Below are 57671 nucleotides of genomic sequence, written 5' to 3' on the forward strand. Positions count from 1 at the left end.
GCTCCAGCTGTGGCTGCAGCTCGTTGAGCTTGCTGGCCAGTGCCTGTTCGGCGCTTTCCTGGAGCAGAGTCGCGTTAACTTCGCTGGCGATCTCACCTTCGACCTTGGCCAGGATGTTAGACACGCGCTTGTTAGCCGCGGCCAGTGCAGAGGCCTGTTCCAGGCTTCTGAAGTGGGTAACGGCCTTGATGCGACTGTCAAAATCGGCAGGTGAGGTTGGACGACGTGCCAATACCGCCAGGATCACATCGACGCTGATGCCTTGATCTTGGTACCAGGCGCGGAAGCGACCCATGAGAAACTCTAGCACCTGCTCGGCGGTGTCGGCATTGCTCAGGTTGGCACCATGGAGTGCCTGTGACTTGGCAATCAGGTCAACCAGATCCAGCGGCAAGTTGTTTTCGACACAGATACGCAGGATACCGATTGCCGCGCGGCGCAGGGCGAAAGGATCCGCTGCGCCTTTTGGCGCCTGACCTATACCGAAGATACCCACTAAGGTATCGAGTTTCTCAGCCAGTGCGACCGAGATTGAGATAGCTTGAGTCGGCACTGTGTCGCCAGAGAACTTAGGCTTGTACTGTTCTTCCAGGGCTAGGGCAACCGCCTCGGTTTCACCGTCTAGGCGAGCGTAGTGCATGCCCATGGTGCCTTGCAGATCGGTAAACTCCATCACCATGTTGGTCATAAGATCTGACTTAGAAAGTAGGCCGGCACGGCCTGCCTGCTCGCTGTCGGCGCCAATGCCTTGAGCGATGAAGGCGGCGAGGGCAGAGATGCGCTCGACTCTGTCTTTGATGGTGCCAAGCTGTTGCTGGAATACCACGGTTTCCAGACTGGCAAGACGAGATTCCAGGCTATGCTTCTTGTCGGTATTGAAGAAGAATTCAGCGTCGGCAAGACGTGGGCGAACCACTTTTTCGTTACCCGCGATGATCTGCGCCGGATCCTTAGATTCGATGTTGGCCACGAAGATGAAGTGCGGTAGCAGGGTGCCCGACTTGTCGAATACCGGGAAGTACTTCTGATCGCCTTTCATGGTATAGACCAGGGCTTCTGCCGGTACATCGAGGAACTTCTCTTCGAAGTTTGCGGTAAGCACGACTGGCCATTCGACCAGAGAGGTCACTTCTTCCAGTAGATCTTCATCTATCTCGGCAGTGCCACCAATGGTATCGGCAGCGGCCTGAGCATCGGCCTTGATCACGGCCATACGCGCCTGATAGTCGGCCATCACCTTGCCCTGGGTTTCCAGTGCGGTGAGATAGTTGTCTGCATGATCCAGCTCCAGGGTATCGACACCCATGAAACGATGGCCGCGTATGGTGCGTGCCGATTCGATACCCAGTAGTTCACCCGGGATCAGCTCATCGCCCATCAGCATGGTTACTGTGTGTACCGGACGGATAAATTGTGTCTTGTTGCTGCCCCAACGCATAGGCTTAGGAATAGGCAGCTTGTCCAGGGCGCGCTGAGCCATCTCGGCAACCAGTGACTTAGTCTCGACACCGACAACCTTGGCTTTGTGTAGCAGCCACTCGCCCTTATCTGTGGTGAGGCGCTCGGCCTGGTCGACTGTGATGCCGTTACCACGGGCCCAGCCCATGGCGGCTTTCGTTGGGTTACCCTCGGCGTCGAATGCCTGGGCGATGGCAGGGCCACGCTTTTCAACCACCTTGTCGGCCTGGGCCGTAACCAGGGCGTTGACCTTTAGGGCCAGACGACGTGGCGCCGCGTACCAGGTAGCCGATTCATAGCTTAGTTCGGCCTTTTGCAGCTCTTCTTCGAAGTTAGCCAGGAAAGACTCGGCTAAGGTGCGCAGGGATTTTGGCGGTAACTCTTCAGTGCCTACTTCAATGAGTAAGTTTTCAACATTCATTCTAATATACCTCTACTTACACATTGGGAAGCCAAGTGCTTCACGGGCTTGGTAATAGGACTCAGCCACTGACTTGGCCATGGTGCGCACGCGCAGGATATAGCGCTGACGCTCGGTGACCGAGATGGCATGACGGGCATCGAGTAGGTTGAAGGCGTGAGACGCTTTCATTACCTGCTCATAGGCAGGCAATGGCAGTGGCGTTTCTAATGCTAACAGCTCGTTACAGGCCTTCTCGCAATCGTCAAACTGCTTGAACAGTACTTCGACGTTGGCGTGTTCGAAGTTGTAGGTCGATTGCTCGACCTCGTTTTGATGGAACACATCGCCATACATGATCTTACCCATAGGGCCGTCGGTCCATACCAGATCATAGACGCTGTCGACTTCCTGGATATACATGGCCAGACGCTCTAGACCATAGGTGATCTCACCGGTAACCGGACTACACTCTAGGCCACCTACCTGTTGGAAGTAGGTAAACTGAGATACTTCCATACCGTTGAGCCAGACTTCCCAGCCCAGACCCCAGGCGCCCAGGGTAGGAGATTCCCAGTTGTCTTCCACGAAGCGAACATCATGGATATTCATGTCGACGCCTAAGGCCTCGAGAGAACCCAGGTAGAGTTCCTGAATATTGCTTGGCGACGGCTTAAGTACCACCTGGAACTGGTAGTAGTGCTGCAGACGGTTAGGGTTTTCACCGTAACGACCATCGGTAGGACGACGACAAGGCTGAACATAGGCGCTGCTCATCGGCTCAGGGCCTAGAGAACGCAAGAAGGTCATAGGGTGGAAAGTGCCCGCACCTACTTCCATGTCCAGCGGTTGAACGATGGCGCAACCTTGCTGCGCCCAGTATTCCTGCAGGGTTAAGATGAAACCCTGGAATGTTTTTACGTCATGTTTCGTCGTCATGTCTACTACTGTCGGCTTGTGATAGAAAATGGTTTCGATTATACCTTGTTGAAAAAGGCTTATGTAGGTTATTTTTTACCTTAACGGCGGAAAAATAGGAAAAAACACCATGGATGTTAAGCGTTGTGGCTGGGTCGGCGAAGATCCGCTATATCAGGCGTATCATGACGAGGTTTGGGGGCGTCCCGTGTATGACGCTAAGGAACTGTTTGCCAAGCTCTGTCTGGACGGGCAGCAGGCTGGACTATCCTGGATCACCATACTCAAGAAGCAGCAAAATTATGAGGCTGCCTTTGCGGATTTTGACCCTTACGTTATTGCTAAGTTCGATGAGCAAAAGGTAGAGGAATTACTACAAAATCCCGGCATTATTCGTAACCGCCTCAAGGTGAACTCCATCATCAAGAATGCCAGGGGCTACATTGCCTTCGTGGAGCAGGGCAACGATTTCTCCGAATTTCTCTGGAGTTTTGTCGGCGGGCAGCCCAAGTTGAATCACTTTCAGCGGCTGGATCAGCTACCCGCGCAGACCCCTGAGTCGGAAGCCATGTCGAAGGCATTAAAAAAGCTTGGGTTTAATTTTGTCGGCCCGACCATCTGCTATGCCTTCATGCAGGCGGTTGGCATGGTCAACGACCATACCGCCGACTGTTTTTGCTACCAAGACAAGTCCAGTTAAGCGCATTAATAACCCTTAAAGCGCATGGTGGAAGGGTCATCTGTCTGCAGATAGATGGCCTGAAACTGTGTCTCCCCCGTGTCGAGTCGGGTCTGCTTGATAAATGCGTAGTTCTTATCAAATTCACTTAATTTATCAATGCTTTGTTGGCTTATAGTGTCTGTTGTAAGGCTTAGGGCGCAGATTCTGTCTCCGCAGGCATATTTTTCACTATATATGGCCTCTGGCAAATGAGCGAGTCTGTCGGCCAGTGCCGTCTGGCGCTGTAGGCTGGTGGTATCATAGTTGTCGAGGGACTCTATGAGCTCGACATAGGCTTGCAGATCTTTATTGAGTAGCTGTTTTATCTGCTCACCATCAATGATCCCCTGTGCATCAATGATTTGCGCCACCAGTTGCTTGGCTGAGGTCAGATTGCCGTCCTTTACTTCATTCGATTCATTTGCATCTGTATCGACTTTATTTCCGCTGTCGGTGTTTTCACTAATAAGGCCTGCTGTTTCTACCTTGTTGCTTGTTTGAGTCTGGTCCGGAGACTGATTTTGAGCACTCTTGTCTTGGTTAGCCTGGGCGGTGGCAATCTTTGTTTCATTTCTTGATTGAGTTCGGTCTGCCTCTAGCATCAAGTAGCCGATGGCCGAGACGGATAATAGTATGAGTAGGGGGAGTTTTACGGATTTCATTTCCAGTGTCCTTTTGGGTTGCGCTCTTCCTGATTGAGAAGTGATCAATTAGCTTAGGCTAATTTACTTCCGGGTGTAAATACAAGATATAAAAAAGGGTGTTCCACGTGAAACACCCTTTCTGCCTTTTAGGTCATTTTTGATCTGTTTTTAAATTTTTCTGAAATTAAAATTCGTGGCTAATATTGGCCAGATTTTAAAATTCAAAACGTTTAATTTTCGAAGAAAAATGGCTTACGTTTGCTCTTGTCACCATTGAGTTGATTCATCGACTCGGCGTCGAACAGTTTACCGTTGACCATGGTGTAACTCACCTTGTCTGTGACTCGGATATCTTCCAGCGGATTGCCATCGATAACGATCAGGTCGGCCAGCTTGCCCGTCTTGATTGAACCGAGTTGATGATCCATGCCGAAGGTTTCCGCCGGATTGATGGTGGCCGTCTTTAACACCTCCATGTTATCCATGCCGCCTTGGGCAAACATCCACATCTCCCAGTGTGCGGCTAAACCTTCACGCTGGCCATGGGCACCTATGTTTGGCTTCACACCAAGGTCGTTGAGTTCGTTTGCGACTCTGGCGACATTGAAGTGGTTATAGTGACCGTCCGGTGCGGTAGGGCGACGCATGGAGCGCGCCTCTAGCAGATCGCTCGGCACATACTTAGACAGACGAGGGTGAGACCAGACATCTGTCTTATCGTACCAATAGTTTTCACCCGAGATACCACCATAGGCCACCACTAGGGTTGGCGTATAGTGAACCTCTGTCTGGCTCCAGAACTGTTTGATATCGCTGTAGATGGCGGCCGCGGGCAGAGAATGCTCTACCGTGGTATGGCCGTCGGCGATCATGGTGAGGTTATGCTGCAGCAGGCTGCCGCCTTCTGGTACCACCATCATCTCAAGTTCTCTCGCCGCCGCGATCACCTGCTGACGCTGATTGCGCCTTGGCTGGTTATAGCTCTTCACGCTGAAGGCGCCAACCTTCTTGAGGCGCTCCAGATGGAACTTGGCGTCGTCTACCGAGTCGATGTGAGAGGTATAGCCGGGTAAGTTCGCCCCATAGAGAATGGTACCCGTTGAGAAGATTCTTGGCCCGACGATATTACCCGACTTCTGCTGCTCAGAGGCGGCGAAGATCTCAGTAGTGTCGTTAGATGGGTCGTGAATGCTGGTCACACCCAGTGCAAGGTTGGCATACAGCTCCCAGTTCTGCTGAGGAATGATCTCATTCTCTCCTTGAGCGCCATGGGCGTGGGCATCGAACAGGCCGGGCATAATGCTCTTGCCTTTGATGTCGATAACCTGGGCGCCATTAGGCACCTGAGTGTTGGCGTCGCCGACGGTGATGATCCTGTTGTTCTCGACGATCACCACGCCGTTTTCGATCACCTTGTCATCCTCCATGGTGATCACGCGTCCACCGACGAAGGCTATGGTTCCACGTGGAACATCGGCCTTCTTCTCGAAGCCAATCTGAGTGATCTTGGGTTCGATCGCCGGTGCTTTCTCGTCGGCCTGATAGTCGGCGTCGACATCCATCTGGTACAACTCCGGGCCAAGTGTCCAGTAGAGTTGCGAGCTGTCGCCGTTCCAACTGATGCTTTCACCGGCGCGAACGCTGAGCTGAGTGACAGGTAGGTTATCGGCCTTAGGACCTATCTCTATGGTCTCGCCATGCTTGGCAAATGGGGTGACCCATACCTTGAAACGCTCGGCAAAGGCTAGCTGCTCGCCGTCTGGAGAGACCCTGAATTCGGTGGCATGCTTGCTGGTGTAGTGCACTCGCTTTTGGAAACCATGTAGGTTGATCGAGGCTAGCTGAGGCGTCTCGCCATGATCCATGAAGAAGACGCGATCACTGTCGGCACCAAACTGGGGTTGAAAGCCATCGGGTGTGATCTTGCGGCTCTCTTTGCCCTTGATGTTGACAACATAGAGGCCGGGTTCCTGTGACCAGGTGCGCGGTGTGATATAACCGCCCTTAATCTTACGGTAAACCACGAGATCGCCATCGGGAGAGAAGGTGGGTTCAACATACTTGCCAGGCTCTTGGGTCAGTGTCTTGCTGCGACCGCCACGAGCATTGATGATGCGGACGCTGCCTTGCTTGTCGTCGTCCCAAGTGGTGAAGACTATCTTCTTACCGTCACGAGACCATCGAGGATAGAGCTCTCTTACCTCATCGTCTAAATTGGTCAGGCGGCTGACCTTGCCTTCAGGAAGACGTTTGATCCACAGCTTACCTAGTGCCTCGTAAACCACCTTATCACCGTCCGGTGATACTTGCGCCATGCGCAGCATCTTCACGTCGAAGCTGTCTTGATCGATATTCTGCTTGAAGCGCACCGAGGGTTGCACCGCGAGCTCAGTTTTCACCTTGAAGGGGATCTCTTTAACCGACTTGCTCTCAACGTCTAGGCGATTGATCTTACCGCCTGCCCAGAAGACCAGCTCCTGATTATCTGCCGTCCAGCTCATGCTTGGATAGACGCCGTGGATGGCCCAGGTTTCCTGCATGTCGCGGTCGAGCTTGTCATAGAGCCTGGTCTGTTTGCCCGACTTAAGATCCAACAAATAAAGCGTCGACTGGAAACCATCGCGCTTGATGTAGGCGAGTTTAGTGCCGTCAGGGCTAGGGGTTGGGCGAATCGCGCCGCCGGTACCTTCGATCAGTACCTCTATGTCGCCAGTCTGGGTGTCATAGCGCTTGATCTTGTAGATGCCTTTGACCGAATCCTTGGAGTAGTGGAAGGTCTTACCCGGGGTGGCATCCTGACTGAAATAGACATAGCGACCATCCGGTGAATAAGCTGGCTCGCCCAGGTCTTTCTGTTCGTTCGGGCGTTCGGTTAACTTAACCCCTGTACCGCCGGCAACGTGATAGAGCCAGACTTCGCCGGCACCCAGGCTGCGACTACCGGTAAAGTGTTTACGGCCGATGAGGTATTGAGAATCCGGGCTCCATGCTGGACTGTTGAGCAGGCGAAAGGTTTCCTTGGTGACCGGGCGAGGATCTGTACCATCGGCATTCATTACCCAAATATTGTCGCCGCCATCTTCATCCGAGGTGAAGGCGATATGCTTACCATCCGGACTATAGACGGGTTGCATCTGCCAGGCGATGCCTTGAGCCAGTGGCTTGGCTTCGCCGCCTTCGATAGGCATCTGATAGATGTCACCCAGCAGGTCAAATACGATATGTTTGCCGTCTGGGCTGACACTGACGTTCATCCAGGTGCCTTCGGTGACGTTTATCTTAACCTGTTCCAGTGGGGCCTTGGTCGGAGCATTCACCTGCCAGGCTGAGTCGGCATCTTTGTCCGCCGCCCAGCTGGGCAGGGAAAGGCTGAGGGCGATCGCCGCGCAGAGGGGCGTTAATTTTTGTTTTAGCATAGGAGTTCCCAGTTTCATTATTATCCTTGGTTGGGCGCCTTAGAGTGGCTACATAGAGGGTGTTGTATACAATCAGCCCTAGTTATCGCATAAATTCGATAACAGTAAAACCTAATTTCTGTGACATTTGGTGAAAGGTGAGCATAGCCTGGGTGGCTTAAGTTGGGCTTAAATCCGGTTTAAGTTTGGCGGGCTCGAGAGGCATAGTGAATGTTGATACGACAGGGGAGTCTTGGCCAGGGACGAAGCCTATGTTGAAGCTTAAGCTAACCCGGGAGGGCGGATAGTTTGCAGCCAGGGTGGCTGCCAGAGGGGGATGCTTAATCCGAGCTATTCGGCTAGCTCTACGCTATCGCCGATACTGATCTCGGCATCGTTAAGCACCCTGCAGGTGACGCCGCCGCGCCAGTCGGGACGCAGGGCTGCCTCGAGTCCCGCATAAGCCATTTCCATTTTCTTGCAGGGATCGGTTTCGCCGGTTATCTCCAGTTCGAGCGAACCGATTCGAATGATTTTGCCTAGGTCTTGCTTGCTGAAGCTGATGCCGTCTATGAGTAAGTTGGCTCTGCGTGTTGTCCAGGGGAGTTCGGTATCGAGTGTCTGACAGGCATCTTGCCATTGCTGCGCCGACAGTAGGGTGACCTGACGTTTACCTGGCTTTCCAAATACATCTTGTGCGACTCCAGTGCTGGTGGTGACGAGGGCCGCCGAGGTTTCCAGCATGGGTCCACCTTTGACCACCTTGTAGCTAATGCCTTGTAAACTTGCCATTTTATTTAAAATCCTTTTGAATGCCGAATCTCAGTGTAAACCGTGACTCGAGCCGCTGGCAAGGGGATTCGGCACAGTGCCGAGCGAGGCTAGGGGGCGAGGGAAAAGGATTGCAGATAAGGCTGCGCCGAATGCATTACAGCCTTGAACGCTAGGGCAAGTGCTGGCTTAGAGCCCCTTCTTGATCAGGTACTGATAAGGGGTAGACTCTGTCTGGCTGGCGATTAAGGTGTGATCCATAAATTCGCAGAAGCTGGGAATATCACGTGTGGTCGCTGGGTCGTCGGCAATGATCAGCAGCGTCTCTCCGTCACTCATCTTACGCACCGACTTTCGCACCATCATCACAGGCTCGGGACAACGTAGCCCTAGGGCATCGAGTTGGTGTTGTGCTTGTGCAAAAGGGTCGCTCATATCGTAAACCTTAATTGAAGTGAGACCGGATGAAATAGAGGGGGCTAATATTACGCTAGCCGGGCGGTTAAGCCAAGTCATGCCCCCTGGATTTGTGATCCTTCTAAGGACGTTTCACGTGAAACAGGCCTGATCATACCAAGGCGACGAAACGTGCCTGAGTCACCCCTTGAAGATCTGTGGGAGTGAGCTCGATATCCAGGCCACGGCGCCCGCCACTGACATAGATCTCGGGCAAGTGCTCGGCACTTACATCGATAAAGGTGGCAAGACGTTTCTTCTGTCCTATCGGACTAACTCCACCCAGGACATAGCCTGTACTGCGTTGAACCTTGTCCGGTGCAGCCATGGCCGCCTTCTTAGCCTTTGCCGCCTTGGCCAGTTGTTTAAGGTTCAACTTCTTATCTACCGGGATGATGGCGACCACAAGATTGCCACTGTCCAGTTCGGCCACTAACGTCTTGAAGACTAACTCGGTAGCAAGATTCAGCTTCTCGGCGGCCTCCATGCCATAGGCGCCAGCATTGGCGTCGTGTTGATATTCATGGAGACGATAGGGGATCTTGGCCTTATCGAGCATCTTAGTTGCGGGTGTCATGATTCTCTCTTATTGGGGATTTACGCATAACTTTGACCAAAAGGTCTGAGTAGGGAAGTGTAGCGATAACCCGCCAGTTGAGGCTGTGATAGAGGGCGAGGTTTTTAGCTTCCGTTTGCAGATAGAGGCTGTCGGCGCCTGAGGCTAATGCGTAATGCTCTGCGGTGGCTATCAGTCTCTTGGCAATGCCTTGTCCTCTATTAGCGGGTATTACATAGATGCCGCCTAGCCACACGCTATCGACTGGATACTCAGGGTGTTCCTGATATCTGAGTTGAATCGCGCCGACGGGAAGGCCGTCCTCTAAGGCGAGCCAGAGTTGCGGGATCCCCGAGAGTTGCAGATATTGGCTTAGCGTATGAGTCAACTCAGCCTGAGTGCGATTGGCACCTAAGTGTCCCCACTCCTCGTGATACCAGGCAGCGACCTGCGCTATGGCCTCGGGCTTGTCGATCAGCCGGACTATCTCCATCTGCATTCATCTCCGTTAAGGTTTCCAGTAAGATATTACAGGAGTGGCGATGAAGTGAAAGTCTTGAGAGTGCTAACCCTAGATCATCAGGTTTCACGTGAAACAAAAAAGGAGCGACTCGGTCGCTCCTTCTGTCAGGCTAATATTCGGGCGGACGGGTTATGCGCGTTCGAATATGGTTGCTATGCCTTGGCCCAGGCCGATGCACATAGTTGCCAGACCTAAGGTCGCATCTTTGCTTTCCATCAGGTTGATTAGCGTAGTCGAGATACGTGCACCCGAGCAGCCCAGCGGGTGACCCAGGGCGATGGCGCCACCGTTGAGGTTAACCTTCTCATCGACCAGATCCATCAAGCCCAGATCCTTCACACAAGGCAGCGACTGCGCGGCAAAGGCCTCGTTGAGTTCGATAAGGTCTATGTCATTCATGGTAAGACCGGCACGCTGCAAGGCTTTCTGAGTGGCCGGTACAGGACCATAGCCCATGATGGCCGCGTCACAGCCGGCTACCGCCATTGAGCGGATGCGAGCACGAATCGGCAGACCCAGTGCCTTGGCTTTCTCTTCTTCCATCACCAACATGGCCGAGGCGCCGTCAGACAGTGCCGAAGAGGTACCCGCGGTGACAGTGCCGTTAGCTGGGTCGAATACCGGACGCAGTGTCGCCAATGATTCCAGTGAGGTCTCTGGACGAATCACCTCGTCATGCATCACCTTGACCAGTGCGCCGTTGGCGTCATGACCTTCGATGGCATGGATCTCGTTGGCAAAGCGTCCCTCTATGGTGGCCGCGTGGGCACGTTGGTGTGAACGTACCGCAAACTCATCCTGCTGCTGACGCGTGATGCCGTGCATCTTACCCAGCATCTCGGCAGTCAGACCCATCATGCCTGAGGCCTTGGCGACATTGTTGGCCAGGCCGGGGTGGAAGTCGACGCCGTGGTTCATCGGCACATGGCCCATATGCTCGACACCGCCGACGATAAAGGTATCACCCATGCCTGTCATGATGGCGCGCGCGGCCTGGTGGATGGCTTCCATCGACGAGCCACACAGACGGTTTACCGTGACGGCGCCGGCTTGTTTCGGGATACCGGCCAGTAGCGCCGAGTTACGTGCAATGTTGAAGCCCTGTTCCAGCGTCTGCTGTACACAACCCCAGATGACGTCTTCTATGGTGTTAGGGTCTAGTTGAGGATTGCGCACCAACAGCGCCTTCATCAGCTCGGCAGAGAGCGTCTCGGCGCGTACATTTCTAAATACTCCAGCCTTAGAGCGGCCCATGGGAGTACGGATGCAATCTACAATAACTGCTTGTTTCATTATTCTATTCCTTCCGGGTGATTAGGCTGGGTAGTAGCTGCCGTTGGCGGCGGCCAGTTCGCGCATCTTGTCGGTTACCTGATACAGGCCACCCAGATGGGCGTACTGATCGGCGAGGGCGACGAAGTTAGCGACACCTAAGGTGTCCAGGTAGCGGAACACACCTCCTCTGAATGGAGGGAAACCGAGTCCATAAACGAGTCCCATATCGGCTTCGGCCGGCGTGGCGATGATGCCTTCTTCCAGACAACGTACCGTCTCGATAATCATAGGGATCATGGTGCGGGCGATGATCTCGTCGCTGCTGAATTCCTTCTGCTCGCCGAAGGCGTTACCGAGGAGTTCATAGCTGAGCGGGTCGACCTCTTTCTTAGGCTTACCGCGGCGATCCACCGAATATTGATAGAAGCCTTTGCCGTTCTTCTGACCGAAACGCTCGGCCTCGAACATGACATCTATGGCGTCTTTGCCTTGTTTCGCCATTCTGTCTGGGAAACCTTCGGCCATTACCGCCTGGGCGTGATGACCCGTGTCCAGACCGACTACGTCGAGCAGGTATGCGGGGCCCATAGGCCAGCCAAATTGCTTCTCCATCACCTTATCGATGGCTGCAAAGTCGGCGCCATCTTCCAGCAGGCCACTGAAGCCGGCGAAGTAGGGGAAGAGTACGCGGTTCACGAAGAAGCCTGGGCAGTCGTTGACCACGATAGGCGTCTTGCCCATCTTGGCGGCGTAAGCCACGACAGAGGCGATGGTCTCTTCAGAGCTGTGCTCGCCGCGGATAACCTCAACCAGCGGCATCTTGTGTACCGGGTTGAAGAAGTGCATGCCACAGAAACGCTCTGGCTTCTGTAGGCTTTTGGCCAGTAGGTTGATGGAGATGGTCGAGGTGTTAGAGGTGATGATGGCATCGTCGGCAACGACTTGCTCTACCTCGGCCAGTACGGTCGACTTGACCTTAGGATGTTCGACAACGGCTTCCACCACCACGTCGGCTTGCTTGAGCGCGTCATAGTCCAGGGTGGCGTGGATGTTGTTGAGTACACCCGCCATCTTGGCCGGTGTAGAGCGGCCGCGATTGATCTGTGCGGTGAGCAGCTTAGCCGCCTCATTTAGCCCAAGATCCAATGCCGCCTGATTGATATCTTTCATTACGATAGGCGTGCCCTTGCTGGCACTCTGGTAGGCGATACCGCCACCCATGATACCCGCACCCAACACGGCGGCCGAGTCAACCGAACTTGCCTGCTTGGATGCCTTCTTGGCCTTGCCTTTTACTAACTGATCGTTGAGGAAGATGCCGATAAGCGCCTTGGCCACGTCTGTCTTGGCCAGCTTGATGAAGGCCTGATGTTCTACCTGAAGTGCCTCGGCACGTTCACTCTTTGCGGCCTGCTCGATAACCTCGACGGCGGCCATAGGTGCCGGATAATGTTTACCGGCAACCTTGAATACCATGCCCTTGGCGGTGGCGAAAGACATCATGGCTTCCAGCTTAGGCAGGGTGAGGGGCGACAACTTACGCTGACGACGGGCCTGCCAATCTATTTTCTCGGCGATGGCATCTTGTAGCATCTGGCGCGCAGCCGCTTCTAGCATTTCTGGGGCGACAACCGCGTCGATGGCGCCAACTTTGAGGGCGGCTTCCGGACGTTGATCTTTACCTGTGGTGATCCACTCCAGCGCGTTGTCTGCACCAATCACGCGAGGCAGACGAACGGTACCGCCGAAGCCTGGGATGATGCCTAGCTTGGTCTCGGGAAGGCCGATGCGCGCCGTGGTGTCGGCGATACGCAGGTCCGTGGCTAAGATGGTTTCACAACCACCGCCCAGGGCGAAACCCTTGATGGCCGACAGGGTGGGAAATGGCAGATCTTCGAGCTTATTGAACACCTTGTTGGCGTCTTCTAACCAGCCCTGTAGCACGCTATGTTCTTGTGCAAAAAGTCCCAGGAATTCTGTGATGTCGGCGCCTACGATAAAGGCATCTTTGCCCGAGGTGAGCATCAGACCCTTGACCCCTTGGGTTTGTGTCAGGGCATCGAGTGCGTCGTTAAGAGAATTGAGGGTCTCTCGATCAAACTTATTGACTGAGCCCTCGGCGTTAAAACAGAGCCGAGCGATATTGTCTTCAAGTAATTCCACTTGAATCGTAGGACTTTGGTAGATCATTGCTTGCTTCCTTATTGCTTAAAGAGCGCCACCCACTATTAGAATCTTATAGCGTAGGTAAAAATCTCTATCTTACAGCAGGCCATCATTTGACCAGTTGCTGCTCAGTGTGCGTCTAAATCAGATAAATTTCAACACCCAATTTAAACACTTGTTTAATTTAGTTCGATTAGGGGGATTTTTGCCCTTATGTTAGACTCACTAGATCATAGTCGCTGTACTAAAAATAGCGCCTTTTCATTACACCTTTTCAGCTAAAGGGGGGGGGTGAAAGAAGGGGCCGAAAAAGAATAACAGGAAGCCTATTATGGAAAACTTAGCCACCCTTTATCCCGCCCATATTGCCGAACTCAACCGGCGTGTCGCCGAGATCACCGCAAGAGAGCAGTTGGCCGGCTTAGTGATTCATTCGGGTCAGCCCCATCGTCAGTTTCTCGATGATCTGGATTACCCTTTTAAGGTTAATCCCCACTTCAAGGCCTGGCTTCCGGTTATCGATAATCCCCACTGCTGGCTGATAGTAAATGGTCGGGACAAGCCGCTGCTCATCTTCTATCGTCCGGTGGATTTCTGGCATAAGGTCGCGGATCTGCCCGATGATTTCTGGACTGCAGAGATAGAGATTAAGGTGTTGACCAAGGCGGATAAGGTGGCGGATCTTCTGCCGACTAACTTGCAAGAGTGGGCCTATATTGGTGAGCACCTGGATGTCGCCGATGTACTCAGCTTTGGCAGTCGTAACCCTGAAGCGGTAATGAGCTACCTACATTATCACAGAGCCAGCAAGACTGAATATGAGCTGGCCTGCATGCGCAAGGCGAGTGAGATAGGTGTGCGTGGTCATGTGGCGGCCAAGAGCGCCTTTTATGCGGGGGCCAGCGAGTTTGAGATCCAGCAGGCCTATCTGGCCGCGACCGATATGGGTGAGAACGATGTGCCCTATGGCAACATCATAGCGCTGAACCAAAATGCGGCCATACTGCACTATACGGCGCTTGAGCATGTGTCGCCCAAGCAGCGACTCTCTTTCCTTATCGATGCCGGCGGCAGTTTCCATGGTTATGCCTCGGATATCACCCGTACCTATGCCTTTGAGAAGAACCTGTTCGGTGACCTAATCGCCGCCATGGATAAGCTACAGTTGGATATCATCGACATGATGCGTCCCGGCGTGAAATATGTGGATCTGCATCTGGCGACCCACGAGAAGCTGGCGCAGCTGCTGCTGAACTTCAAGCTGGTGCAAGGCGATGTGCAGGGGTTGATAGAGCAGGGGATCACCAGCGCCTTCTTCCCTCACGGCCTGGGGCATATGTTGGGCTTACAGGTGCATGACATGGGGGGCTTCCTCCACGACGAGCGCGGCACGCATATTGCGCCGCCTGATGCGCATCCGTTTCTACGTTGCACCCGTACATTGGCGGCCAACCAAGTGCTGACCATAGAGCCTGGACTGTACATCATAGATACCCTGCTTAACGAGTTTAAGCAGGACGGCCGCGCCGAGTCGATTAACTGGGCTATGGTGGATCAGGTGCGTCCTTTCGGTGGCATTCGTATCGAAGACAACGTGATTGTCCATAGCGACCGTAACGAGAATATGACCCGTGACCTGGGTCTGCATGGTTAACAGGTAAGGCGTTTTTGAGCGAGAGTTATCCCATTCCGGCTCAGCCGATCACCATAGAAGAAGAGATAAAGCATAGCCGCTTTATCTCTTTTCTCTTTCACTGCCCGTCTGAAGAATCGCTGAAGTGTGCACTTACCAACATTAAGCTGGAGTATCCGGGGGCGAATCACTATTGCTATGCCTTTATCGCCGGTGCGCCCGACAATAATGTGGCCATGGGCAGTAGCGATGATGGTGAGCCCTCTGGCAGCGCCGGTCGCCCTATGTTGGCGAGCTTGCAAGGTGCCGGGATAGGTGAGATAGGTGCGGTTGTGGTGCGCTATTTTGGCGGCACCAAGCTTGGGGTCGGCGGCTTAGTGCGTGCCTACAGCTCTGGCGTTAAACAGGGGTTGGCACAGCTGGAGACAGAGGTTAAACAGATCCGATATCCTGGAAGGCTGGCGTGTGACTATCATCAGCTCAAAGATGTGGAGCACTTTCTCGAGCTTTGCGACGGCCAGATCTGCGACAAGGTATTTACCGACAGGGTGAGCCTGAGTTTCGAGATGCCCAGGGCGACCCAGAATCGTTTCAATCAGGAGTTGGCGACGTTAAGCCAGGGACGCCTGAAGGCGGAGTTTTCCGACTAATTCGGGAGCGGGCTAACATGTTCGCAAAGGGCTTTTTGCCTCGGGTCACAAAGTGCCAATAAATTTTATACAACTGCCGGGATAAACTATGCGAGAATGCGCCAGTGCGTCTTCGCAAACGGAATAATAAAAACGCCCTAATGCAATATAGAACCATAATAAGAATTACAGGCCTGCTCATGGGGCTGTTTTCTTTGTCGCTTCTGCCGCCAGCGCTAGTTGCCGTGATCTACAAAGATGGCGGAGGCACCGCCTTTCTGCAGGCCTTCTTTCTCAGCTTGTTGCTCGGCTTCGTGCTCTGGTATCCCAACCGACGCCACAGGAAGGATCTGCGTACCCGTGAAGGCTTCATGCTGGTGGTGCTGTTCTGGGGCGTGCTGGGCTCCATAGGTGCCGTGCCTTTTATCTTCTCCAGTCAGCCCGATCTCTCGCTCACCGACAGTTTCTTCGAGTCTTTCTCGGCGCTCACCACCACGGGGGCGACCGTGCTGGTGGGGCTGGACAGCCTGCCGAAGGCGATCCTCTTCTACCGCCACCTGTTGCAATGGCTGGGGGGCATGGGGATCATCGTGTTGGCGGTGGCCATCTTGCCCGTGTTGGGGATCGGGGGCATGCAGCTCTACCGGGCGGAGATCCCCGGACCGGTGAAAGACAGTAAGATGACGCCGCGAATCGCGGAGACCGCCAAGGCGCTCTGGTATATCTATCTGGCGCTCACCATCGCCTGTGCCATCGCCTATTGGATCGCCGGCATGGATGTGTTCGATGCCATCTGTCACTCCTTCTCGACCATCGCCATCGGCGGCTTCTCGACCCATGATGCCAGCATGGGTTATTTCGACAGCACCGCGATTAACATGGTGTGTGTGGTCTTCCTATTGATAGCGGCGCTGAACTTCAGCCTGCACTTTGCGGCCTTTACCCGCCGCGGCATCAACCTTAAGGTCTACCTGAGAGACGCCGAGTTTAAGGCGCTCATCGTGATCCAGCTGGCGCTGACGCTGATCTGTTTCGCGACCCTGTACCATACGGGGATCTATGACAGTGCCGAAGAGACCTTCGACTTCGCCCTGTTCCAGGCGGTGTCTATCTCTACCACGGCCGGTTTTGGTACCGAAAGCTTCCACATGTGGCCGCTGTTTTTGCCTATGCTGCTGATCTTCTCCAGCTTTATCGGTGGCTGCGGTGGCTCAACCGCGGGTGGCATCAAGGTGATGCGGATGATCTTGCTGTTGCTGCAGGGCTCCCGAGAACTCAAACGCCTGGTGCACCCAAGGGGCATGTTCTCCATCCGCATCAATGGCAAGGCGCTACCGGACCGCATCATAGATGCTGTGTGGGGTTTCTTCTCTGCTTACGCCCTCGTTTTTGTGGTTTGCATGTTGATCCTGATGGCGCTGGGCATGGATAATATCACCGCCTTCAGCGCCACCGCGGCCTGTCTGAATAACCTGGGGCCCGGGCTGGGTGAGGTCGCCAGTAACTATGCCAGCATAGGCGATGGCGAGAAGTGGGTGTTGGTGGTGGCCATGCTATTCGGCCGATTGGAAGTGTTTACCTTATTGGTGTTGTTTACACCGACATTTTGGAAGAATTAATGAGTCGTACCCTAATTATCTATTCGACCGTAGACGGTCAGACGAAAGCCATCTGTGATCAGATTGCCGAGCAGTGCAAATCGGACAATCAGCTGGTGACCATGGTTAGCCTGGAAGAGGCACAGTCGGTCAACCTGTCCTATTTTGACAAGGTCCTCATAGGGGCGAGCATTCGTTACGGTAAACACAGACCCGAGCTATTTCAGTACGTGAATCGTCACAGAGCCGTGTTAAACAGCAAGAAGAACGCCTTCTTTACCGTAAACGTGGTGGCGAGAAAGCCGGAGAAGAACACGCCGGAAACCAATCCCTACATGAAGAAGTTCCTGCAGCTGTCGCTGTGGCAGCCTCAGCAGCTGGGGGTGTTTGCCGGTAAGATAGATTATCCAAAGTATCGATTCTTCGATAAGTTCATGATCCGTTTCATTATGTGGATCACCAAGGGCCCAACAGATACCTCGGGCACGTTTGAATTTACCGATTGGGATAAGGTGCAGGAGTTTGCGAAAGCCTTTAGCGAACGTTAAAGGCTTTCATCTTCCCAGGGCTTATGCGCAGTAACGTTTGTAGAGGATGGAGATCACCTCGGTGACCTGCTCGTTCTTCAGTGTGTAGTAGACGATCTGTGAGCTCTTACGGGTCGCCACCAAGTCTTCGGCGCGCAATACCGCCAGGTGTTGTGACAGCGCCGACTGGCTCAGGGGCACGTTTTCATTCAGCTGTGTCACACTCAGTTCGTTGTCGAGTAGCTGGCACAAGATCATCAGTCTATAGGGATTTGCTATTGCCTTTAGCCACTTGGCTGCGCTCTGGGCATTGGTGACCATTGCATCTACATCAATATCTTTTTGCATACGGCAACTCTCTTGTACTCTATTAATTAGATTATTCTAATTGAATGGGGAAGTGAAAGCAATGATACTCAGCCAGCCTGGGTAACTCAACGAGAGCCGACCTGTGTCCTTTTAGGATTGCTCATAATTTTGTAGTTATTTTACCCCGAGTTAAATATCCAATTGGTGGTGTATTTCACAAAAACCTTAACTAAATTGTGATCCAATTTGAGGTTTCTCCCGCGCTTTGCTGCAACAATGTGACTCTCTTTTCCAATACAGATGAGTCGTTTATGGCCTCAGTACTAATTGTTTATTACTCTCGCGGCGGTCATACGGCCAAGATAGCCCAGGCGATGGCGGCGCACCTGAACACCTTGGGACATAGCTGTGATGCCCTGCGAATTGGCGAGTTTGAGCGCATAGATTGGGAGAAATACGACTACGTCGTCGTAGGTGCCTGTGTGCTCTATGGCAGCTACCACAAGTCAGTGTTCGAATTTGTGACCCGCTATCAAGCCGAGTTGGCGGCCAAGCCTAACAGCTTCTTTAGTGTCAACGTGGTGGCCCGTAACCCGGAGAAGCGAATTCCGGAAAACAACAAGTATCTACAGAAGTTTATCGAGCTCTCTCCCTGGAAGCCTGATGATGTCAAGGTGATCGCCGGTAAGGTGGATTACCCCTCCTGGCGTTGGTATGACAGGTGGATGATCCAGCTGATCATGAAGATCACCGACGGCCCAACCGATCCCAAGGCGGTGATTGATTACACCGATTGGGAAGACGTTAAGCTTTACAGCGAGCACCTGCTGACTCTCAAGGACTAGCCTTAATCGTCCGCCTATCGCGCCAGGCTCTAACCTTGCCTCGGCGCAATCTTGCTTGTCACCTGGTCAGACCTCTGGTAGCCTTTGCCCTTCATTTAAGGGAGTCAGGTGAGATGAACCTCTATTTTCGTTTGTTTTGGTTGATGTTTTGGCGGGTGCGCCATTGCCGGAGTATCGATTTTCTGGGTACGAGTAAGATCAGTTATCGCGCCTTGCCGATGGACTGTGACATCAACCTGCATCTGACCAACTCACGTTATCCCGCCCTGATGGACTTGGCTCGCACCTATATGCTGGCCGAGATGGGGCTGCTGAAACGTTTCTTGAAGCTCAAGTGGCTACCTATAGTCAACGCCGCCGAGTTTACCTATATCCGCGACATCAAACCGCTGTGTCGTTTCGATATCGAGAGCCGCCTGGTGGGGTGGGACGAAAAATATTTCTATATCGAGCAGCGCTTCGTCAGCGACGACACGCTCCACTGTATCGTGCATGTGCGCGGCGTATTCGTGAACAACCGTAAACAGGTGCCGATTCCGGATATGCTGAAAGAAGCGGGCTTCGACGGCCCAGCGCCGAGCCTGCCGCCGGAGGTCGAGAAGTGGAAAGCCTTCCTCACGCTGAAGAAAGAGCGTAATTTAACTGCCAATTAAGGGATGGGGCGAAAACCCGCCTGCACCGCGGCGCTGGTTAACTCTATCTCTTCCTGTACCTGGATCCAGGCACCCCGAGTGTTAGCCTGGTTCAGGTATCTGTCGATGGGATCTAACTGGTACAGCTTGAAGCGGTTTCTGGCGTGATTCAGGCAAGGGATCAGCGCGCAATCTGCCAGGGTAAAGGCATCGCCACAGAGCCAGTGATTCTCTCTTAACTTGTCGTTCAGCTCGCTTAGAAGCAGCATGATCTCCTTCTCTAATTGTCTCGCCTTGAGCGGATTCTCTTCTTCTCGTGCATCCATCTGCTCCAGCAGGTAGAGGGGATTATTCAGGTCGTTATCGATGAGACGGTCGTACAGGCGTACCTGTAGGCGCTGTGGGTAATCCTGTGGCAGCAGCCGGGTGCCGGTGGAAAACTCATGGTCTATGTAGTCGATGATGATGCTGGACTCTGGCAAGAGCTCACCGGTACGTGTCTTGAGCAGGGGTAATTTTCCCAGGGGATATTGCTGTTTAAATTCGTTACGGGAAAAGGGATCGCTCAGCTCTATCACCCTGGGATAGAAGTTGGCTTGTTTCTCGTATAGGGCGATCAAGACTTTCTGGGAATATCGTGACAGGGGATGGTAAAACAGTTCCATCAAATGCACCTCCCACTTGCCCAGAACCGATAAGCTAATCTTAGCCCGAAATCCTGCATCTGGCCTGCTTTTTACCTTGCCTTATGCCGTCGTGTGCGGCGTCAGGCGGGCGGTCAGCAACTCGATCAGCGCCCTGACTCTGGGTGGGATCACCTCAAGGTAGGGATGCACCAAGTAGAGGGCGCCACGTCCCAGGTGATAGTCGGGTAGCAGATGCACCAGCTGCCCACTGGCAAGGTGATGGTCTATCAAGGGGGCGGGCAGTAGGGCCACCCCCAGCCCCTGGCGCACCAGGCTCAGGGTACCCTGTAGGTTGTTGCAGTTGAAGAAAGGGGTGAGCTGCAGGCGGACGCGCTCACCCTCGCTGTTTTCAAACTGCCAGTGCCTGGGGAGCCTGTCGCCGGCTAAACCGATCCAATGATGATGGTTGAGATTATCTGGGTGCAATGGCGCACCATGGTGGGCCAGGTATTCCGGGCTGGCGACCAGTAACTCATCGAAGCGGCCCAGCTTGGTCTCGTTAACACCGGGCTGACTGGCGGCGCCTATCTGAATTGCCACATCGATCTGGTGTTCGCCCAGATCCAGTTGTCTGTCCTGTATCAGCAAGGAGAGATGCACCTTAGGGTAATCTCGATGAAACTCCTTGATGATGGGGGCGATGACCTCATAGCCTAGGGCTTGAGGAACGGCAAGCGTGATGCTGCCTTGCAGCTCGGCATCGCTGGGTTTTAGGGAGGTCTCCGCCTGCTTGGCGAGTTTGAGCAGCTCGGCGCAGTAGCGGTAAAAGGATTGACCCTCCTGGGTCAGAGACAGGCTGCGGGTGGTTCTGTTTAACAGGCGCGACTGACACCTGTGTTCCAGCTTCTTCAGGTGCTGACTCACCATAGAGCGGCTAATGTTTAGCGATTCTGCGGCGCGGGTTAGCGAGCCCTGTTCGACCACGCTGGCAAAGACCAACATGCGGTAGAGTTGTGATGCGTCCATAATTAACCTCACCAGCTTTAGGGCAAGCCGATAGCAATCATCTCTGGTTATTGTTTACTAATGTTGTAAAAATAAACCCATATATGGGTTATTTATTGTTGATGATAACCAATAAGTCAAAGTCTGATGCGTGATGGCGAGTCTGCTGGTGGGTGATCTATGGCAAGGTGAGACACGTAATCAGGGGTCAAAAAGTATTTAAGGAGCGGCCAACAGTATGGCACGATTAGAATCATTCGACAGTATTTATCAGCGCGCCTGTGAGCGCAAAGGTGGAGAAGAGGGCCTGGCCGCCCGTCTGCCAGATGTGTTACCGCAGGCGAAGATCGCTCAATACTCGGATGCCGAGCTGCTGTCCGAGCTGAGTAAGAAGGTGTTTCAATCAGGGTTTGTTTGGCGCATCGTCGACAACAAGTGGCCCGCCTATGAGGCGGCCTTCTTCAATTTCGAGCCCCATAAGATCTTGATGTTGTCGCCGGAGCAGATTCAGCAGCGTGCCAGTGACCCTGAGCTAATACGTCACCTGAAAAAGACTATGGCGATCTATGACAACGCCCTGATGGTGCATGATATTAAGCTCGCCCACGGCAGCTTTGCCAAGTTTATAGCCGACTGGCCCAGCGAGAATATCGTCGGACTCTGGGCCGAGTTGAAACGCCTGGGATGCCGTCTAGGCGGCAACACTGGGCCCTACTTTCTGCGTACCATAGGCAAAGATACCTTTCTGCTGACTGAGGATATCAAGGGGTATTTTCAGGCCCATAAGCTGGTCGACGCCGGCTTTACCTCGAAGCGGGGTCTGGCTCAGGTGCAGGAAACCTTCAACGATTGGCAGGCTCAATCGGGTCGCTCCCTGGCAGAGATCAGCCGTATTCTCGCCTGTGGCGTGGGCGACAACAGGATATAACTAAGTGCTCACCCCTGTGCTTAGGGGATAAGTATGCCCCTATAAAAATCCCCTCTATGCTCGTCCTTGAGCATCGGGGATAAGTATTCTGACCCCCATGGATGGGGGAAATGCCAAAAAATGTCAGGAATATTTTTGGCCATGTACAAATCCCCTCCATGCTCATCCCTGAGCACCGGGGATAAGTATATCCCTATACAAAAAAGCCAGCCCGAGGGCTGGCAAAACGTGCAGAGATTGGAAACTGCGAGTGCTTAGAAACTCTTGCTGACGCCGATAACGACTCGGTCATCAAAAATCTTGGTCTGTGTGCCGTATACCTTATGGCTCTCATCCACTGTGCTGCCGTGGTATCTGAGATCAAAACTGAGGCCCGCGAAAGTCTTGCTTACCCCCAGGTTCCAATGGCCCCAGCCCTCGGCGCCATTACCATCGAGATCCTGATAACCTAAGCTGCCCGAGAGGCTAATACCATTTTCAAACTGATAGCTTGGATGGATGGCATAGTTGACGCCTTGCCAGCCGTCCACGCCAAACCAGTCATCGACTGTGGGTGTAACCTCTAGTTGCAGGTTGGCCTGGCCAAACTGTTTGCCTACCTTGAGCCATAACTCTGTGTAGTTAGAGTATGAGGCGCCAGGATAGAGATAGGAGAAGAGCATGACATCATAGGTAATGCCTGAATCGCCGAAGGTGCCAGCCTTACCTATGTAGGGTGCCGTGACGATTTCCAGATTAGGATCGGCAAACTTGATGTTTGAAGCGTAAACACCGCCGTACCAACCTTGATCATTTCCCCATCCCAGCGTGCCTTGCACAACAGGGACATCGCCATCCATGGTCTCTGACTCACCACGAAAGACATAATCGGAAGCAAAGGTCAGCTTACCTGTGATATTGCCACCTAACACTTGTGTGCTTTGCGACTCGGCCATGACGCCGCCAGCGGCTAACAGGCTGCCAAGGAGTATCGAACATTTTAACTGAGTTAAGGTCTTCATCATCTTCATCTCATCTAGCTGTTGTTTGGCTGATGAGGCGACTATAAGTCCAAGTTGTGAATGGCCTTGTTGGCACAGATGAACTGATCAAATAAAGATGTGAACAATTATGAACAACTTTGATTTAACCTCATGTTTCATATGGTGTTAGTTTTCATCATGATCGAATGACGAAGATCACTATTTAGACACAAAAAACGCTAAAACTGAGCCAAAAGTTGCAATCTTTAACTGTTTCTTAACAAGAAAACATGATTAAAAATAAAAATTTGCATTAACTTACAATATCTCCGCTTACTTGTTCTTGTTGCACTAAGCTAGGTGTGAGATAAATAGTTTCTAAATCTTTTTTTAATTTTGCTCACATTAAATATCCCATAGCGCCTCGATCGTGCATGGGGGTTTTTTGTTGCGGCTTTGATCAGGAGTTCTCATGCGGCAAATAGTAAAAATTGCCTCGTTAGTTAGTGTGGCGTTATGGATAACAGGTTGTGGCCAGGACGAGAACCCAGGTCATTCGGCGGCGGCTCCACAAAGCATGGAGGTTGGGGTGGTTCAGGTTGTCGAACAGTCCCAGGCTATTCAGGTTGAGCTACCGGGTCGCAGCAAGGCATACCTTGAAGCCGAGGTGCGTCCTCAGGTTACAGGAATCATCACAGAGCGCGGTTTTGTCGAGGGTGGTGAGGTGACCGAGGGTCAATCTCTCTATCAGATAGATTCGTCGACCTATAAGGCGGCGCTGGTCAGTGCCGAGGCAGATCTGGCCCGTGCCAATGCCAGTCTCGTCTCGGCCAAGGCCAAGGCGGCCAGATATAAGGCCCTAATCAAGACAGATGCCATCAGCCAACAAGATTTCGACGAGGCCGACGCCCTCTATAAAGAGGCGCTGGCTAACGTGACCGTGGCTAAGGCGGCGATCAATACCGCTAAGATTAACCTGGAATACACCCAGGTGAAGGCGCCTATCTCGGGCCGTATCGGTAAGTCGTCTGTGACTGCCGGTGCCCTGGTCACCGCCAATCAGAGCGATGCCTTGGCGACGATTCAACAGCTGGATCCCATCAATGTCGATATCGCCCAGTCTAGCGCCCAGCTACTGCGCCTCAAGGCCAAGCTTAAGCAGGGACAACTTCAGGCGGCCGACAATGCCGATGTGCGTCTGATCCTGGAAGATGGCACAGAGTATGAGCATATGGGGTCTCTAAGGTTCGCCGAGGTGAGCGTGGATGAAAACACCGGCTCAGTAACCCTAAGGGCCGAATTCCCTAACCCGGATGGCGTCTTGCTGCCTGGCATGTATGTGCGCGCCGTGTTGAACGCAGGTACAGATCCTAAGGCGATTCTGGTGCCACAGAAGGCGGTCACCCGTAATACCAAGGGCCAGGCCGTAGCCATGGTGATTGGCGGCGAGGGCAAGGTCGAGTCGCGAGTGGTGACCACAGCCGAGGTGATCGATCACCAGTGGCGCATCACTAGTGGCCTGAAGGCCGGCGATCAGCTGATCGTCGAGGGTTTACAGAAGATACGTCCAGGCGCCCCTGTAGTGGGTAAGCCGCTCAGCGAGATGCAATCAGACAAGCAACCACAGAAGTAAGGTAAAGTTATGGCTCGTTTTTTCATCGATCGCCCTATCTTTGCCTGGGTGATTGCAATTATTGTTATGTTGGCCGGGGTGCTTTCTATCATGAAGCTTCCCGTGTCGCAGTACCCGAGTATTGCGCCGCCAACCGTGGTGATTAGCGCCATCTATCCTGGCGCGTCTGCCAAGACCATGGAAGATACGGTTACCCAGGTGATCGAGCAGCGCATGACGGGTATTGACCATCTGCGTTACATCTCGTCCACCAGTGACAGCTTTGGTAACGCGCAGATCACCCTGACGTTTAATGCCGAGGCCGATCCCGACATCGCCCAGGTTCAGGTGCAGAACAAGCTGCAGCTGGCGATGCCTCTGCTACCGCAAGAGGTGCAGGCACAAGGGGTTAAGGTCAATAAATCCAGCTCGGGTTTCTTGATGGTATTGGGCTTCGTGTCCCAGGATGGTTCGCTCGGTAAGAATGATATCTCCGACTATGTGGGTTCTAACATCTTAGACCCCATGAGTCGTGTGCCCGGTGTGGGTGAGATCCAGCTGTTCGGTGCTCAATATGCCATGCGTATATGGCTAGATCCCCTCAAGCTAACGCAGTACAACCTCACCAGCCTGGACATCATGGCCTCGATTCGTGAGCAGAACGCACAGGTGTCTGCGGGTCAGTTGGGTGGTGCACCATCTATCGCGGGTCAGGAACTTAACGCCACGGTAACAGCGCAGAGTCGCCTGCAGACGGCGGAAGAGTTCAGAAAGATCATCATCAAGTCAGATCCTTCGGGGGCCAAGGTTTACCTGGAAGATGTGGCCCGCGTCGAGCTGGGCTCTGAAAGCTATTCGGTAGAATCCTTCTATAACGGCCGTCCGGCTGCCGGTCTGGCGATCAAGCTGGCCACCGGCGCCAACGCTCTGGCAACCGCCGAGCGTGTGCGCGAGAAGGTCGACGAGATGCAGCCCTTCTTCCCGCAAGGCTTGGAAGTGGTTTATCCCTATGACACCACCCCCTTCGTCGAGAAGTCGATCGAGGGCGTAGTGCATACCCTGCTGGAAGCCGTGGTACTGGTGTTTGTCATCATGTATCTCTTCTTGCAGAACTTCCGTGCGACCCTGATCCCGACCATTGCGGTGCCTGTGGTCTTGCTGGGTACCTTCGCCATCCTGTCGGCGACCGGTTTCTCTATCAACACCCTGACCATGTTCGCTATGGTACTGGCCATCGGTTTGCTAGTGGACGACGCCATCGTGGTGGTGGAGAACGTCGAACGTGTGATGTCGGAAGAGGGGCTGAGCCCGATAGAGGCGACTAAGAAGTCGATGGATCAGATCACCGGCGCCTTGGTGGGTATCGGTCTGACGCTGTCGGCGGTATTCGTGCCTATGGCGTTTATGTCGGGCTCGACCGGGGTTATCTATCGTCAGTTCTCAGTAACTATTGTATCGGCCATGGCACTCTCTGTGCTGGTGGCGATCATCCTGACGCCGGCCCTGTGTGCCACCATGTTGAAGCCGATCGCCAAGGGGCACCATGGTGTGGAAACTGGCTTCTTCGGTTGGTTTAACCGCAGCTTCGACAAGATGACCTCGCGTTATGAGGCCAGCGTGGCGGCGATGATCAAGCGCGCCGGACGCGTCATGTTGATCTACCTGGCGCTAACCGTAGCCGTAGGCTGGATCTTCATGCGTATGCCAACCGCCTTCTTGCCGGACGAAGACCAGGGTATCTTGTTTACCCAGGCTATTCTGCCGACCAACTCGACTCAAGAGAGCACCAAGAAGGTGATGAGCAAGATCTCCGACTTCTATCTCAACGAGACGGGTGACAGCGTGAAGTCGGTATTTAGCGTGTCAGGTTTCAGTTTCGCCGGTAGTGGTCAAAACATGGGTCTGGCCTTCGTAGGTCTGAAAGACTGGTCTGAGCGTACCGGCCCGGGCCAGGATGTGAAGTCGGTTGCCGGACGTGCCATGGGCATGTTCATGCAGATGAAGGAAGCCTTCGTGTTCGCCTTCGTGCCCCCCGCGGTGATTGAGCTGGGTACGGCAAACGGTTTCGACTTCTATCTGCAAGACAGAAATGGTCAAGGCCATGAGAAGCTGCTCGAGGCGCGTAACATGCTGCTGGGCATGGCGGCGCAGAACCCTAACCTGGTGGGCGTGCGTCCAAACGGTCAGGAAGATGCGCCTATGTATCGCATCAAAATCGATCACGCTAAGCTTCGCGCCCTGAGTATCGACATCGACGCGGTAAACAGCGTGCTGGGTACCGCCTGGGGTGGTAGCTATGTTAACGACTTTATCGACCGTGGTCGTGTGAAGAAGGTCTATGTACAGGGTGATGCCCAGTATCGTATGCAGCCAGAAGATCTCGATACCTGGTATGTGCGTAACAGCCAGGGTGAGATGGTGCCATTCTCGGCCTTCGCCACGGGTACCTGGGAATATGGTTCGCCGCGTCTAGAGCGTTTCAACGGTCTGCCGGCGATGAACATCCAGGGTGGTACCGCCCAAGGCTATAGTACGGGTGCGGCCATGGCCGACATCGAGGCCATGGTGGCTAAGCTGCCGCCAGGGTTTGGCGTGGAGTGGAACGGCCTCTCCTATGAGGAACGCCTCTCGGGCAACCAGGCACCGGCGCTATACGCCCTGTCTATCATGGTGGTCTTCCTGGTACTGGCGGCCCTGTATGAGAGCTGGTCTGTGCCGTTTGCTGTGATTCTGGTGGTGCCACTGGGGATCATAGGTGCCTTGCTGGCGATGAATGGTCGCGGCCTGCCGAACGACGTGTTCTTCCAGGTGGGTCTGTTGACCACGGTCGGCCTGGCGACTAAGAATGCCATCCTGATTGTCGAATTCGCGAAAGAGTTCTACGAGAAGGGCGCCGGTCTGGTTGAGGCGACACTGCACGCGGTGCGTGTGCGTCTGCGTCCAATCCTGATGACCTCGCTGGCCTTCGGCCTGGGGGTCGTGCCGCTGGCCATCAGCTCGGGCGTAGGTTCGGGCAGCCAGAACGCAATCGGTACCGGCGTATTGGGCGGTATGATGAGTTCGACCTTCCTGGGGATCTTCTTTATCCCTATCTTCTTCGTGATTGTGGAGCGCATCTTTAGCAAGCGCGAGAAGAAAGGTACGGCGTCTCAGGCCGTCGAGTCGACGCCTCAAGAGTAGGCAAGCGCCATTTGCTCAAAAAGCCCGGTTTAAGCCGGGCTTTTTATTGCCTTAGGGGCTGTTGACCTTACTGGTTATTTATTGAAAGATAATCGGCTAATAATAAGCCGTTAGGTAACCTAAGATGTCCCTATATTCTCGCGCTACGCTCCTCTGTCTCGCCGCCCTTGGCAGCTCCGCCATGGCCGAAACCGACGGCCCTCAACCGGCCCAAATCTCGCTAAATAAGACCTATGTTAACGATGCCATCTTGCCGCCGAGCATGACCTGGCAGGGGGCCAGCGAGGCCTTGCTACGCATGCCTGATGACCCTTGGGCGACGCCCTTCGAGCTGGGAGGCCTGAAAACCAGTCCCAGCTATGAAGATACCTTCGTCTGGCTCGATAAGCTGCTGGCTACCAGCGACAAGCTGCACAAGGTCTCCCTGGGCAAGAGCCCCCAGGGGCGGGATATCTGGATGATAGTGGCGAGCGAGGAGGGCGGTGCGACGCCCGCAGAGTTACAAGCCAACGGCAAGCCGACCCTGCTGGTGCAGGCGGGGATCCACTCGGGTGAGATAGATGGCAAGGACGCGGGCATGATGCTGCTGCGTGACATGGTCATGGGTGATAAGCAGGCGCTTTTAAGCGGCGCGAACCTACTCTTTGTGCCTATCTTCAGCGTCGATGCCCACGAGCGCAGCGGCCAGTATAACCGGGTCAACCAGCTTGGCCCGGTGGATATGGGCTGGCGCACCACGTCCAACAACCTTAACCTCAATCGTGACTACGCCAAGGCAGATACCCTAGAGATGCAACATATGTTGGCGGCGATTAATCGTTGGCAGCCGGACCTCTATATCGATGTGCATGTCACCGACGGTATCGATTATCAGTATGACATCACCTTCGGCTATAACTTGGCCCAGGGCCTGAGCCCCGCCAGTTATCGCTGGCTTAATGATAAGTATCGTCCTCGCGTGGAACAGGCGCTTAGCGCCCAGGGGCATGTCCCCGGCCCCCTAGTCTTCGCCCTCGACAATCGTGATTTGAGCCAGGGCTTATCTTTGTGGAACGCCAGTCCACGCTACTCGAACGGCTATGGTGACGCCCGCCATCTGCCGACCATATTGATCGAGAATCACAGCCTCAAGCCTTTTAAGCAGCGGGTTCTGGGCACCTATGTGATGCTGGCCTCGACCCTAGAGGTGCTGGGCGAGCAGGGCACGGCGCTGCGGAGCGCCATCAAGCAGGACAGCTATCGCTATAGCGACCGCATCACACTCACCTGGCAATCGGAGACTCAGCCAAAGGGCTGGGACTTTAAAGGGATAGACTACCGCCTGGAGCAGAGCCCCATCAGCGGCGAGACAGTGGTGCGCTGGACCGGCGAGCCCAAGCTGTACGAGAACCTGCCCGTGAAGGGTAAGACCCGTGCCGACATCAAGGTGAATCGCCCCAAGGCATACTATATTCCGCCCCAGTGGCAGGCAGTGATCGAGCGCCTGAGTATTCACGGTATCCGCATGACGCGCCTGGAGCAGCCCAAGACACTCACCCTGACCCAATATCGATTCGGTGAGCCGGCCTTTGATGCCAAGGATTACGAGGGGCGTCAGCGGGTCTCCGCCCCTGTGTCCAGCCATAAGACTAAGGTGGCGCTACCGGTGGGCACTGTGAAGATCAGCACTCATCAGCCGCTCGGCGATCTGGCGATTCTCCTGCTGGAGCCGCAGTCGCCCGATTCGCTGCTGCAGTGGGGCTTCTTCAATCCCATCTTTACCCGCACCGAATATATCGAGCACTATGCGGTAGAGCCGCTGGCGACCAAGATGCTCGAAGAAGATCCCGCCCTGGCGGCCGAGTTTGAGGCGGCGCTTAGGGATCCTGAGTTTGCCAAGGATGCCGAGGCGAGACTGCGCTGGTTCTATGAGCGCAGTCCCTATTACGACAAGCAGTACGGTGTCTATCCCGTGCTAAGGGATTAAACCAAAAAGCAGGCCTAGCCTGCTTTTTTATGCCTGTTTATTCGGGCCTGTATGTTTGGGTCTGACTAACGAGGCGTTACTCCGGTGCCTTTGGCTTGCTGGCCGACAGGCTGTAGACCATAGGGATCGGCTTGCCCTGATGCAGTTGATAATACCTGGGTCTGTCGCTGGTCAGCCCCAGGCTCTCGCCTGTCACCAGATTGTCGAAGGCGTCGTAGGGACTGAAAGGAAACTCCTCAATCCCGTCTATCCTGAGCCCGGCTTGGATGAGCGCCCCTATCACGTCGGCCAACGAGTGAGGCCAGGTCACCATGGTGTGTTTCGTGTCGCTGGCATTTTCCGTGTAGGTGCCTTCCTCCTCAACATCTGGTGCCTGCTGGGCGAAGTAGCTGTAACCCTCCATCATCGCCTGCACGGGATGAAACTCCACCATATAAAACTGGCCTCCCGGTAACAGTGACTGATGGACCAGCTCGGCCCAACGCCGTAGATCAGGTAGCCAGCAGAGCGCGCCATAGGAGGTGTAGACCATATCGAATTGCCGTTGCAGTTGAGCACCAGCCTGATAAACATCGCTACAGATGAAATTGGCCTCCAGTCCGCAGGCCTTAGCCAGCTGCTGGGCGTGATGAATGGCGGTATCGGACAGATCGACGCCGGTCACCTCGGCGCCCAGGCGTGCCAGGGAGAGGGTGTCCAGGCCGAAATGACACTGCAGATGCAGCAGGCTTTTCCCTTCCACCTCAAGCGCTGCCAGTTCTATCTCCTGCAAGGAGCTTTTGCCGGAGAGAAAGCCTTCTACATCGTAAAAGCTGGATGCTAGGTGCTCTAAGGTTCTGTGATTCCAGGCCGTTCGATTTAGGGTTAAGTAATCCACTGGGCGCCTCATAAGTTGATGAAGTATTTCACTAAATAGTAACTAATCCCACGAACCAGGTGGTGATGTCACCATCCTTAAATCGTGCAAACATAACAATAACACATTAAAAACAATAAGATAACTTATTGGCATGCTATCTGCTTAGTTGGGCTATCTAAGACGCCGCTTCGAGGCGTGACGAATGACTCTAATAAAGAATAAGGAAGGTTTTTATGTTGGCTCGCGCAATAACTATGGTGACGGCTCTGGTACTCGGACTCACAGGATGCATTGTGAATGTGAACAGTGCGGGTAGGGACAACTTCGATTATCACAAGCAGACACAGCTGACCCTGGAGGCCGAATCGCTAGATACCCTGGTCGCCGATACGGGCGCAGGTAGCCTGAAGATAGTGGGCGATGCCTCGGTTGAGCAGATCACCCTAGACGCCGACATCTATGGTTATGATGGCGCCGAGCCCGAGTTGACACTCACCCGTAGTGGCAGCAAGGCCAAGCTGGTGGCCAACTTCGACAGCTTTCATCGCATGAGCTTCTCAAATGGTCAGTCGCCCTACATAGATCTTATGGTGAAGGTGCCAGCCGATATGATGCTGGATATTCACGATGGTTCGGGCAGCATAGTGATCCGCGGCGTGCAGGCTGACATGCAGATTGAAGATGGCTCCGGCGCCATAGAGATAGATGGCGGCAACAAGCTCACCATAGACGACGGCTCGGGCAGCATCACGCTCACCAATGTGGCCGGTGATATTCAGGTTAAGGATGGCTCAGGCAGCCTGACTATCGCATCGGTACAGGGGGATGTGGAGATCGATGACGGCTCGGGTGCCATAGAGGTTAGAGGGATCAAAGGTAAGGTCACCATAGACGATGGCTCGGGCGGCATTAGTGTGGTGGACACCCAGGGGCTTCACATCATAGACGCAGGTTCAGGCAGCCTCAGCTTCGACAAGATTCAGGGTCAGGTCAGCATAGACTAGGGCCAGGACTTCCCGGCGCAGAGGCTAATCTCGGGCTCCTTGGTGAACCTGTGGATTAGCCGATGCCCACCCTTTTCAAGCTGAAACCTGGGGTCAGGCTCTGGCTAGCTTACGCGGCGCCAAAGGCTGGCGAGCTTGCAGATATTGGCGGATCACCAAGATGCTGGCCAGCAGCAGGAGTCCCCATCGCAGGCCGATGATCTGCCAGGCCATCTGTTGAGAGGTTTCCTTGTATTGGCATGCCAGCAGGGTGATCAGCAATACGCCTGCCATTATTCCCCAACGCTTAGGCGACATCCGCACCAAGGGTATATAGGAGGCGACGTAGGCGCAGCTCAGTCCCAATAAGGCGCCAGCCAGCACGTCTACCGGCCAGTGGGCACCCACCAAGATGCGCGACAGTGCCACCATGCCAGCCCCCATCAGCAACGCCCACTTGCTCTTCTTGTCTTGCATGACCATGAGTAAGGTGCCGGCAAACAGGAAGGCGCTGGTGCTGTGGCCCGAGGGAAAGCTGTGGTGCAGGCGTGTCTCGCCGACGATATAGAGAAAGTCCAGGGTCGCCGCCGGTCTGGGGGCATCGAAATATTGTTTCAGCAGGGGGATTAAGATCATCGACAGCAGGCTGGCGGTTAGCACTCGCGGCATCAGCTCGGGGCGACGCAGCAGGCAGATGAGTACGATAGTGCCCAGTGTGCTGCCGTGGCCGAGATCTGTAATTGCGAGCTGTAGCCACTGTGGCACCCTGGGCGAGAGGCCGTTGATGGCATGAAAGAGGTTAAGGTTGAGAACCTGATTCAGGCAGAGGAGCAGCAGCATGCTGACCAGCAGTAGCAGGGCGCCATAGCGGCTGCGATCTGTGGTCATCGTCAGGGAGGTTTCCCTGGTGTTCTGAGCCTGGGTCAGTCTGAACATGGCACACCTCTTCATCTTAGGAGTCCCCAGTGTAGGCTCCTAAGTGTGAAGAAAGCGTGAATCTTGGTGAAAGTCTTACGCCTTTTGGGTGGTTAACCTTGCAATGCCTGCCAACGCCTTGGTGCGATACATGGCACCATATTCGCGCCAGATCAACATAGCGGCAGTGGCGATCAGGCCCCACCTGAGCATGAGTATCGGCCAGATAAGATCTTTATCGAAACTCTTATCCAGTTCGCATATCACGAGTACCAACCAGAGGAAGGCCATGATCAGCGCCTTGTGTAACTGGCTTAGCTTGACCAGAGGGCAATGGGCCGCTGCGTAGGCGCAGAAGAGGCCGACGAAGGCGCCCATGATCACATCCTGTGGCCAGTGCGCACCGACAACGATACGCGATAGCCCCACCAGGCTGGCGAAGCCGATTGCCAGGCATTTGATCTGCGTCTGCCTAAAGGCGAAGAAGAGGGTGCCGGCAAACAGGAAGGCGGTGGCGGTATGGCCTGAAGGGAAACTGTGTTTCAGGCGGATCTCGCCGACAATATTGAGCGTCTCCAGCAACACGGCCGGACGAGGAGCGTCGAAGGTCTGCTTCAGCAGGGGCACTATGATCAGCGACAGCACGCTGGCGATGACGACCCTGAGCAGGAGCTCCGGACGTTTCACCAGGCAGCAGAGGGTGATCACCCCTAGGGTGACGCCATTGCCGAGATCTGTGATCAGCAGGAGGAGATCGGCGGGAGCGTAGGCCGCAATGCCGTTAAAGAATCTAAATAGGGATAGATTGTTCGAGGTGTCTAACACTAAGAGGTGTAGACAAAGTAGAAACAAGAGTAACCCAATAAAGCCGCGTCCCTGGTACTTGTCTTGCGCAGGCATTCCCATCGCCTTTGCTTGTAGTTGTAAATTCATAGTCTTTCCACATAAACGCGCCCGCCTACGATAGTGGTTTGTTATGGGTAAGTAAAGGCGTTTAACCCAATGTAAAACCTGGGTTTACATCTTGTTGGGCCGAGGCGCTCTGGTTTGTTCTGGCTTTAGCCTATGATTTACAGCTGCTTTCCCTTGCATTTTCTAAGGGTTTTCATCATTTGAATCAAAGTGTATTAGGGCAACTTTTTGCGCTTTTGTGAGCCTTTTCACGGCGATCTCCCGCTTCAGGGCTGCCGAGCGACTGCCGACCCGCTCTCGATAGACCAGGGTTAGCGGCCCCTTGCCCCTGAGATACTTGGCGGTCTTGGGGCCATTGTCACTATGCTCCTTGAAGCGGCGATCGATATCTGTGGTGATCCCCGTGTAGATGTGGCCGTTGGCGCAGCGGATCATGTAGAGGCTCCAAGGCCCTGTGCTCATCGCTTCTTGTGTCATCTTAGGCCAGCCCTAACAGGCCGAGGAAGAAGGCATACTCTTCGGCGGTATCTTCATAGTGGCGATAACGGCCGCTCTTACCGCCGTGACCTGCCTCCATGTCGATATGAAACAGTAATAGATGGTCATCTTGTTTGAACTCTCTTAGTTTAGCCACCCACTTGGCGGGCTCGAAATACTGTACCTGAGAGTCATGTAGACCAGTGGTGACCAGCAGGTGTGGGTAGGCCTGGCGGCAGATGTTGTCGTAGGGGGAGTAGCTCAACATGTAGCGGTAGGCCTCGGCCTGATTCGGGTTACCCCACTCGTCATATTCGTTGGTGGTGAGGGGCAGGGACTCGTCCAGCATGGTGGTGACCACATCGATGAAGGGAACGTGCGCCGCCACGGCGAGATAATGTTGCGGCGCCTGATTGATCACCGCACCCATCAGCAGGCCTCCGGCACTGCCGCCACTGGCGACCACCTTATCCCGGGCGCAGTAACCCAGCTTCACCAGGGCCTGGGTGACATCGACAAAGTCATTGAAACTGTTCTGTTTCTGCATCAGGCGACCGGCGTCGTACCAGGGGCGGCCCAGCATCTCGCCGCCGCGAATATGGGCGACGGCATAGACGATGCCGCGATCCAGCAGGCTAAGGATGGCACTGTCGAAGTCGGGCTCTATGGTGTAGCCGTAGGCGCCATAGCCATACTGATACAAGGGGTTGCTGCCGTCCTGGCGGAATCTGTCCTTACGATAGACCAGGGTTACGGGCACCTTGGCGCCATCTCGGGCGTCGATAAACAGTCGCTCGGTCTGGTAGTGCTGGCTATCGAAGTTGCCGAGTACCCGTTGCTGTTTCAGCAGTTGCCTCGCCGTCGCCTGGGTGAGATCCACCTGGTAGATGGATTCCGGCGTCGACGGGCTGGCATAGTAGATACGCAGATAATGGCTGTCCTGAGTCGGATTAACGTCCAGGCCTACCACGTAGGCGGCATCGTCGAAGCTGAGTTCATAGGCCGGGGCGTCGTTGGGCTGTATAAGGATCTGGCTCAGTCCCTGCTGGCGATACTGCACCACCAGATAGTCTTTCAGTACCAGGAGATCTTCCAGGCGCCGTGACTCGTCTGCCGGGAGTATCTCCTGCCAGCTGTGCTTGTCGGCGAAGCTCGATTCGAGCGCCTTCATCAGCCGGAAATTTACCGCCTGCCAATTGGTCAGTATGTAATACTCATCGCCCCGCTTGGCCACCGAATATTCGTGGCCCGTCTCCCGCGGCAGCAGCGGCTTAAAGTGCCCCTCGGCCTGATGGGCATCCAACACAGAGACCTCGCTGGTGAGCGTGCTCTCGTGAGTGAGCAGGATGCGCGACTCATCCAGGCTCTTGCCGATCGACAGATAGAAGCTGTCGTCTGTTTCCTGATAAACCAGACGGTCATTAGCCTGGGGATCGCCCAAACGGTGGCAATAGACACGGTTGCCCAGCAGGGTTTGCGGATCCTTGGCGATATAGAAGAGGTGTTTGTTGTCGTTGGCCCAGACGATTTCGCCGTCTGTGTCGGTTAGACTGTCCTCGAGCCAGCTCTCTTGGTCGAGTCGTTTGATGCGGATGGTATAGATGCGGCGACTCAGGGTGTCTTCACTGATCGCCAGCAAGGTTTCGTCTGGGCTGACGCTCAAGCCGCCCAGGCTATAAAACTCCTTACCCTCGGCGCGCTCGTTGGCATCTAACAGCAGCTGCTCTTCGCCCTCTAACGCGTGCTTACGGCCAAACAGGGGGTACTCGTCGTCTCCACGGTAGCGCTTATAGTACCAATGCCCATGCCAGCGATAGGGGACGCTGGATTCATCCTTGTCCACACGGCCAACCAGCTCCTGAAACAGTGTCTGTTGCAACGACTCGAAGGGGGCGAAGCTGGCCTTATGGTAGCGGTTTTCCGCCGCTAGGTGCGCCAGCACCTCGGGGGACTGACGGTCATCGTCCCTAAGCCAATAGTAGTCATCGATACGCTCATCGCCATGGTGCTTGAGTACATGAGGCTGTTTGCGGGCGATAGGAGGAATTATCCCTGACATAGGACTGACCTTATTCTGAGTCGAAAGTGAGCGGGTGCTGGAGCAAGAGCTTAGGTGATCTGGCTTATATTTGTCACCCCTGACGCTTGTACTTTGATGGATTTAGGCGCACCATAGCCACGCTTTCCATCGACGGAGAGTACATTCTCAGGGCGGGGTGAGACTCCCCACCGGCGGTGATCAATCCATTCGGGTTGTCAGCCCGCGAGCGCCTATTTGCATCTAGGTATTAGTTTGCAACTAGGGTCAGCAGATCTGGTGAAGTGCGCGCCAAGCCATCTATTCCAGAGCCGACGGTAATGAGCACCTAGTGCACTAAGTCCGGATGAAAGAGAATATAAGATAGCGTGACCGCGAGAAGATGAGGCCAAGCCTCTGCTTTTCTCGTGCCTGCACACCTCTTATTCGGCGAGCCGAGATAATTTTATCTCAAGGCGCGCCATTTTCTGTATGCCCTGATTCTGGAAAAACCATTTTATTAGTCTTACTAAGGATTTAACCATGAATCAGTCTCTACTTTCTCCCTTTGGTGATGCCATCACTCGTGTCGAAGCTGCCTTAGCCGCGCTAAGAGCCGGTCAAGGCGTGCTGGTGGTCGACGATGAAGATCGTGAAAACGAAGGGGACCTTATCTATAGTGCAGAACACCTGACCCAGGCACAGATGGCACTGTTGATCCGTGAATGCAGCGGCATCGTCTGTCTCTGTCTCACCGACGAGCGCGTGAAACAGCTGGATCTCCCGCCCATGGTGGCAGACAACTCCAGCCAGTATGGCACCGCCTTTACCGTGAGCATCGAGGCCAAGGTAGGGGTAACCACAGGGGTGTCGGCGGCCGATCGCGTGACGACCATCAAGGCCGCCATTGCCGATGATGCCAAGCCGAGCGATCTGGCGCGTCCTGGCCATGTCTACCCGCTACGGGCGCAGCCCGGTGGCGTATTGACTCGTCGCGGCCACACCGAGGGTACGATCGATCTGATGAAACTGGCCGGGCTCAAGCCGGCCGGTGTGCTGTGTGAAGTGACCAATGTCGATGGCACCATGGCCCGTCTGCCTGAGATCATTGCCTTCGGCGAGCAGCATAAGATGCCTGTGCTGACCATCGAAGATATCGTCTGCTATCGTAAGTCGCTACTCGAACAGGCGAGCTAATTAGACGCTCGTCGGTTCACATTTGTGGACTCTATTGAGTATCTATGATGAACAAAGAGCCATATATTGGCTCTTTGTTTATTTAAAGAGCACAAAAAGCTCCCTGTTAATCGTCTTCTTGTGTGTCAAAACCTGTGCCAGCCTAGGTACCTGGAGCCAAAAGTCGTTCTCGCCAAATCTTCATACCAATTTAAATGTTAATAAAAAATAAAGGCTTATTGAATATTTAGCCATAGATCCGTCAATTTCGTGACCTAGATTAGACTTTGGTTAAATAGGTGTGACGCCGGGCCTTAGGCTATGTTACTACTCTCAGACCCTAATTCCCTCGTGTCTGCTTTTGTGATTGTCGAGCAAGGAGCGCTTTAGATGTCATCTATGCTGAACCGGTATAGTCTGAGCCAGAAATTAATCTTGCTGGCGACTATCCCCATGTTGTTGCTGCTGATCTTCGGCAGCTTGCGCATGTTCGATCTGATCGAGCGGCAGCAGACGGCTCAGCGTAATGCCCTTGGGGTGATGATCACAGAGCAGACCCAGAAGCTCATCTATGCCCTGCAGAACGAACGCGGCCTGTCGGCCGGTTTTATTGCCAGCAAGGGGGAGCGATTTGAGCGCCGGCTGCAGACCCAGCGGCGTCAGACAGAAAAGGCGTTTCAGGAGCTGCTCGATGCTCCCAATATTGCCAACTTGCATCTCTCCCTGAGCGACATAGACAGACCCAGCGTCAACCTACAACAGAGTGTCGATACCATTCATAGTCTCGCGGCGAGGCTAGAGGAGGTGCGTCAGGATGTCGATAGGCTCAAGGAGAGTGGCAGTTTCAGCTTCTACAGCGAGTTCACCCAGCACCTCCTAGTGCTCATCTCCCAGATCCAGTCTCAGGTGCAAAATACCCTGCTCGCCAAGGCCTATAACGATCTCATCCATATGCTTAAATTACAGGAGCTGGCGGGCAAGGATAGAGACTTGCTGAACCGGCTGCTGTCGGCCGATAGCCTGGATTATCAGTCCTATCTTGCTGGTTATTCGATGGAAAATGAGCTTAACGATGCCTTTCATGAGTTGTTGTCCACGACCTCCATGGCGGATCTCGTGCTTATCCAGGAGACCCTGGACAATGAAGCGACCCAGGAGTTGGCCCTGATGAAGGAGCGGGTGAGGGGGCAGGTGAACCTGATCCTGCTCGCCAATCGAATCCGGGAAAGGCTGGGGTATGGTGGCCTGATCGATCACTTCCAGGATTACCTGCTCGGAGGCGAGGCGTCCAATATTACGCTGTTCGAAGAGGATCGTCAGGCGATACAGGAATCGCTGCGTCAGGCACAGGGGTTACCCTATGTGACATCGCTACAGCGTAAGGCGTTAGAGCAAATTGCCAACGCCGTGTCGCAATATCGTGAGGCGATATACGCTCAGCGCCAGCATAAGTTGTCGGGTAATACCGGGCCCTTGCCGCTAGTCAGGGAAGAGCAGCCTATGCTGGAGGCGCTGTCGCTGTTACAGCATCAACCCCCTGCGGTGACCAGCGAAGCCTGGTGGGCCTTGGCCAGCGAGTCCTTGAGCCAGATGAATCAGGCCAGCCTGATCTTGAGTGGCAATATTGCCTTGTTGGTGGAGCGCCAGGGGCGTGAGGCGCTGGGTTATTTGGTGCTTGGTATCATGGCAGCCATGTGTAACTTTCTGTTCTTGATCGTCTTGGGACGCCTCATTGTCAACAACCTGGTGACCCGTATCGGCACCATAGCCTCCTTGATGCAACGCATGGCGCAGAATACACAGCTTGAGTTGTCTGTGCCTGTCGATGGGCGAGACGAGGTGGCCAAGATGGCGATGGCGCTCAATGCCATGTTGAGCGAGCGTCAGAAGGCCAATCGAGAGCTATCTCTGGCCTCGGCCGTGTATGAATATTGCGCCGAAGGCATAGTGGTCACCGATAAGGACAACCTGATCGAGGCGGTGAACCCCGCCTTTACCCAGATCACAGGCTATACCCTGGCGGAGGTCAAGGGGCGCAGCCCGGCGATCCTTAATTCTCATCAGCAGCCTCACCACTTCTACGAGCAGATGTGGCAGTCGCTCAAGCAGTATGGCAAATGGCAGGGGGAGATCTGGAACAAGCGGAAGAATGGCCAGATCTATCCCGAATACTTGGCCATTACCGTAGTGAAGGATGACAAGGGTCGGGTGGTACAGCATATCGGCCTCTTCCTGGATATCAGCAATCGTAAGAAGTACGAACAGGATATCTGGTACAAGTCCAACTATGATGCCCTGACCAACCTGCCTAATCGTCAGCTCTATACCTCGCGCCTGTCGCAGATGCTGCAGCTGGCGGAGCAGCGTTGCTGCGCTGTGGCCGTGCTCTTCATCGATCTGGACAGATTTAAGTACATTAATGATATTTATGGCCATGCTGTGGGTGACGAGCTGTTGCAGGTGGCGGCGGCCAGGCTGGAAGCCCTGCTGGAACAGCACGATTTCGTGGCGCGGCTCAGCGGCGATGAGTTTGTGGTGGTCATGGGGCACACCAAACATCAGGGCGAGATAGAGCAGCGGGCGCAGCAGATATTGCAGCACCTGTCATCGCCCTTCGGCATCAATCGCAACGAGTTGCTGATCTCCGCCAGCGTCGGTATCAGCTGCTACCCCAGCAACGGCACTAGCGTCGAGGTGCTGACCCGCAATGCCGAGACCGCCATGTATCAGGCAAAACAAGATGGCCGCAACTGCTTCGGTTACTTCTCGCCCGATATGAACAACAACATGTTGGCACGTATTACCCTGGAGCAGTCGCTGCGCAGCGCCGTGTTGCAACATGAGTTTTGCCTGCATTATCAGCCGATTGTCGATACCAGCAGTGGTGAAGGTATCGCCCTCGAGGCCCTGCTGCGTTGGCGGCATCCACAGCGGGGCTTGGTTCCCCCCGATGAATTTATTCCCATCGCCGAGGAGACTGGGCTGATCGAGCCTATCGGAGAGTGGGTGATCCAGCAGGCGCTGCGGGACCTGCGCCAATGGCATAACCAGGGAATTATGATCAACATGGCGATCAATGTCTCTGGCCGCCAGCTCGCCCATGGCGACCCAAGCCATTTCGCTTGTATGCTCAACGGCCTGCTGCAGAAGTATGATGTGGCGCCTCAATATATCCATATAGAGATCACCGAGTCGATGCTGATGGCCGATACCGAGCTATCCCTCGCGGCGCTGACGGCGATTCGCCATCTGGGGGTCGAGATCTATCTGGATGATTTCGGCACCGGCTACTCTTCATTGAGCTATTTAAAGCAGTTCCCCATCTCAGTGATCAAGATAGACAAGAGCTTCGTCGACAACATGCTGGAAGACAGGGCCGATGCCAACCTGATCAAGGCGATCATCACCATGGGACAGAGTCTGGATATGCGCCTGGTGGCCGAAGGGGTGGAGAGTGAGCCTCAACGTAGCTTCCTACAGGGATTAGGCTGTGATTTCGTGCAGGGCTATCTTGTTGCCAAGCCTATGCCTGGAACGAGCTCGAGCCCTTGCTGCAACGCATTGTCAGGGTGAGACCGACCTCTGTGCAGTAATCATTTAGGTTTGTGATCGGCAGCTATTTACCAGTGGTTACTGGTAAGCGTCATCTTAACCAAATTAGGCGAGCGCCTTTGGGGTGAGGTCTATTGGTTCAGCTCTGTGGGGTGAGTCCTGTGGGGGAGTTGAAGGCGGGGCGCTATGCCCCGCATCAGGCTTATTCGCCGACTGTCATTACGCTGGCAGACTCCTGCTGAGCCATCTGTGCCAGATCTTTATCGACGAAGAATAGCGCCTTGCCATCTTCGCCTACCAGACGGATCTTATCGACGATAGACTTGAACAGCTTCTCCTCTTCGTGCTGCTCAGACACATACCATTGCAGGAAGTTGAAGGTCGAGTAGTCCTGATTGGTAAAGGCGGTGTGAGCCAGGGCGTTGATCTTGCTTGTGATCATCTGCTCATGCTCATAGGTGTATTCAAACAGGGCAAGCAGCGATTCGAACTGTGACTGAGGCGCCTCGATCGCCCCCAGCAGCGGCATGCCACCGGTTTCGCTGACATAGGTGAATAGACGATGCATGTGCTGCATCTCCTCGTCGGCGTGAGCACGCATAAATTTTGCGGCACCCTCAAAGCCCTTGTCTTCACACCAGGCGCTCATCTGTAGGTAGAGGTTAGAGGAGAAGAACTCCACATTAATTTGCGCGTTCAACTGATCTATCATCGTTTGTGCCAGCATAGTTACTTCCTTAATTGGGCTATTTCTAATTGCTTAGGGCCTGTTTATCTTTCAGGTTTACTTTTTGTGCGATCTAAACGGGTTTAGATGAACCCTTTGGGCAGCGTTTGTAGGCCATTGCTGCTGCGTTATCGCCAGTTTGTGCAGAATAACGACAGGATTCAGGCTCTGCCTCGTATCGATCATCTTCAAACTGCGGCAAAAACAAACAGGAAAGTACAGGCCCTTTTTATTGTGTTTAACCCCCCGGCGAATTGCAACCATCTTTACTTAACTCAATGTTTTTAAATGCAAATAATTATCGTTAATGGCTTGGTTAAGGGAGTCTTCGCTCAATTGTTACATTTGCTAACCAAATCATGCGGATTTATTAACACTTTGTCTCTAGGCTTTAGGGTCAAGAATTTAATCTCATGACCCCGGCCGAGTCTTAGCGCCAGGGGTGGGACAACCGATGAACCTCACCAAATTAAGCACGAGTAATCCTGCCGGCACCTTAGTGGCGCTGCTGCTGATCGCGATATTCGGCGTGTTAGCCATAGGCAAGTTGCCGATTCAGCTGCTGCCCGACATTCAGCGGCCGCAGATCTCTGTCTTCAACAACTGGCGCTCGGCGGCGCCACAGGAGATGGAATCCAACATCATAGAGCCTCAGGAGAATGTGTTACGCCAGGTGCCGGGAGTGGTGGAGATGACCTCCAACATCTCTCAGGGCTTTGGCGGCATCACACTCACCTTTGAGGTGGGCAGCGACATGCAGGCGGGGATGATCAATGTGATCAACGCCCTCAACCAGACGCCGCCGCGGCCGCTGGACGCCAACGAGCCCTTCATCAATGTCGGCGGGGGTAACGGTGCGCCGAATCTGGCCTCCCTGCTGATCCGTATGGCGCCGGACAATCCGGCCACCGACTTTGCCCAATACCAAAAGCTGATCGACGACGTGGTGGAGCCCAGGCTGAGGCTGATCTCCGGTGTCGGTTCGGTGCGACTGCAAAGCCGCCTGCCGAAAGAGCTGCATATAGAGTTCGACCCCTACCGCGCCGCGGCGTTGGGGATAACCCTAGATCAACTGCGCAGCACCCTCTCACGGGCGGCGGATATCTCGGGCGGTACCGCCAATGTGGGGCGTCGCCAATATACGGTGCGTTTCATTGGTCAGTACACGCCGGAAAACCTGGGCAATCTCATCGTCACCTATAACGAGGGGCGCCCCATCTACCTCAACGAGCTGGCGGATGTGGCGGTTTCTACCGCAGAAGTGCAGGGTTTTACCAAGCGTAATGGTTATCCTGCCTACTATATGACGATAGAAGGCACCTTCGATGCCAATACGGTGAAGGTGCTGGACGGCGTCAACGAGGCGATTGCCGAGCTCAACCAGGGCCCACTCAATGAGGCGGGGCTGGTGCTGGATCTCTCCTTCGATGCCTCTGTGCATATCAAGCGGGCCATCTGGCTGGTGAAGGGTAACCTGGCCATAGGTGTGGTGCTCGCCCTAGTGATCCTCTATGCCTTCCTGCGCAGCTTCCGGGCGACCCTGATGATCGCCTCGACCATTCCCGTCGCGCTGTTGATCGCCTTCTTCTTCCTCGAGATGATGGGGCGTACCCTGAACGTGATCTCTCTGGCGGGCCTTGCCTTTGCCGTGGGGCTGGTGTTGGATGCGGCTATCATAGTGCAGGAAAATATAGTGCGTATCTTGCAGCAGGGGGCACCTGTTCGCGAGGCCATCGCCAGGGGCACAGATCAGGTGAAGGGCGCCCTGCTGGCCTCGACCGCGACGACAGTGGCCATCTTCTTGCCGATCCTGTTTATGCCTGGGGTGGAGGGGCAGCTGTTTTCAGACCTGGCGCTTACCCTGTCGGTGGCCGTGGTCTCCTCTTTTATCAGTGCCATCACACTGATCCCAGTATTTAGCCTGTTGTGGCTCAAACTCTCCTCGCAGGAAGATGGGCAGCAAAAAGGTCGCCTGTGGCAGTGGATATCAACCACGGTCCAGCGCCTCACCGGCGACTTGAAACGCGCCAGCTTCTGGTGTGTCACCCTGATCATAGGGGCCGCCTTGTTGACGTTTGCCCTGATGCCGAGGCCCGACTTTCTGCCCCAGGCGCGCTCCGATGGCATATTTGCCTTCTTTGCATTGCCGCCGGGCGCCAATGTGAAGACGCTGGAGAAGGAGGTGGGCGACGTGATCATCGAGCGCCTCAAGCCTTACTATGACAAGGAGAAGCAGCCTTATATCAAGGGTTATAACTTCTCCATGTACAGCGCCTTCAACGTGCTCTTCATCTATCCCGAAGACCCGTCTCAGGCCGATACCATGATAGATCTGCTCAACAAGGAGATCTTGGTGGGCCTGCCCGATACCCAGGCCTTCACCAACCGTGGCTCCCTGCTGCAGTTCGGCTTTAATGGCGGCCGAGCGATTAATATCGACCTTCAGGGTGCCGACATGGAGGCCCTGATGGAGACGGCAGGCAAGGGAATGGGGCTCATCCAGGAGGCGCTGCCTGGCGCGGTTGTCAGGCCGATCCCAGGGCTCTCCATGGCACAACCCGAGCTGCAGCTGATCCCTAACGAGCGCCGCCTGGCCCAGGCCGGTGTCGACAGGATACAGATAGCCAATGCCATTCGTGCCTATACCTCTGGATTGTTTGTGGGCGAGTATTTCGACGGCAACGAGCGTATGGATGTGCTACTCAAGGGGCCCAAGTGGCAGGTGCCCGAACAGCTGTCGGCGACCCCCGTCTATACCCAGGCGGCGGGCATACAGACCATAGGCGAGCTGGCGACCCTCAAGCGCACAGTTGGACCGACTCAGCTGCAGCGGGTTAACGGCAAGCGTAGCGTCAGCCTGTTGATCTTCCCGCCGGCGGATATGTCCTTGGATGAGGCGCTGGAGAAACTCAACGAATCGGCGGTGCCGACCCTGAGAGCCAGCCTGCCGGAAAACAGCTCCCTCATGTATCGTGGTAGCGCCGACAAGCTCGACAGCACCATCAAAGACATGGGAGCCAACTTTGCCCTGGCCGTGGTGATCCTCTTTCTGCTGATGGCGGCCATGTTTAAGTCGGCCAAGGATAGCCTGCTGGTCTTGCTCTCCATGCCATTGGCTATCTGCGGTGGCGTGGTGAGCCTGCGCCTGCTTAACCTGTTTAGCTTCCAGAGTCTGGATCTGCTGACCATGATAGGTTTCATCATCTTGCTGGGGCTGGTGGTCAACAATGCCATCTTGCTGGTGGATCAGACTCGCCAGAGTTATCGGGACACCCCGGATATCGACCTGGCCATCGCCCAAGCCGTGGCGACCCGTGCCCGCCCCGTGTACATGAGTACCTTGACCTCGATTTTCGGCATGCTGCCGTTGATGTTGGTGCCGGGTGTCGGTAGCGAGATCTATCGTGGCCTGGCGGCGGTTATCGTCGGCGGGATGACCTTTAGTGCCTTGTTTACCCTTATTTTAATGCCCAGCCTGTTGCGTCTGACCCATAGGTTGATTCCAGTTACTGATCGGGTGGCCGATGAGCCAGCCCTCGCATCCACCACAGGAGTGAAGTCATGAGATCCTTAATTGCCGGCGTGCTGGCGCTCTCTCTTTTCGGCCCCATGAGCTGGGCTCAGGGCGAGGCGCCCGAGCGTCTGGTGCAGGTGGTTCAGGTTGAGAACCGCGCCCTGTCGCCCAAGATCATGGTGATAGGCTCAGTCCATTCCCGTAGCTATGCCGAGCTGACCTCGGGTATCGAGGGCAAGCTCGAGTGGGTGATCGAGGCGGGTGCTCAGGTGAAGGCGGGCGAGGTCGTGGCCCGCATCGAGAAGACGCGTCTCGAATTGCAGAAGGCTCAGCAGGAGGCCCAGATAGAGTATGAAACTGTGGGGCTATCGCGGCTTAACCGTGAACTGAAGCGGCTACAGCAGCTGATCGTTAACAAGAATGCCTCGGAAACCGAGTTAGACAAGGCGCGCTCGGACCGTGATCTGGCGGCGGCCAACCTCAAGCTGGCGCAGATCAAGCTCAAGATGATCCTCGACGATATCGCCCGTACCCAGGTCAAGGCGCCCTTTGCCGGGATCATCACGGCGCGTCAGCGTCAGGCGGGCGAGGATATCAGCCGCGCCGAGTCTATCGTCGCCATTACCGACCCGGACAACCTGGAGATCCGCCTGCATGCGCCGCTAAAGCACAGCCGCCGGGTGAAGGTGGGGGATGAGCTCAGGGTCTACCATGGCCTGGGAGAGTTCTCCGCTAAGATCCGCAGCCTGATCCCGGTTTCCGACGTGCGCTCGCAGACCTTCGAGGCGCGTATCGACCTGCCGCTGGAGCGCCAGGATATGCTCAACGTCGGTGAGCTGGTGTCTCTTGCCCTGCCGATCGCCCCTAAGCAACTGACCACCTTAGTGCCCCGCGATGCCGTGGTGCTGCGCTCCGCCGGTGCCTTCGTGTTTAAGATAGATACTGACAATAAGGCGGTAAGGGTGGCCGTGGAGCTAGGAGACGGTGAAGGGGAGTGGATAGCCGTCAAAGGCGAGCTAAGCGACAGGGATCAGGTGGTGATCCGCGGCGCCGAGACCCTGCAAGATGGCCAACAGGTAAAAGTGCAGGGGGACGACCCGGCGCTGAGCGCCGGTTAATCTATATCTTTGGAGATAGTAGAGCCGACATAGTCCTACCTGTGTCGGCTTTTTGGTTGAATCTCGGCAGATTGCGGCCAAAAACTGCCGTTGAGATCATAGTCTTCTGATCTCAGCATGGCATAATGAGCGGCAATATTCGCTTTTACTCATATCCTACAGTTAACGCTAAGGTACTCTATGTCTATGCAAGCCGATCCCTGTGCAAAACCCAGCCTAATGCATCCCGATGAAGCCATCATCAAGCTTTTGGAACAAGTTCGTCCACTGGAAGAATCGGAAATGGTGCAGCTTCCCCATGCGCTGGGGCGTGTACTGGCGGAAGATTTGGCGTCTAGCATAGACCTGCCGCCATTCGATAACTCGGCGATGGATGGCTATGCCTTCCGTTTCGAGGATCTGGCCCAGGGAAATCGTTTTACTCTTATCGGTCAATCCTTTGCCGGTCATCCCTTCGAGGGCGAGGCCAGCGCCAATACCTGTGTGCGTATCATGACGGGCGCGCCTGTACCGCCGGGTTATGACACTGTGCAGATGCAGGAGAAGGTCGAGGCAGACGGCGATAGCATAGTGATCGAGGCACCCAAGGCCCTTGGTGCCAACGTGCGTCGTCGCGGCGAAGAGGTGAAAACTGGCGGTAAGGTGTTGTCGGCAGGGACTCAGATTGGTGCTGCAGAGATGGGAGTGCTGGCCACCATAGGCGCCAGCCAGGTGCGAGTGACCCGTATGGTGAAGGTCGCCTTCTTCTCTACGGGTGACGAGCTCCGCCCCGTGGGCAGTGAGCTGGCACCGGGTCAGATCTATGACTCTAACCGCTATAGCATTCAGGGGCTATTGAGCCGCGCCAACGTGGAATGGATAGACCTCGGGGTGATTGAGGATGATCCGGAGGCGATCCGCGCCGCGTTCCGTAATGCCGCGGCCAGTGCCGACATGGTGCTCACCTCGGGCGGTGTCTCCGTGGGTGATGCCGACTTTACCAAGCAGATCCTCGATGAGGAGGGTGAGATCACCTTCTGGAAGCTGGCCATCAAGCCGGGTAAGCCGTTCGCCTTCGGCCGCATCGGCGAGGCGGTCTTCTGTGGTCTGCCGGGTAATCCTGTCTCCTCAATGGTGACCTTCTACAAGCTGGTGTGGCCGCTGCTAAATAAGATGCAGGGGCTGCCACAGGTCAAGCCGCTCTTGTTGCAAGCTAAGCTCAAGGGCAACCTGCGTAAGTTCCCCGGCCGCGTCGAATATCAACGTGGTGTGCTGAGTCAAAACGCCCTGGGTGAGGCCGAGGTGAGTGTCACCGGTGGTCAGGGCTCTGGCATGCTGACCTCCATGAGTCTGGCCAACTGCTTCATCATCCTGTCTCAGGAGCAGGGCGATACGCCGGACGGTAGCCTGGTGACCGTGGAGCCCTTCAACTCAGTGCTGGCACTCTAGGGGCTGGGCAGATGGAGCCGAATATGCAAGAGGAGATCCTCTCTGACGCTGAGATTCTGCGCTATAGCCGCCATATCTCCATCAAGGCGATGGATTTCGACGGCCAGGAGAGACTCAAGCAGGCCAAGGTGTTGGTGATAGGTGCCGGTGGTTTAGGCTGCGCCGCCACCCAGTATCTTGCCGTCGCGGGTGTGGGTCAGCTGACGCTGGTGGATTTCGATACCGTGGAGCTGTCGAACCTGCAGCGTCAGGTGCTGCATCATGATGCCAATATAGGCCAGCCCAAGGTGGAGTCGGCTAAGGCATCGCTGCTGCAGCTTAATCCGCACCTAAAGGTGGAGACGATCAACGCCGTGCTCGATGACGAGCAGATCCTGGCGCTGGTGGCCGAGCATCAGCTGGTGATGGACTGCACCGACAACATAGTGGTGCGTGAACAGCTTAATCAGGCCTGTTTCCGGCACAAGGTGCCACTGGTATCAGCCGCCGCCATACGTATGGAGGGGACGGTCACAGTGTTCGACTATGGCGAGCAGAGCCCATGTTATCACTGCTATAGCAAGCTGTTTGGCGATCAACAGTTGACCTGTGTCGAGTCGGGCATTCTGGCGCCCGTGGTGGGTATGATAGGTTGCCTGCAGGCGGTTGAGGCAATTAAGGTGCTGGCCAAGATGGGTAAGGCCCTCAGTGGCCGCATTCTGATGATAGATGCCATGACCATGGAGTTTCGCGAGATGAAACTCCCTAAGCAGGCAGGTTGCCCTGTATGTAGTGTGTAAGTGTTTACTAATGTTTAAGTGAGAAGCGAGGCCTAGCCTCGCTTTTTTTATGTCCGGTCGATTTTGCCGTTATCTGAGTATTATACCAATCACAGTAAACATGTGATCAGAAATAGCGCAGGAAAAACGCTTGAGAACAAAGCATGATTTTTAGATAAGTAGTTATTCTACAATTAAAAATACTAATACAGTTATCGAGCGTTTTAACAAGCTAGAATGATCAATTGTTTATTACGAATGGTATTACTTCAGGTGTCTGCCGCCATCCAGCGCCAGGGATCGCCCCGTCACATATTGGCTCTGCATCAGGTAGTCGATCGCCTGTAGCACCTCGGCTTCGCCACCCTCTCTTGCCAACACTGACTTGGCCCTGGCCTTGTCGCGATAGTCTTTATCGTCATCTTCATTGAAACAGATCAGCGCCGGGGCGATGGCATTGACCTTGACCTGTGGCGCCAGCTTGGCGGCGAAGGAGAGGGCCATATTTTCCAGCGCGGCCTTGCTGGCGGCGTAGGCGATATGCTTCTTGCTGCCCTTCTGCGCCACATAGTCGGTGAGATGGATGATGTCTGTCATGGCCTCTCGGTTTTGCAGTAACGGCGCCAGGGCGAGGTTGAGTTGATAGGGAGCATAGACATGTACCTGCATCATCTGGCTGATGACCTGGTCGACACCCACAGAATCGTCATCACTCAGCCAGAGCGAGGCGTTGTGGATCAGTGCATCCAGGCCTTGGTAGCGCTGCTTTAGTGTCAGGATCAGTTCGTCGAGCTGTGCCTGATCGGTAAAGTCACATTGATAGAGGTCGGCGCCCAATTCGGCGAGGGCGTCTATGCTGGGGTAGTGAGTCCGAAAGGTGCCGATCACCCTGTGTCCGCGGGCAAGAAAGGCCTTGGCCAGATAGAGGCCGATGCGTTTGCCTACGCCTGTGATGAGTATGGTTTTTTGCATCCTGATGCTCTTTGGAATTGCCGATGTTGGCATCGATAGTAGCCGCGGCGACTCGCCGGGTTCAAGTGCTTTCGGGCCAACCGCCCTTGTCTTGGGTCTTTTTCATCTGGATGGTTAAAAGTTTATTCTCCTCTAATAAATCTTTTATTGTTTGTGTTCGAATTATATTGCCGGTTGTCGATATGCCGCTCTAGACAGTTTTTATCCGGAAAAATAGATATATATGGCCAAAATTTGGCTTCAATTTGGAATAACACCGGTATGGCTGTTACAATGGGGGCGAATATTTTTATTATATTGCTATGAGTTCAAATCATTTTAATCAAATCTAAATGATGGCCTGGTGGCGATTCTTTGAGGTTTTAACGGAGAGAATCGATGACGAAAGGTATTGATAAATACAGCATTGAAAGCACCGACTATACGGTTGGTCAGGACAATGTGCAGAAGTGGGGGTTTGATGTACACAACCCCGTATTTGGGGTGAGTGCCGGGTTGATCGCTGCCTTCTTGCTGGCGACCCTACTGACCGATCCCGAGACGGCTAAGTCTGTGCTCGACGGTATCAAGTGGAAGATTATTGGCGCGTTCGACTGGTTGTTTATCTGGTCGGGCAATATTTTTGTGATCTTCTGCCTGGGTCTGATCCTGTCGCCGTATGGCAAGATCCGCCTGGGTGGCAACGAGGCCACGGCGGACTACTCCTTCCTCTCCTGGTTGTCCATGCTATTTGCGGCAGGCATGGGGATAGGTCTGATGTTTTGGAGTGTGGCCGAGCCGGTGGCCTACTTCACCGGCTGGTATGAGACGCCGCTCGGCGTTGAGCCGAACACACCCGAGGCGGCCAAGTTGGCCTTGGGTGCCACCATGTTCCACTGGGGTCTGCACCCCTGGGCCATCTATGGTGTGGTCGCCCTTTCGCTGGCTTTTTTCGCCTACAACAAGGGTATGCCTCTCTCTATCCGCTCCATCTTCTATCCCCTGCTGGGTGACAGAGCCTGGGGCTGGGCGGGTCACATCGTCGATATCCTCGCCGTGTTGGCGACCCTGTTTGGCCTGGCAACTTCGCTAGGACTCGGGGCGCAGCAGGCCGCCAGTGGTATCCACCACGTGTTTGGTTTGGATGCCGGTCTTGGGCTGCAGATGATAGTGATTGTCGGCGTGACCCTGCTCGCCGTAGTCTCTGTGGTGCGCGGCATCGACGGTGGCGTTAAGGTGATCAGTAATATCAATATGATTGTCGCCTTCCTGCTGCTTATCTTAGTGGCCATGATCGGCTACGCCGTGAGTCTGGGCACCATTCCCACCACCCTGATGGCCTATGTGGAGAACATCATTCCCCTGAGTAATCCTCACGGCCGTACCGATGAGGCCTGGTTCCAGGGCTGGACGGTATTCTATTGGGCCTGGTGGATCTCCTGGTCGCCTTTTGTGGGCATGTTTATCGCCAGGGTCTCTAAGGGCCGAACAGTGCGTGAGTTTATTACCGCAGTGCTGCTGGTACCCACGGCTGTGACCCTTATTTGGATGTCGGTATTTGGCGGTATGGCAATCGATCAAGTGGTCAATAAGGTGGGCGAGCTGGGTGAGAAAGGCCTGACCGATGTGCCGCTGGCCATGTTCCAGATGTTCGATGTATTACCCTTCGGCACTCTGCTATCCATCATCGCCGTAGTGCTGGTATTGGTGTTCTTCATCACCTCGTCGGATTCCGGCTCTCTGGTGATCGACAGCATTACCGCCGGCGGCAAGATAGACGCGCCCGTACCGCAACGTGTGTTCTGGGCGCTGTTGGAAGGTGCGATTGCCATGGCACTGCTGTGGATTGGCGGCACTGGGGCGATTCAGGCCTTGCAGGCCGGAGCTATCTCTACCGCGCTACCCTTTACCGTGATTCTGTTGCTGATGTGTGTCAGCCTGCTCAAGGGGATGCGTACCGAGCGCTTCTAAAGCCGAGTCGGTTAAAGCAAACAAAAGAGGCGGCCTGGCCGCCTTTTTTATTGCCAAAAATCCTTGATTGGACGGCTGGGGTCGAAGTGATGAGCGACCTGTGCCTGCAGCAGCTCGGCGGTGGCGATGGCATCGGTCAGGGCGTTGTGCGGTGGATAGCTGGGCAGGCCGTATCTCGAGCGGCTTTGTCCCAGCCTTACCGAGCCCGGCTTCTCGCCTTTGAGACGATTGAGCAGGCCTCCATGCTGGCGATTCTGTATGTCGGTTTCCAGTGCCATGGTGTCTATCACGGGAAATTCTATCCCCTGCCGAATACGGTTGATCAGTGCCCGTTCCAGGAAGCGTCGCTCTATCTCTTGATAGTGCACCACCATGATCTTACCCGTCATCTGCTGCAGTACCTGTTCGAAGATGGCGGAAAAATCCGGTGCGTCCAGTATGTCGTTGTGGGTGATGCCGTGGATGATCACCGACTCCTCGGCCAGCTGTTCCCTGGGTCTTACCGTCCAGTGCTTGGCGCGGTTGAGAAAGATGCGCCGTAGATTGAAGGGCACTGTGCCTATGCTGACGATGTCATCCTTGTCGACATTCAGGCCCGTGGTCTCGAAATCCATGGCCAGAAACTCTATCTCCGCCAGCGGGGTGTCGGGATCGGGCAGGCCACCCATGTAGTACTGGCGCAAGCCTTCATGCTCAGTGGTCTTGAGTCTCTGCTCAAACTTACCGGGCCAGTCGATGCTAGGCGGTGAGAGTAGCTTCTTCAGCATCTTGGCCTCACTTAAACTGATTGCTGGCGTTGTAGCGGAACTTGAGGAAGTTCTGGGCGTTACTCAAGATCTGAAACGCATCCTTTAGGTTACGCCGCTCGAAGTCGGACAGATTTTCCGGTTCAATGTTGTTGTCGGGATCTATGCCTTGCTCCACATCAAAAGCCTGATGACGGATACGCACCATGGAGATGAACTCCATGGCATCGCGCAGATCCTGGGCACGGCCCTTGGGAAGAATATTGGCGTCTATGATGTCGTCTAGGCGCTCGAAGGAGTTGCGAGAGCGTGAGCCCACCGCCAGGGCGTGTACCCGGATCAGATCCGCCAGCGGCGCCGTGCCGCGTCGCTTGAGGTTGATGGAGTTGTTATGGCGGCCATCTTTCTCCATCACGAAGTCTTTGAAGAAGCCCAGTGGTGGAGTGCGGTTGAGGGCGTTGCGGGCCAGGCAGGCCAGGAAGCGGTTGTTCTTGCGTGCCCGGCGTACGATGAAACCGTTGAGCTGCTCGGCCCACTTGAGGCGGCCATAGACGCCGTCGAGATCGAAGAAGATGGAGGCGTTAAGCAGGGCCTTGGGATTGGGGTCGTCAATCCAGTCGGCGAAACAGGCTTCCCACTCCTTGCGGGTCATGCGCCACATAGGGTTGGTGGCCATGATATCGCCGGTGCAGTAGCTGTAGCCGCAGCGATCCAGGGCGTCGCAGACAAACTGGGCCAGCTGGCTGAAGTAGTCGTCGTGTTTGGCCTTGTCGAAGCTGTCATCGAGTATGATGGCATTGTCCTGATCGGTGACGATCAGCTGCTCGTCGCGGCCCATGGAGCCGAGAGCCAGAAAGCAGTAGGGGATGGGCGGCGGTCCGAGTTTCTCTTCGGCCATTTCGAGTATGCGCTGCTTGAAGCTACGGCCGATCACCGACATGGCGCTGCCCACCATGTGGGAGTTGGCATCCTCGTTGACCAGACGCACGAAGCTGTCTTTGACCTGGGCAGAAAGCGTCGCCAGATCTTCTAGGCTCTGCTGCTGAAAGATGCTGCTGACCAGCAGCAGTGAATTCTGTGACTCGTATCTGACGATATCCGTGGCTTCTATGATGCCTATGGGCTTGCGTCCCTTGCATACCGGCAGATGGTGCACGTTGTAGCGCAGCATGGTGAGCATGGCCTCGTAGACATAGGCGTTGTGATCTAGGGTGATCACCTCTGCACTCACCACGCTGGCCAGTTCGGTGGCCGGGTCGATGCCTTCGGCGACGACCCGGGTGCAGAGATCCCTGTCGGTGATGATCCCCAGCAGGGGCGATACATCGGATTCCTCATCGTCCAAGACGTCCGGATCGATCACCAGCAGCGAGGAGACATTCTCCTGGGCCATTCGGATGGCCGCCTGCTGTATGCTCTCATCTTTATGGATCACCGGGGCATCTCGGGTCAGCAGGGTCTTCACCTTGGAGGTGGTCAGGTCATTTTGGTCGCTGGAGTTAGATACCGTCTGGCGCAGGCGTGCGCTGTCTTCCACCTCGACGAAGTCGGCAAAGGTATCGTGCTGCTCATAGAGTTCCTGGAAGATCGCCTCGGGAATGCAATAGACCAGGGTATCCTCTATCGCCTTGACGGGGAAACGCACCTTGTTGTTGGTCAGCAGGCCCATCTGGCCGAAGAGATCGCCGCTGTCCAGGCGGTTATAGAGCTCGCCCTTGCGTCGATAGACCTCCACCACGCCGCTGCGCACCATGTAGAGGTCATGGATATGATCGCCGAAGTGGATGATGGGGGTGTCTTGGCGATAGTAGGCGATCTCCACATGGCGACTGACCATGCTGACCACCTCTTCGGGCAGGGCGTTAAACGGGGGATACTGGACTAAGAAGTTTTGGATCTCGTTTAACTCTGCTTCCATCGGCTTGCCTGTAGATGTTTTGCTATTACCCTACATACTACCCCATAGCACAGGCTTTGTAAGGCGATGAAGCCAAAAGATTTCGGGCTAATGGGCCGTCCACAGCATCTGACCACACTGGCTGAGATCATAGCCGCCGAGTTGCGCGGCGAGCTGTCGGGTCTGGGTGCTGCCCAGTATCTCGAACAGCGCCTGAAGCTGACGTCTGAAGTAGATCCCCTGTGGCATCACGAAGTCGAAAGACTCGGTCACCAGAGGCACGAAGCTCAGACCGCTCTCCAGCGCCACAGACTGGCAGCCGAAGCCTATGTCGGCCTCGTTGCGGGCGATGAAGCCTGCCAGCTCACGCTCGCTGTAGGCGGTGATTTGGGGATTGAGCTGCTCTATGCTGGCACCTTGTTTGATCAGCCAGTGTTCCAGATGCTGCTGGCTACCGGCACCTGCCTGGCGTCCCACCCAGCGCCAGGGCAGACCTATCACCTTCTCCTCCTCCTGGCATCTGTGGTGCATCTCGCTGCGCATCATCAGCCCCTGCTGACGGGTATAGCCGTGTACCATCACCCACTGCTGGTGGTTAGGGTAGCCCTTTAACAGGGCCGGGTGGCGAATGTTACGCTCTTCCACATTGCCCCAATGCAGGGTGCAGACGTCGGCATAGCCGCGAGACAAGAGGTCTAGCCCCATGCGAGAGCCTGTGGAGCTGTAGCTGATCAGGTCACTCTTGCCTATCTTGGACATGAGACGGGCCACCAACATGGAGAGCAGGGGATCGTCGCTGCCCGTGATATGCATGCGATCCGACAACATGCCACTGTGGCAGGAGTCCATGACCCAACGATCTATCAGTATCTTGGGAAACAGCCACTTACCCGTCACCTTGGTGGCGGGCAATATGCGGTCGTTGGCCATGGAGTAGACCTTCTTCTCATTCAGGTCGAGATACTCGGCGACCTGTTTGGCGCTCATGTAGACGAGTTCGCTGGGTTCAGTCATGGATAGTCCTTTAAACCTTTGCCGTTAACCTAGGTTGCGTTTCGGCGGCGTGGCATCAAATTCGATATTTTCCGCACCATGGTAGATGAGGAAGTGGCGCCCCTTGGCGCGGGCGATCATGGTGATCCCCAGCTTCTGGGCCAGCTCCAGTCCCATCTGGGTGGCACCGCTGCGCGACAGCAGGACAGGGATCCCCATCTTGGCCACCTTGATCACCATCTCAGAGGTGAGACGCCCAGTTGTGTAGAACAGCTTGTTGCCGCCACCTTGCTGCTTGAGCCACATCTCGCCGGCCAGTGTATCTACCGCGTTATGGCGGCCGACATCTTCGACGAAGCCGATGATCTGATCGCCCTCACACAGGCCACAACCATGCACGGCGCCGGCATTCTTATAGGTCTCGTTGTAGGTGCTGATGTTATTGAGCAGGCTATAGAGCATGCTCTGTTTCAGCCTTGGGGTCGGCAGGCGAATATCTTCGACGCCATCCATGAAGCCGCCATAGACTGTGCCCTGGCCGCAACCTGTGGTCACCGTCTTCTCCGCCAGCTTCTCTTCCAGGTGTGCGGTCGACTCCTTGGTGAGCACCGCCGCCGAGTTAACCCCCCAATCCACGATCACAGACTCTAGCTGTTCGACATCGCTGATGAAGCCCTGATTCTTCAGGTAGCCCAGTGCCAACGCCTCGGGACGGGCACCGAGTGTCATCAGGGTCACTATGGGACGCCAGTTCAGGTAGAGGGTGAGGGGACGTTCACAGGCGATATACTTGTCGACCACTTCGCCCTGCTCGTTGATGGCCTTCACGGCCATGGTGAGGGGGGCATCGGCCTGGGTCTTGACCAGTGTGGGGTGTTTATAACTTGTCATTGCTCTCGTCTTGTTGCATTGGGGGCGCACTGAGCATAGCAAGTATCGTTCCCATGCAATGATTTCGAGTGTAAATGCGTGATCCAGGCGCCGACTTTGTGAGATGTCGCCCTTTTCTGTCCCGGCCAAAATGGCTTTTAGGACAAATTGTCCTACGCTTGTTAGGGATTTGATGATCCAGTTCAAACTATTCCCCTTCTGGCGATGGCATGTAAATTGCTTTGGTAGGTCTATCGCTAACCCAATGCCCGGCGAATCAGCAATACGCCGGCCTGCTAGGCAAAACGGAGACGCAATGCAACATACCGAAAGTCAATGGCCCATGTATGTCTCACTGAAGAAGGTGGAGAAACAGGTGGGGCGCTGGACCGCTGAAAGTTGGGAGTTAGATCAGATAGTCCCAGCCACTCAGCCCGCGCCTGCCGGGGCCCACATCGTCATGCTGGAGCTCTACAAAGATGAGCGCGGTAGCTACCGCATCAACCTGGATATGGATAATGCCATGCTCTACGTGGTGTGCGACGAGTTGGAAGATGGTACCTGGGTACCCGCCTATATCTCGGCAGACCAAAATGTCGCAGCCGGTTGCCTGGAAGGGGACACGCCTGTGCTGAACTTCCCTATGCCTAAGGCGATCGCCTGTTGGATCGAGGCCTTCATCACCCGTCACGGCGAGGTGGAGATCTGCGCCCATAGGCGCAAGCATGTTAATCGTCGTAAGAACGAGGGGCCGAGTACCAATCCGGATAGGGGGCTGGTGTCCTGATGAGTGATAAACCAAGCGGACTCTTCGCACGCTGGACCCAGCGTCGTCAGCAGGTGCAGGCCGAGGAAGAGGCGGCGCGCCTGGCCGAACAGGAGCAGGAGCCAACTATCGAGCCTTCGGTTGAGGCCGAAGTAGCAGAGGTTAACGAGCCGAGCGACCAAGCCCCTGGCGAAGAGAAGAAGATACTGACCGCCGAGGATCTACCGGATCCCGAGAAGATAGAGGTGGGTGGCAGTTTCGCCAGTTTCATGGCCGACAATGTCGACCCAGAGGCCAAGACGGCGGCCCTGAGAGCCCTGTGGAAACAGCCTCACTATAACGAGATCGATGGCCTGCTGGAATACGCCCTGGACTATACGGATCAGCCCAAGTTGACCGCCGAGGTCTCGGCCGAATTAGCCAAGAAGGTCTTCAGGCATCTGACTAAGGATGAAGAGGCGGCGGAGGCTGGTGCCGACGCGGCTGAAACACAGCTGGCGCAGCAGGAAAACGGTGCGCCACAGGCCGAGGACAATTTGGACAGGGCATCCGAGGAGGTGCCCCAAAATGAACCAGAATTACAGGCATCAACCAAGCCACCTGTTGTTTAAGGTAAGTTTAGAGTGCTTTTAAATCCATAAATTTGGTACGTGAATTGCTGTATTAACCGCAATTAACAACGAGTTAGATAATCGTTGAATTCAGGGTGAAGCTGGCGCAACAAGCGCATGCCGTTAGAGCACAACAGCCACCCGGCTGATACAGCAGCCAAATACTGCTTAGGAACGCAATGTGAGCATGCATTTAGAGACGAGCGACAATTTGGCCCACCTGAAACAGGTGCGCCAGCAAGTGTTGGGGCAGACACAAATTCTGCAGAACCTGATCCCTCCCACAGTGAGTTACACCACAGAGGGCAATGTGTTGGTCATTGGCCCCGAAGATCTGGCACGTCTGGCGGCCGACAAGCTGACCAACATGGGTCAGCGCGCCATTCTGGCCAACGAATCGATCACCAGCCAGGATGAAGAACACCTGGAGAAGGTGATGAACGCCGCCGAAGATGTCGAGAGCTATTACAACAAGCTCATCGAGATCAAAGGCTTCCTTGGCCAGTTCCAGGTGAAGGTGGAGCATGATGATGGCACTGCCGATCTCAGCCTGGTGGCCATTCGTAAGGCCCATTTCGATCTTATCCTCGACCTGAGCCAGTCTCCCTGCATCAACCTCGAGATGCTGCCACCGGGTTATTTCTACGTGGGGCAGGATGAGGCCAAGTTGATGGATGCCATCGCCCAGCTGCCCG

General features: G+C 54.8%; 46 protein-coding genes, 1 pseudogene and 1 riboswitch (2 of these 48 cut by a window edge). Of the genes and pseudogenes, 22 read left to right on the forward strand and 25 right to left on the reverse strand.

Annotated elements, in window-relative coordinates; translation table 11 throughout:
- Together glyS and glyQ are read right to left on the reverse strand one after the other, a co-directional pair.
- On the reverse strand, nt 1–1879 hold the 5' portion of the coding sequence (gene glyS / locus DB48_RS07190) for a glycine--tRNA ligase subunit beta (protein ID WP_041509615.1). The gene continues 191 nt to the left of window position 1, outside the view; 1879 of the gene's 2070 nt are visible here — the first part of the coding sequence; it begins with the start codon at nt 1877–1879; its stop codon lies beyond the left edge, outside the window.
- A 12-nt stretch (nt 1880–1891) separates the two neighbouring features.
- Nucleotides 1892–2797, reverse strand: coding sequence for a glycine--tRNA ligase subunit alpha (gene glyQ, locus DB48_RS07195; RefSeq protein WP_011863820.1), 906 nt, complete (start codon nt 2795–2797; stop codon nt 1892–1894).
- 109 nt (nt 2798–2906) lie between these two features.
- On the opposite strand from glyQ, the gene DB48_RS07200 reads away from it, so the two are divergent.
- Nucleotides 2907–3476: a DNA-3-methyladenine glycosylase I gene (locus DB48_RS07200; RefSeq protein WP_041509616.1), complete on the forward strand. Its 570-nt coding sequence runs from the start codon at nt 2907–2909 to the stop codon at nt 3474–3476.
- Nucleotides 3477–3481: 5 nt separating this feature from the next.
- Here the strand turns inward: DB48_RS07200 and DB48_RS19665 are convergent, their stop codons facing one another.
- From DB48_RS19665 to fadB, 8 genes are all read right to left on the reverse strand, one after another.
- Entirely contained in the window at nt 3482–4159 is a 678-nt protein-coding gene (locus tag DB48_RS19665) for a hypothetical protein (RefSeq protein WP_052813700.1), read from the reverse strand.
- Nucleotides 4160–4371: 212 nt separating this feature from the next.
- Nucleotides 4372–7557, reverse strand: coding sequence for an amidohydrolase family protein (locus DB48_RS07210; RefSeq protein WP_041509617.1), 3186 nt, complete (start codon nt 7555–7557; stop codon nt 4372–4374).
- 330 nt (nt 7558–7887) lie between these two features.
- Nucleotides 7888–8328 carry an MOSC domain-containing protein gene (locus DB48_RS07215; RefSeq protein ID WP_041509618.1) on the reverse strand — a complete coding sequence of 147 codons (441 nt, stop codon included), beginning with the start codon at nt 8326–8328 and terminating at the stop codon, nt 7888–7890.
- Between the two features lie 168 nt (nt 8329–8496).
- Entirely contained in the window at nt 8497–8742 is a 246-nt protein-coding gene (gene tusA / locus DB48_RS07220; protein ID WP_041509619.1) for a sulfurtransferase TusA, read from the reverse strand.
- Between the two features lie 133 nt (nt 8743–8875).
- Complete coding sequence (ybaK, locus tag DB48_RS07225) at nt 8876–9340, reverse strand: Cys-tRNA(Pro) deacylase (protein ID WP_041509620.1); 465 nt, start codon at nt 9338–9340, stop codon at nt 8876–8878.
- The gene (locus DB48_RS07230; RefSeq protein ID WP_160290143.1) at nt 9324–9812 is read right to left on the reverse strand and encodes a GNAT family N-acetyltransferase; all 489 of its coding nucleotides are present in this window, start codon (nt 9810–9812) and stop codon (nt 9324–9326) included. The genes ybaK and DB48_RS07230 overlap by 17 nt, the downstream gene beginning before the upstream one ends.
- A 159-nt stretch (nt 9813–9971) precedes the next feature.
- Complete coding sequence (gene fadA, locus DB48_RS07235; RefSeq protein WP_041509621.1) at nt 9972–11135, reverse strand: acetyl-CoA C-acyltransferase FadA; 1164 nt, start codon at nt 11133–11135, stop codon at nt 9972–9974.
- Nucleotides 11136–11156: 21 nt separating this feature from the next.
- On the reverse strand, nt 11157–13307 hold the full coding sequence (fadB, locus tag DB48_RS07240) for a fatty acid oxidation complex subunit alpha FadB (protein ID WP_041509622.1): 2151 nt from the start codon (nt 13305–13307) through the stop codon (nt 11157–11159).
- 307 nt (nt 13308–13614) lie between these two features.
- Between fadB and pepQ the strand changes: the two genes are divergently transcribed.
- From pepQ to hemG (DB48_RS07260), 4 genes are all read left to right on the forward strand, one after another.
- Nucleotides 13615–14937, forward strand: a complete 1323-nt coding sequence (gene pepQ / locus DB48_RS07245) for a Xaa-Pro dipeptidase (protein WP_041509623.1) — start codon at nt 13615–13617, stop codon at nt 14935–14937.
- A 14-nt stretch (nt 14938–14951) separates the two neighbouring features.
- Nucleotides 14952–15566 (forward strand): YigZ family protein, encoded by a 615-nt coding sequence (locus DB48_RS07250; protein ID WP_041509624.1) that lies wholly within the window; start codon nt 14952–14954, stop codon nt 15564–15566.
- Between the two features lie 140 nt (nt 15567–15706).
- Nucleotides 15707–17164: a TrkH family potassium uptake protein gene (locus DB48_RS07255; RefSeq protein ID WP_041509625.1), complete on the forward strand. Its 1458-nt coding sequence runs from the start codon at nt 15707–15709 to the stop codon at nt 17162–17164.
- Entirely contained in the window at nt 17164–17691 is a 528-nt protein-coding gene (gene hemG, locus DB48_RS07260) for a menaquinone-dependent protoporphyrinogen IX dehydrogenase (protein WP_041509626.1), read from the forward strand. The genes DB48_RS07255 and hemG (DB48_RS07260) overlap by 1 nt, the downstream gene beginning before the upstream one ends.
- Nucleotides 17692–17712: 21 nt before the next feature.
- Here the strand turns inward: hemG (DB48_RS07260) and DB48_RS07265 are convergent, their stop codons facing one another.
- The gene (locus DB48_RS07265) at nt 17713–18018 is read right to left on the reverse strand and encodes an ArsR/SmtB family transcription factor (RefSeq protein ID WP_041509627.1); all 306 of its coding nucleotides are present in this window, start codon (nt 18016–18018) and stop codon (nt 17713–17715) included.
- Between the two features lie 272 nt (nt 18019–18290).
- Here DB48_RS07265 and hemG (DB48_RS07270) point away from each other — a divergent pair, with 272 nt between their 5' ends.
- A complete protein-coding gene (gene hemG, locus DB48_RS07270) occupies nt 18291–18824 on the forward strand; it encodes a menaquinone-dependent protoporphyrinogen IX dehydrogenase (RefSeq protein ID WP_041509628.1) in 534 nt (177 codons plus the stop codon).
- Between the two features lie 113 nt (nt 18825–18937).
- Entirely contained in the window at nt 18938–19477 is a 540-nt protein-coding gene (locus DB48_RS07275; RefSeq protein ID WP_041509629.1) for a thioesterase family protein, read from the forward strand.
- Here the strand turns inward: DB48_RS07275 and DB48_RS07280 are convergent.
- Complete coding sequence (locus tag DB48_RS07280; RefSeq protein ID WP_041509630.1) at nt 19474–20121, reverse strand: glutathione S-transferase family protein; 648 nt, start codon at nt 20119–20121, stop codon at nt 19474–19476. The genes DB48_RS07275 and DB48_RS07280 overlap by 4 nt on opposite strands.
- 81 nt (nt 20122–20202) lie before the next feature.
- Entirely contained in the window at nt 20203–21108 is a 906-nt protein-coding gene (locus DB48_RS07285) for a LysR family transcriptional regulator (RefSeq protein ID WP_041509631.1), read from the reverse strand.
- Between the two features lie 217 nt (nt 21109–21325).
- Between DB48_RS07285 and DB48_RS07290 the strand changes: the two genes are divergently transcribed.
- Complete coding sequence (locus DB48_RS07290; protein WP_041509632.1) at nt 21326–22015, forward strand: DNA-3-methyladenine glycosylase I; 690 nt, start codon at nt 21326–21328, stop codon at nt 22013–22015.
- 254 nt (nt 22016–22269) lie between these two features.
- On the opposite strand, the gene DB48_RS07295 is transcribed toward DB48_RS07290, so the two are convergent.
- Nucleotides 22270–23016: a TorF family putative porin gene (locus DB48_RS07295; RefSeq protein WP_041509730.1), complete on the reverse strand. Its 747-nt coding sequence runs from the start codon at nt 23014–23016 to the stop codon at nt 22270–22272.
- A gap of 433 nt (nt 23017–23449) precedes the next feature.
- Between DB48_RS07295 and DB48_RS07300 the strand changes: the two genes are divergently transcribed.
- The 3 genes from DB48_RS07300 to DB48_RS07310 all read left to right on the forward strand — a co-directional run bounded on the left by DB48_RS07300 (nt 23450) and on the right by DB48_RS07310 (nt 29735).
- Nucleotides 23450–24610 carry an efflux RND transporter periplasmic adaptor subunit gene (locus DB48_RS07300; RefSeq protein ID WP_041509633.1) on the forward strand — a complete coding sequence of 387 codons (1161 nt, stop codon included), beginning with the start codon at nt 23450–23452 and terminating at the stop codon, nt 24608–24610.
- 9 nt (nt 24611–24619) lie between these two features.
- Nucleotides 24620–27769 carry an efflux RND transporter permease subunit gene (locus DB48_RS07305; protein ID WP_041509634.1) on the forward strand — a complete coding sequence of 1050 codons (3150 nt, stop codon included), beginning with the start codon at nt 24620–24622 and terminating at the stop codon, nt 27767–27769.
- 124 nt (nt 27770–27893) lie between these two features.
- Nucleotides 27894–29735 (forward strand): M14 family metallopeptidase, encoded by a 1842-nt coding sequence (locus DB48_RS07310; protein WP_041509635.1) that lies wholly within the window; start codon nt 27894–27896, stop codon nt 29733–29735.
- A gap of 76 nt (nt 29736–29811) precedes the next feature.
- Here DB48_RS07310 and DB48_RS07315 read toward each other — a convergent pair whose 3' ends face one another.
- Nucleotides 29812–30612: a class I SAM-dependent methyltransferase gene (locus DB48_RS07315; protein WP_041509636.1), complete on the reverse strand. Its 801-nt coding sequence runs from the start codon at nt 30610–30612 to the stop codon at nt 29812–29814.
- A gap of 275 nt (nt 30613–30887) precedes the next feature.
- Here DB48_RS07315 and DB48_RS07320 point away from each other — a divergent pair, with 275 nt between their 5' ends.
- Nucleotides 30888–31598 (forward strand): hypothetical protein, encoded by a 711-nt coding sequence (locus DB48_RS07320; protein ID WP_327270420.1) that lies wholly within the window; start codon nt 30888–30890, stop codon nt 31596–31598.
- 93 nt (nt 31599–31691) lie between these two features.
- On the opposite strand, the gene DB48_RS07325 is transcribed toward DB48_RS07320, so the two are convergent.
- The 4 genes and pseudogenes from DB48_RS07325 to DB48_RS07340 form a co-directional block, all read right to left on the reverse strand.
- Complete coding sequence (locus tag DB48_RS07325) at nt 31692–32513, reverse strand: phosphatase PAP2 family protein (RefSeq protein WP_160290144.1); 822 nt, start codon at nt 32511–32513, stop codon at nt 31692–31694.
- 75 nt (nt 32514–32588) lie between these two features.
- The gene (locus tag DB48_RS19670; protein ID WP_235375360.1) at nt 32589–33425 is read right to left on the reverse strand and encodes a phosphatase PAP2 family protein; all 837 of its coding nucleotides are present in this window, start codon (nt 33423–33425) and stop codon (nt 32589–32591) included.
- Nucleotides 33426–33587: 162 nt separating this feature from the next.
- A pseudogene (locus DB48_RS07335) lies at nt 33588–33851 on the reverse strand (GIY-YIG nuclease family protein); the annotation flags it as partial.
- A gap of 31 nt (nt 33852–33882) precedes the next feature.
- The gene (locus tag DB48_RS07340; protein ID WP_041509639.1) at nt 33883–35940 is read right to left on the reverse strand and encodes a S9 family peptidase; all 2058 of its coding nucleotides are present in this window, start codon (nt 35938–35940) and stop codon (nt 33883–33885) included.
- A gap of 139 nt (nt 35941–36079) precedes the next feature.
- Nucleotides 36080–36281, forward strand: a riboswitch (FMN riboswitch).
- Between the two features lie 160 nt (nt 36282–36441).
- On the opposite strand from DB48_RS07340, the gene ribB reads away from it, so the two are divergent.
- Nucleotides 36442–37095, forward strand: coding sequence for a 3,4-dihydroxy-2-butanone-4-phosphate synthase (gene ribB, locus DB48_RS07345; RefSeq protein ID WP_041509640.1), 654 nt, complete (start codon nt 36442–36444; stop codon nt 37093–37095).
- Nucleotides 37096–37464: 369 nt separating this feature from the next.
- A complete protein-coding gene (locus tag DB48_RS07350) occupies nt 37465–40647 on the forward strand; it encodes an EAL domain-containing protein (RefSeq protein WP_052813705.1) in 3183 nt (1060 codons plus the stop codon).
- A gap of 181 nt (nt 40648–40828) precedes the next feature.
- On the opposite strand, the gene ftnA is transcribed toward DB48_RS07350, so the two are convergent.
- Nucleotides 40829–41353, reverse strand: coding sequence for a non-heme ferritin (gene ftnA / locus DB48_RS07355; protein WP_041509641.1), 525 nt, complete (start codon nt 41351–41353; stop codon nt 40829–40831).
- 454 nt (nt 41354–41807) lie between these two features.
- Between ftnA and DB48_RS07360 the strand changes: the two genes are divergently transcribed.
- The 4 genes from DB48_RS07360 (at nt 41808) to moeB (ending at nt 48192) form a co-directional block, all read left to right on the forward strand.
- The gene (locus tag DB48_RS07360) at nt 41808–44918 is read left to right on the forward strand and encodes an efflux RND transporter permease subunit (RefSeq protein WP_041509642.1); all 3111 of its coding nucleotides are present in this window, start codon (nt 41808–41810) and stop codon (nt 44916–44918) included.
- A complete protein-coding gene (locus tag DB48_RS07365; protein ID WP_041509643.1) occupies nt 44915–45985 on the forward strand; it encodes an efflux RND transporter periplasmic adaptor subunit in 1071 nt (356 codons plus the stop codon). Before DB48_RS07360 ends, DB48_RS07365 begins: the two co-directional genes overlap by 4 nt.
- A gap of 180 nt (nt 45986–46165) precedes the next feature.
- Entirely contained in the window at nt 46166–47413 is a 1248-nt protein-coding gene (gene moeA, locus DB48_RS07370; protein WP_041509644.1) for a molybdopterin molybdotransferase MoeA, read from the forward strand.
- A gap of 11 nt (nt 47414–47424) precedes the next feature.
- Entirely contained in the window at nt 47425–48192 is a 768-nt protein-coding gene (moeB, locus tag DB48_RS07375) for a molybdopterin-synthase adenylyltransferase MoeB (protein WP_041509645.1), read from the forward strand.
- 243 nt (nt 48193–48435) lie between these two features.
- Here the strand turns inward: moeB and folM are convergent, their stop codons facing one another.
- The gene (gene folM / locus DB48_RS07380; RefSeq protein ID WP_041509646.1) at nt 48436–49143 is read right to left on the reverse strand and encodes a dihydromonapterin reductase; all 708 of its coding nucleotides are present in this window, start codon (nt 49141–49143) and stop codon (nt 48436–48438) included.
- Nucleotides 49144–49521: 378 nt separating this feature from the next.
- Here folM and DB48_RS07385 point away from each other — a divergent pair, with 378 nt between their 5' ends.
- Nucleotides 49522–51093 (forward strand): BCCT family transporter, encoded by a 1572-nt coding sequence (locus DB48_RS07385; RefSeq protein ID WP_041509647.1) that lies wholly within the window; start codon nt 49522–49524, stop codon nt 51091–51093.
- 47 nt (nt 51094–51140) lie between these two features.
- Here DB48_RS07385 and DB48_RS07390 read toward each other — a convergent pair whose 3' ends face one another.
- The 4 genes from DB48_RS07390 to DB48_RS07405 all read right to left on the reverse strand — a co-directional run bounded on the left by DB48_RS07390 (nt 51141) and on the right by DB48_RS07405 (nt 55620).
- Nucleotides 51141–51860: a 3'-5' exonuclease gene (locus DB48_RS07390; protein ID WP_041509648.1), complete on the reverse strand. Its 720-nt coding sequence runs from the start codon at nt 51858–51860 to the stop codon at nt 51141–51143.
- Between the two features lie 7 nt (nt 51861–51867).
- Nucleotides 51868–53757 (reverse strand): DUF294 nucleotidyltransferase-like domain-containing protein, encoded by a 1890-nt coding sequence (locus DB48_RS07395; RefSeq protein WP_041509649.1) that lies wholly within the window; start codon nt 53755–53757, stop codon nt 51868–51870.
- 87 nt (nt 53758–53844) lie between these two features.
- Nucleotides 53845–54750 carry a helix-turn-helix transcriptional regulator gene (locus DB48_RS07400; RefSeq protein WP_041509650.1) on the reverse strand — a complete coding sequence of 302 codons (906 nt, stop codon included), beginning with the start codon at nt 54748–54750 and terminating at the stop codon, nt 53845–53847.
- A 24-nt stretch (nt 54751–54774) separates the two neighbouring features.
- Complete coding sequence (locus tag DB48_RS07405; RefSeq protein ID WP_041509651.1) at nt 54775–55620, reverse strand: formate dehydrogenase accessory sulfurtransferase FdhD; 846 nt, start codon at nt 55618–55620, stop codon at nt 54775–54777.
- 295 nt (nt 55621–55915) lie between these two features.
- Between DB48_RS07405 and DB48_RS07410 the strand changes: the two genes are divergently transcribed.
- From DB48_RS07410 to DB48_RS07420, 3 genes are all read left to right on the forward strand, one after another.
- Complete coding sequence (locus tag DB48_RS07410) at nt 55916–56386, forward strand: DUF3305 domain-containing protein (RefSeq protein WP_041509652.1); 471 nt, start codon at nt 55916–55918, stop codon at nt 56384–56386.
- Nucleotides 56386–56976 (forward strand): DUF3306 domain-containing protein, encoded by a 591-nt coding sequence (locus DB48_RS07415; protein WP_041509653.1) that lies wholly within the window; start codon nt 56386–56388, stop codon nt 56974–56976. The genes DB48_RS07410 and DB48_RS07415 overlap by 1 nt, the downstream gene beginning before the upstream one ends.
- A 187-nt stretch (nt 56977–57163) precedes the next feature.
- On the forward strand, nt 57164–57671 hold the beginning of the coding sequence (locus tag DB48_RS07420) for a 4Fe-4S binding protein (RefSeq protein WP_041509654.1). It continues 1163 nt past the right edge of the window; the window shows 508 of its 1671 coding nt (coding positions 1–508); it begins with the start codon at nt 57164–57166; its stop codon lies beyond the right edge, outside the window.

The organism is Shewanella sp. cp20 (assembly GCF_000832025.1).
GTDB lineage: Bacteria > Pseudomonadota > Gammaproteobacteria > Enterobacterales > Shewanellaceae > Shewanella.

Coding starts and splice junctions, on each gene's coding strand:
- ftnA (WP_041509641.1), bottom strand. CDS start 41,353: ATGCTGGCACAAACGATGATAGATCAGTTGAACGCGCAAATTAATGTG.
- DB48_RS07405 (WP_041509651.1), bottom strand. CDS start 55,620: ATGACAAGTTATAAACACCCCACACTGGTCAAGACCCAGGCCGATGCC.
- hemG (WP_041509626.1), top strand. CDS start 17,164: ATGAGTCGTACCCTAATTATCTATTCGACCGTAGACGGTCAGACGAAA.
- DB48_RS19670 (WP_235375360.1), bottom strand. CDS start 33,425: ATGAATTTACAACTACAAGCAAAGGCGATGGGAATGCCTGCGCAAGAC.
- moeA (WP_041509644.1), top strand. CDS start 46,166: ATGTCTATGCAAGCCGATCCCTGTGCAAAACCCAGCCTAATGCATCCC.
- DB48_RS07290 (WP_041509632.1), top strand. CDS start 21,326: ATGGCACGATTAGAATCATTCGACAGTATTTATCAGCGCGCCTGTGAG.
- fadA (WP_041509621.1), bottom strand. CDS start 11,135: ATGAAACAAGCAGTTATTGTAGATTGCATCCGTACTCCCATGGGCCGC.
- glyQ (WP_011863820.1), bottom strand. CDS start 2,797: ATGACGACGAAACATGACGTAAAAACATTCCAGGGTTTCATCTTAACC.
- tusA (WP_041509619.1), bottom strand. CDS start 8,742: ATGAGCGACCCTTTTGCACAAGCACAACACCAACTCGATGCCCTAGGG.
- DB48_RS07365 (WP_041509643.1), top strand. CDS start 44,915: ATGAGATCCTTAATTGCCGGCGTGCTGGCGCTCTCTCTTTTCGGCCCC.
- DB48_RS07285 (WP_041509631.1), bottom strand. CDS start 21,108: ATGGACGCATCACAACTCTACCGCATGTTGGTCTTTGCCAGCGTGGTC.
- DB48_RS07280 (WP_041509630.1), bottom strand. CDS start 20,121: ATGGAACTGTTTTACCATCCCCTGTCACGATATTCCCAGAAAGTCTTG.
- DB48_RS07275 (WP_041509629.1), top strand. CDS start 18,938: ATGAACCTCTATTTTCGTTTGTTTTGGTTGATGTTTTGGCGGGTGCGC.
- DB48_RS07305 (WP_041509634.1), top strand. CDS start 24,620: ATGGCTCGTTTTTTCATCGATCGCCCTATCTTTGCCTGGGTGATTGCA.
- ribB (WP_041509640.1), top strand. CDS start 36,442: ATGAATCAGTCTCTACTTTCTCCCTTTGGTGATGCCATCACTCGTGTC.
- DB48_RS07415 (WP_041509653.1), top strand. CDS start 56,386: ATGAGTGATAAACCAAGCGGACTCTTCGCACGCTGGACCCAGCGTCGT.
- DB48_RS07210 (WP_041509617.1), bottom strand. CDS start 7,557: ATGCTAAAACAAAAATTAACGCCCCTCTGCGCGGCGATCGCCCTCAGC.
- hemG (WP_041509628.1), top strand. CDS start 18,291: ATGGCCTCAGTACTAATTGTTTATTACTCTCGCGGCGGTCATACGGCC.
- fadB (WP_041509622.1), bottom strand. CDS start 13,307: ATGATCTACCAAAGTCCTACGATTCAAGTGGAATTACTTGAAGACAAT.
- DB48_RS07395 (WP_041509649.1), bottom strand. CDS start 53,757: ATGGAAGCAGAGTTAAACGAGATCCAAAACTTCTTAGTCCAGTATCCC.
- folM (WP_041509646.1), bottom strand. CDS start 49,143: ATGCAAAAAACCATACTCATCACAGGCGTAGGCAAACGCATCGGCCTC.
- DB48_RS07390 (WP_041509648.1), bottom strand. CDS start 51,860: ATGCTGAAGAAGCTACTCTCACCGCCTAGCATCGACTGGCCCGGTAAG.
- DB48_RS07385 (WP_041509647.1), top strand. CDS start 49,522: ATGACGAAAGGTATTGATAAATACAGCATTGAAAGCACCGACTATACG.
- DB48_RS07350 (WP_052813705.1), top strand. CDS start 37,465: ATGTCATCTATGCTGAACCGGTATAGTCTGAGCCAGAAATTAATCTTG.
- DB48_RS07200 (WP_041509616.1), top strand. CDS start 2,907: ATGGATGTTAAGCGTTGTGGCTGGGTCGGCGAAGATCCGCTATATCAG.
- DB48_RS07295 (WP_041509730.1), bottom strand. CDS start 23,016: ATGAAGACCTTAACTCAGTTAAAATGTTCGATACTCCTTGGCAGCCTG.
- DB48_RS07230 (WP_160290143.1), bottom strand. CDS start 9,812: ATGGAGATAGTCCGGCTGATCGACAAGCCCGAGGCCATAGCGCAGGTC.
- DB48_RS07310 (WP_041509635.1), top strand. CDS start 27,894: ATGTCCCTATATTCTCGCGCTACGCTCCTCTGTCTCGCCGCCCTTGGC.
- DB48_RS07215 (WP_041509618.1), bottom strand. CDS start 8,328: ATGGCAAGTTTACAAGGCATTAGCTACAAGGTGGTCAAAGGTGGACCC.
- ybaK (WP_041509620.1), bottom strand. CDS start 9,340: ATGACACCCGCAACTAAGATGCTCGATAAGGCCAAGATCCCCTATCGT.
- DB48_RS07410 (WP_041509652.1), top strand. CDS start 55,916: ATGCAACATACCGAAAGTCAATGGCCCATGTATGTCTCACTGAAGAAG.
- DB48_RS07400 (WP_041509650.1), bottom strand. CDS start 54,750: ATGACTGAACCCAGCGAACTCGTCTACATGAGCGCCAAACAGGTCGCC.
- DB48_RS19665 (WP_052813700.1), bottom strand. CDS start 4,159: ATGAAATCCGTAAAACTCCCCCTACTCATACTATTATCCGTCTCGGCC.
- DB48_RS07300 (WP_041509633.1), top strand. CDS start 23,450: ATGCGGCAAATAGTAAAAATTGCCTCGTTAGTTAGTGTGGCGTTATGG.
- DB48_RS07325 (WP_160290144.1), bottom strand. CDS start 32,513: ATGTTCAGACTGACCCAGGCTCAGAACACCAGGGAAACCTCCCTGACG.
- DB48_RS07360 (WP_041509642.1), top strand. CDS start 41,808: ATGAACCTCACCAAATTAAGCACGAGTAATCCTGCCGGCACCTTAGTG.
- DB48_RS07255 (WP_041509625.1), top strand. CDS start 15,707: ATGCAATATAGAACCATAATAAGAATTACAGGCCTGCTCATGGGGCTG.
- moeB (WP_041509645.1), top strand. CDS start 47,425: ATGGAGCCGAATATGCAAGAGGAGATCCTCTCTGACGCTGAGATTCTG.
- pepQ (WP_041509623.1), top strand. CDS start 13,615: ATGGAAAACTTAGCCACCCTTTATCCCGCCCATATTGCCGAACTCAAC.
- DB48_RS07265 (WP_041509627.1), bottom strand. CDS start 18,018: ATGCAAAAAGATATTGATGTAGATGCAATGGTCACCAATGCCCAGAGC.
- DB48_RS07340 (WP_041509639.1), bottom strand. CDS start 35,940: ATGTCAGGGATAATTCCTCCTATCGCCCGCAAACAGCCTCATGTACTC.